This window comes from Streptomyces sp. ITFR-16 (genome assembly GCF_031844705.1).
In the GTDB taxonomy this organism is placed as follows: Bacteria; Actinomycetota; Actinomycetes; order Streptomycetales; family Streptomycetaceae; genus Streptomyces.
In genome coordinates this window covers 6,283,854-6,340,558 of record NZ_CP134609.1, presented here as the reverse complement: position 1 = coordinate 6,340,558, position 56,705 = coordinate 6,283,854, and the positions used below count along the sequence as shown (strand labels likewise).

Below are 56,705 nucleotides of genomic sequence, written 5' to 3'. Positions count from 1 at the left end.
CAGCGCCCGGATGCTCGCACCGGAGTCGTACTTCTTCTTCAGGTCTGCCGCGAGCTTGTCGCGCGCGGCGCCGGTCACCCGGCTGCCCTTCTTCAGAGTCTCGGCCACCCGTGCCTCCTCGTGGGAAGTGCGCTCTGGACTCTCATGATCACCCCTCCCGCGCTTCCTGGCCACCCATTCGGCAAGGTCTGTGCAACCGGATTCACGCCCCGGGAGTGCGCCGGCACGACCGGAATCCCGCATTCCGTGGAGGCTGCGGGGGCGGCTGAAGGGTGGTCCGGAAAGAACGGCCAGGTCAGGGACCGCAAGGGAAAAGGCGTCCATATGAGTGCGCCCGGCAGCTATCTGCCGGGCGCCGCGCCGAGGTACGAGACGTACTCACACAGATGATGGATCACGCATAGGCCGAATGATCCAGTGCGAGTGGATCAGGCCAGCGCGACCAGGTCCCGGTAGTCGGCACCCCACAGGTCCTCGACACCGTCCGGGAGCAGGATGATCCGCTCGGGCTGGAGCGCCTCGACGGCTCCCTCGTCGTGCGTGACGAGGACGACCGCGCCCTTGTACGTGCGCAGCGCGCCGAGGATCTCCTCGCGGCTGGCCGGGTCGAGGTTGTTGGTGGGCTCGTCGAGCAGCAGCACGTTGGCGGAGGAGACCACCAGCGTCGCCAGGGCGAGCCGGGTCTTCTCGCCGCCGGAGAGCACCCCGGCGGGCTTGTCCACGTCGTCGCCGGAGAAGAGGAACGAGCCGAGCGTCTTGCGGACCGCGACCAGGTCGAGGTCGGGCGCGGCGGAGCGCATGTTCTCCAGGACGGTGCGGTCCGGGTCCAGGGTCTCGTGCTCCTGGGCGTAGTAGCCGAGCTTGAGGCCGTGCCCCTCGATGATCTGGCCGGTGTCGGGCTTCTCGGCGCCGCCGAGCAGCCGGAGCAGGGTCGTCTTGCCGGCGCCGTTGAGGCCGAGGATGACGACGCGGGAGCCCTTGTCGATCGCGAGGTCGACGTCGGTGAAGATCTCCAGCGACCCGTAGGACTTGGACAGCCCCTCCGCCATCAGCGGGGTCTTGCCGCACGGCGAGGGGTCGGGGAAACGCAGCTTGGCGACCTTGTCGGAGACCCGGACGGCCTCCAGGCCGGAGAGCAGCCGGTCAGCGCGCTTGGCCATGTTCTGCGCTGCCACGGTCTTGGTGGCCTTGGCGCGCATCTTGTCGGCCTGCGCGTTGAGCGTGGCCGCCTTCTTCTCGGCGTTCTGCCGCTCGCGCTTGCGGCGCTTCTCGTCGGCCTCGCGCTGCTGCTGGTAGAGCCGCCAGCCCATGTTGTAGATGTCGATCTGCGAGCGGTTGGCGTCGAGGTAGAAGACCTTGTTGACGACCGTCTCGACCAGCTCGACGTCGTGGGAGATCACGATGAAGCCGCCGCGGTAGGTCTTCAGGTAGTCGCGCAGCCAGACGATGGAGTCCGCGTCGAGGTGGTTGGTCGGCTCGTCGAGCAGGAGCGTGTCGGCGTCCGAGAAGAGGATCCGGGCCAGCTCGACGCGGCGGCGCTGACCGCCGGAGAGGGTGTGCAGCGGCTGGGCGAGCACCCGGTCGGGCAGGCTCAGCGCGGCGGCGATGGTGGCGGCCTCGGCCTCGGCGGCGTATCCGCCCTTGGTGAGGAACTCCGTCTCCAGGCGCTCGTACTTCTTCATCGCCTTCTCGCGGGTGGCGCCCTTGCCGTTGGCCATCCGCTCCTCGTTCTCCCGCATCTTGCGCAGGATCTCGTCGAGGCCGCGGGCGGAGAGGATGCGGTCGCGGGCCAGCACGTCGAGGTCGCCGGTGCGGGGGTCCTGCGGGAGGTAGCCCACCTCGCCGGAGCGGGTGATGGTGCCGGCGGCGGGGGTGCCCTCGCCCGCGAGGCACTTGGTGAGGGTGGTCTTGCCCGCTCCGTTGCGGCCGACGAGGCCGATGCGGTCGCCCTTGGCGATGCGGAAGGAGGCGGATTCGATGAGCATGCGGGCGCCGGCGCGCAGCTCGATGCCGGAAGCGGTGATCAAGGGAAAAACTCCAGGGCGGAATGGACGGCGGAGGAACGGCTAGCGATTCACGACTCGACGCCGCTACTCACGCACACGCACAAGGAGGATTGCCATGAGGACCAGTCTACTGGCGGTGTCCAACCGGATTTCCGCGCGCTCCCCCGCCGGGCGACGGACGCTCGCCCGCTGCCGTCGGCCGACTCCACCGCGTGAACGTAACGGGGCATAGAGGTGTGAATTACCCGATACTCGGCGAAGGGCTGTGCGGCAGCCACGACCGGAGCAGAGGGTGGTGCCATGCAGTTCGACGACGACGCCGATCTGGACACGTCCGAGGTCAAGGATGTGCGCGGCAGCCGTGTCCCGGGTGGCAGGGCCACCGTGGGCGGCGGCATCGCGGGGGTCATCGCGCTGATCCTGGGACTGCTCTTCGGCGTCGGCCCGGACCAGCTGGGCCTGTCCTCGGGCGACTCGGACCCGGGCGCGACCGCGTCGTCGGCGGCGCAGGTCGAGCAGAGCTGCCGGACCGGCCAGGACGCCAACACCAAGGACGACTGCCGGATCGTCGCGGTGGTCAACAGCGTGCAGGACTACTGGAAGCAGGAGTTCGCCCGGCGCGGCGGGACCTACGGCAACGCCCGCACCGTCCTGTTCACCGACCGGATCAGCACCGCCTGCGGCACCGCGACCTCGGCCGTGGGGCCCTTCTACTGCCCCGGTGACCGGCAGGTCTACCTCGACCTCGGGTTCTTCGACGAGCTGCGGACGAAGTTCGGTTCGAGCGGCGGGCCGTTCGCCCAGGCGTACGTCGTGGCGCACGAGTACGGACACCATGTGCAGAACCAGCTGGGGACCCTGGGCAGGGCGCAGGACGGGCGGACCGGCGAGAACAGCAACGCGGTGAAGGTCGAGCTCCAGGCGGACTGCTACGCCGGGGTCTGGGCCCATCACGCGACGACCACGCCCGACGAGTCGACCGGCCGGCCACTGATCACCCGGCTCGACCGGGCCGACATCCGCGACGGCCTGGACGCCGCCGCCTCGGTCGGCGACGACCGGATCCAGGAGAAGTTCCAGGGCCGGGTCACCCCGGAGTCCTGGACGCACGGCTCGGCCGCCCAGCGCCAGCAGTGGTTCACCACCGGCTTCAGCAGCGGCGACATGGCCGACTGCGACACCTTCCGCTGAGCGTTGTCGGTGGGCGGTGGAAGACTGGACGGGAAGTGAGACACAGATCACAGGAGAGGTGAGCGCGATGACTGGCGCGGGTGCGGGCGTTCCGACCATTTATCCGACGATTCTGTACGACGACGCGAAGGCCGCGATCAGGACGCTGACCGAGGGCCTCGGCTTCACCGAGGAAGCGGTGTACGAGGGCGAGAACGGCGCGGTGATGCACGCGGAGCTGTCCTGCGGGAACGGCAGGGTGATGCTCGGCTCCAAGGGCCGCGAGGGCGCCTTCGCCAAGGCGATGGCCGGGGCGGGCCCGTCCGGCGTCTATGTGGTCGTCGACGAGGTGGACGCGCACTACGCGCGGGCCCTGGCCTACGGGGTGGAGATCCTGATGGAGCCCACCGACCAGGACTACGGCTCGCGGGACTACATGGCGCGGGACGCCGAGGGCAACGTCTGGAGCTTCGGGACGTACGCCCCCGGTTCGGGCTGAGGACGGCCCGGCCCGCCGCGGGTCTCCCCCGGACGGCCGGACCGCGCGGCTCAGGCGCCGCCGGTGTGCACCTGGAACGCCGCCTTGCGGACGGCCTTGGCGAGAGCGGGGTCGGGGTGCGCGGCGGCGAGCGCCACCAGGACCTGGACGGTGCGCGGATGACCGACGGCCCGTACCTCGTCGAGCAGGGCGGGGACGGTGCCCTGCACGGCCGAGTCGAGATGGCGGACCAGCAGCCCGGTCTCGCCGTGGTCGGCCACGGCGGCCGCCGTGTCGACCCAGAGCCAGGTGGCCTCCTCGCGGCTGAGGACCTCCTGCGCGTCCTCGGGGTCGGCGCCGTCGTACTCGGCGAGCCAGAGCAGCGCGTAGGGGCGCAGTGACGGGTCGGTGAGGACCGCGCGCACCTCGGGCTCGGCGGGCGCGCCGACGACCCGGAGCGCCTCGAAGGCGAGCCCCCGCAGCAGGGCGTCCTCACCCCGGGCGACGCCGAGGAGTTCGGCGACGGCGCTGCCGACGGGGCGGGCGGCCAGCCAGGCGCGGTATTCGGCGCGGGCCGGACCGGGGGTGAGGCGGGCGCAGCCCAGCAGCATGTCGGCGGCGGACTGCTCGATGTTGCCGGCCGGGCTCTGGGCGGCGACGCAGATCTGTTCCAGCTTGACCCAGACCGCCCAGTTGCCAAGCGGGGTGAGGGTGGCCTGTCCGGCTCCCAGGGTGAGCGCCCCGACGGCGGCCAGCCCTTCCAGGGCCCAGTCCAGCAGGAGGGCGACCAGCTCCTGCGGGTGGGCGGTGGGGGCCGGTTCGGCGGGGGCGGGCACCGGCTGCGGGCCGTAGGGCACCTCGCAGCGCTCCTCGTGGAGTTCGGCGACGCGCTGGCCGAGGAGGTCGAGGAGGGCGGGCACGGTGACGGGGCCCGCCGAGAGCTGGAGCAGGGAGAGCACCTGGGGCACGGCCTCGACGGCCTCGGCGACGGCGGTGGACTCGATGCCCCGGGGCGCGGGGTGGACGAGCGACCAGGCGTCGAAGAGCGCCACCCAGCCGCGCAGGACGGCGGAGTCGTCGCGGTCCCAGGCGCGCAGCCGCCAGCCGGGCCGCGCGGTGTCGCCGTGGAGTTCCACGAGTCCGGCGAGGCGGGCCCGGTCCCAGCCGGAGCTGACCTGGGCCGGGGACAACTCCAGCGCCGCGGCGGCCCTCTCCAGGGCCTGGGCGGCCAGCGGCGGGGTGCCGGGGCTCGCGCCGTCGGCCGCCCAGCGGGCGATCCGGACGGCGTCGGCGAGTACGGTCCTGGCCTGACGGGCCAGTTCCGCGCGGGGCGGGGTGCCCTCGGGCGGGCGGGGCGCGGGCCTCGTGCGCCGGGTGGTCACCGCCTTGCGAGCGGTGGCGAGGGGTCGCGGGCGGACAAGTCGCAGCCTGGAGTCGCGCGGGGTACGGGACGTCACGGGAGCAGTCTTGCCTCTGACGGCCCGAAAGCCCAAACGGAACGCGGATCACCGGGGCCCGGGGCTGACCGCACCGGCCGGGACCAATCGGCCGAAGCGGCGCATCGGCTCACATCAGGGGCGTCAGGAAGCGGCGCAGTGTCTCTTCGTAGTGGACCGGGTCGGCATTCCACATCGCCGCATGCGGAGCGTGGGGTACGGCGTGCAGGGAGACCAGGTCGGGTCGGCGGGCTGCCAGCCGGCGGGAGGCGAGCCAGGGGGCCAGGGTGTCGTCGGGGCCGTGGAAGATCAGGGTCGGCACATGGAGGGTCGCGGGCAGCGAGGTGTCCAGGAGCCGGGCGCCGCGCAGCCCGGTCTGCCCCTGGACGGCGCGCACGGCGAGCGGCAGCAGGGCCGAGGGAACGCCCCGGGCGGCGGCCAGGGCCCGCAGGGTGGTGGCCCAGTCCAGGACCGGGGAGTCGAGGACGAGGCCGGAGATCCGGTCCCGCAGCGCGGAGTTGGCGCAGGCGTGCAGGGCCATGGAGGCGCCGGTGGACCAGCCGTGCAGGACGACCTTCTCGGCGCCGTAGCGCACGGCGAAGCGGATGGCGGCGTCCAGGTCGCGCCATTCGGACTCGCCGAGGTGGCTGAGCCCGTCCGGATTGCGCGGGGCCCCGGCGTCGCCCCGGTAGGCGAGGTCGAGCACGGGCAGCTGCTGTCCGTGCAGGAAGCCCGTCACGTTGAGGGGGTGCTCGCGGGTGGTGCCGAGGCCGTGCACCGTGATCACCCAGGTGTCGCGGGGGCCGGGCACGAACCAGGCGGGCAGTCCGCCGAGTTCGCCGGGGATCTCCACCTCGCGGAAGTCGAGGCCGAGGGCTGTGCCGGGGTCGCCGCTGTACAGGGCGGGGGTGAGCCGGACCTTGGCGCCGGGCACCAGGGTGCCCCGGCCGACGCGTTCCAGCCGGCGCACGACGGTGTCGGGGGCCTGGTGGGCCTGGTCGATCACGGGGCCGGCGACGGCGTGGACGCCCTCGCCGGTCAGCCCGTAGGTGCCGGGGCGCAGGGACGTGAAGGACCGGGTCAGGGTGACCTGTCCGGCCGCCGTCGCGTGCACGGTGAGTTCGCGGTCTGCGGGCAGCGGTCGGCCGGACGGCGTCTTGAGGGCGACGTCGCCGGCGTACCGGCCGGCCGCGACCGCTGCCGCACCGGCGCCGAGGAGGGAGGTGACGGCCGCTGCCGTCGCTGTTGCCGGGCGCACCGCTTCAGTCTCCTGGGCCGGACCGCACCCTGCCAGTGGGCGGGGGCCGTCCGGTGGCCGGGGGCCTCAGCCCGGCTGTCCGTACCCCTTCAGTGCCTCCTGGACCTCGGCCAGCTGGTCCGGTGTCAGCAGGGCGGGAGTGCGGCCGGGCACGGAGCCGGCGGCGAGCCAGACGCGGCAGAGCCATTCGAGCTGGGCGGTGCGGTCGTAGGCCTCGTCGGGGGTGGCGCCGAAGGTGACCGTGCCGTGGTTGGCGAGCAGGCAGCCGGTGCGGTCGCGCAGGGCGGTGAGCATGTTCGCGGCCAGTTCACCGGTGCCGTAGCGGGCGTAGGCGGCGACGCGGACGGGGCCGCCGAGCAGCGCGGCGGCGTAGTGCACCGAGGGGACCTCGGTGACCAGGGTGGAGACGGCCGTGGCGTGCACCGCGTGGGTGTGCACGACGGCGGCGGCGCCGGTGTTCCGGTAGACCGCGAGATGGAGCGGGAGTTCGCTGGTGGGGGCCAGCTCGCCGATGACCCGGTTGCCGTCCAGGTCGACGCCGACGGCGTCCTCGGGGCGGAGCCGGTCGTAGGGCACTCCGCTCGGGGTGACCAGCACCGTTTCGCCGACCCGGACCGAGACGTTGCCCGAGGTCCCGACGACGAGCCCCTCGGACGCCGTCCTGCGGGCCGTGGTGACGACCGCGTCCCAGGCCAGTTCGATCGAATCCCGCCATCCGTCGCTCATACGAAGATCCTTTCACCGGATGAGCGGCCCGTCACCGCCCCTCCCCCACGGGCCGCGCCGGCCCCGGATTCGGGGCCCACACTGCCCTGTGCCCTCCACCCGTGATCACACGGTGACGGAACAGGGCGGCGGCACTCCGGTTGGGGTCACCACAACGCCCTGCTCAGTTCATCTTCCGTTCACTCAGGTTGCCTACGGTCCACGTGCCACTGACGTCGAACGATTGCCTGGGTAAATGGAACACATCACGCTGCTGCTCGCGATTGTGATCGTGACAGCTCTAGTGTTCGATTTCACGAACGGTTTCCACGACACCGCCAACGCGATGGCCACCACCATCTCGACCGGCGCACTCAAACCCAAGACAGCGGTCGCCATGTCCGCCGTTCTCAACCTCGTCGGCGCGTTCCTGTCGGTGGAGGTCGCCAAGACGATCTCCGGCGGGATCATCAACGAGGACGGCCTCAGAACCGAGGTCATCTTCGCCGCGCTCGTCGGCGCGATCCTGTGGAACCTCCTGACCTGGCTGGTCGGCCTCCCGTCCAGTTCCTCCCACGCACTGTTCGGCGGCCTGATCGGCGCCGCGGTGATGTCCGCCGGCTGGTCGTCGGTCGACGGCGGCACCGTCGTCACCAAGGTGCTGCTCCCCGCCGTCGCCGCCCCGGTCGTCGCCGGTCTCGCCGCGCTGCTGGCCACCCGGCTCACGTACCGGATCGGCGGGAAAGTCACGGGCGGCGCCCAGGAGAAGGCGACCGCCAAGGGCTACCGTGCCGGGCAGATCGCCTCGGCCGGCCTGGTCTCCCTCGCCCACGGCACCAACGACGCGCAGAAGACCATGGGCATCATCACGCTCGCCCTGGTCACCGGCGGTGTCCTCGCCCCCGGCTCCAACCCGCCGGTCTGGGTCATCGTCTGCGCCGGCCTCGCCATCGCACTCGGCACCTACCTCGGCGGCTGGCGCATCATCCGCACCATGGGCAGCGGCCTGACCGAGCTGAAGCCGCCGCAGGGCTTCGCCGCCCAGACCAGCGCGGCGACCGTCATCCTGGCCTCCTCGCACCTCGGCTTCTCCCTCTCCACCACCCAGTCCTGCTCCGGCGCCGTGATGGGCGCGGGCCTCGGACGCAAGGGGGGCGTGGTCCGCTGGTCCACCGCCACCCGGATGTTCGTCGCCTGGGGCCTGACCCTGCCGGCCGCCGGACTGGTCGGCGCGGGAGCCGAGTTCCTCACCAAGCAGGGCACCTGGGGCGTCGTGGTCGTCGCGGCGCTGCTGATCGCGGGCTCCGGCGCGATCTGGGTGCTCTCCCGCCGCAAGCCGGTCGGCCACGGGGACGTCGCACCGGACGCGGAACCCGCGGGCGTCGTCACCACCGCCATCGCGGCCGTCAGCCCGCCGCCCACCGCGGCGGCCCAGGCGCAGGCCCACGACCTCACGGCCACCATCCCGGCCCCCGCCGCCCCTGTGACCGACCCGGCCCGACCGGCCACGGTGTAAGGACGAAGGACACATGCACATCGACTGGGCAGCCCTCGGCACCGTCTTCGGCGTCTCTCTCGTCGCCACCGTCGGCCTGGTGGGCCTCTTCACCCTCGGCATCGTCGGACTCTCCAAGCAGCCCGGACCCGCCACGGAGGGCGGACAGCCGGGCGGGTCGCTCCTGATGGCCCGCGCGGGCGCGTACGTCTGCTTCGGGCTGTGCGCCGCGGCGGTCGCGTACGGCATCTATCTGATCGTCGCCTGAGGCCCGCCGGCCTCTCCCCGCTCCTCCCCGTCGGGCCGGACACACCGCGTGTGTGTCCGGCCCGATGTGTGTCTACGCACACTGCGCCGTCGCAGGTCAACGGCAGGTTGACGGGTGTTCGCGGAGCGTGGTGGACTGCCGGAGCCATTACGGCGACAGCAGAGGAAGCCGGTGCGAATCCGGCGCGGTCCCGCCACTGTCACCGGGGAGCAGTCCCCCACCACCGGAAGTCACGGTTCGCGCGAGCGGACTGGAAGACCGGGGGAACTGCGGATCCGGAAGCCAGGAGACTCTCGTCGCCGGTCACGTCGAACCAGGGCGCGGACCCTGAGTGAGGACATATCGCCATGCCCGGCCGCCGTGCGTCCGTCCCTGTGCCCTTCCCGCCAGCAGTTGCCCGTACGAAGGTCCTCCGAGGCGCGACGGCCGGCTGAACCGTGCGTGCCGATCGCATTTTCGCGTACGGCGCCACGGCCGGTCTGATCGGCGATCTGCTGCTCGGTGACCCCCGCAGGGGGCACCCGGTCGCCGCCTTCGGGCGGGCCGCGGCGGGCGTCGAACGCCGGCTGTGGCGCGACCACCGCGGGTGGGGCGCGCTGCACACCCTGCTCTGCGCCGGAGGCGCCGCCGGGGGCGCCGCGCTGGCCGCCCGCGCCCTGCGGCGCCACCCCGCCGCCTCCGTCGCGCTGACCGCCGCCGCCACCTGGTCCGTCGTCGGCGGTACGTCCCTGGGGCGCGAGGCCCGCGCCATCGGCGGCGCGCTCGCCGCCGGGGACGTCGAACTCGCCCGGGAGCGGCTGCCGCACCTGTGCGGCCGCGACCCGCAGTCCCTGGACGGGCCACAGATCGCCCGCGCCGTCGTGGAGTCCGTCGCCGAGAACACCTCGGACGCCGTGGTCGGCGCCCTGGTCTGGGGCGCGCTCGGCGGCGTCCCCGGGCTCGTCGGCTTCCGCGCCGTCAACACGCTCGACGCGATGGTCGGCCACCGGTCGCCCCGCCATCTGCGCTACGGCTGGGCCTCGGCCCGCCTCGACGACCTCGCGGGCTGGCCGGGCGCCCGGCTGACGGCCCTGCTCGCCGTGGCCGCCGGGGGACGGCCACGGGAGGCGGTCCGGGCCTGGCGGGCCGACGCGGCCAAGCACCCCAGCCCCAACGCGGGCCCGGTGGAAGCCTCGTTCGCCGGCGCGCTCGGCGTACGCCTGGGCGGGACTCTCGCCTACGGCGGCCGGGTCGAGCACCGCCCCGTCCTCAACGGCGGGACGGGCCGGGCGGTGGAGACCGCCGACATCGAACGGGCCGTACGCCTCTCGCGCCGGGTCGGCGCGCTCGCCCTCGGCGTCAGCGTGGCGGCCCGCCTCGGTGCGGGACTCGCCGCCCGCCGCCTCACCCGTACCCCAGATGCACAGGTCCCAGGACGGAGAGCGGTATGAGCGGTGGGCTGCTGGTGGCCGGCACCACATCGGACGCGGGCAAGAGCGTCGTCACGGCGGGCATCTGCCGCTGGCTGGTGCGCCGGGGCGTGAAGGTCGCGCCCTTCAAGGCGCAGAACATGTCGCTGAACTCCTTCGTCACCCGCGAGGGCGCCGAGATCGGCCGCGCCCAGGCCATGCAGGCCCAGGCCGCCCGGGTGGAGCCGACCGCCCTGATGAACCCGGTGCTCCTCAAGCCCGGCGGCGACCGCTCCAGCCAGGTCGTCCTGATGGGGCGCGCGGTCGGCGAGATGAGCGCCCGCGGCTACCACGGCGGGCGGCAGGAACAGCTTCTTTCCACCGTCGTGGACTGCCTGGAGCAGCTTCGGGGCACGTATGACGCGGTGATCTGCGAGGGGGCGGGCAGTCCGGCCGAGATCAATCTCCGGCGCACGGACATCGTGAACATGGGCATCGCACGGGCGGCACGCTTCCCGGTGGTGGTCGTCGGCGACATCGACCGGGGCGGGGTCTTCGCCTCGTTCTTCGGCACGACGGCGCTGCTGTCGGCCGAGGACCAGTCGCTGGTGGCCGGCTATCTGGTCAACAAGTTCCGGGGCGACGTCTCGCTGCTGGAGCCCGGCCTCGACATGCTGCTCGGCCTCACCGGACGGCCGACGTACGGCGTACTGCCGTTCGCCCACGGCCTCGGGATCGACGAGGAGGACGGGCTGCGGGTCTCGCTGCGCGGCGCCGTACGGGAGTCGGTCGTCGCCCCGCCGCACGGCGAGGACGTCCTGCGCGTCGCCGTGTGCGCCGTGCCGCTGATGTCCAACTTCACCGACGTGGACGCGCTCGCCGCCGAACCCGGCGTCGTCGTGCGGTTCGTGGACCGCGCCGAGGAGCTGACCGACGCCGACCTCGTCGTCGTGCCCGGCACCCGGGGCACCGTGAAGGCGCTGGCCTGGCTGCGCGAGCGCGGACTCGCCGACGCCCTGCTGCGGCGCGCCGCCGAGGGCCGCCCGGTCCTCGGGATCTGCGGCGGCTACCAGATCCTCGGCGAACACATCGAGGACGAGGTGGAGTCGCGCGCCGGGCGGGTCGACGGGCTCGGACTGCTGCCCGTGCGCGTCCGGTTCGACCGCGAGAAGACCCTCGCCCGGCCGGTCGGCGAGGCGCTCGGCGCCCCGGTCGAGGGGTACGAGATCCACCACGGCGTCGCCGACGTGCGCGGCGGCGAACCCTTCCTCACCGACGGACAGGGCGGCCGCCTCGACGGCTGCCGGTCCGGTTCCGTGTGGGGCACCCACTGGCACGGCTCGCTGGAGAGCGACGCGTTCCGCCGCCGCTTCCTGGCCGAGATCGCGCGGGCCGCCGGCCGGCGCTTCGTCCCCGCCCCCGACACCTGCTTCGCCCAGCTGCGCGAGGAACAGCTCGACCGGCTCGGCGACCTCATCGAAGAACACGCGGACACCGATGCGCTGTGGCGACTCATCGAGTCGGGCGCACCGGCAGGACTTCCCTTCATCGCCCCCGGAGCACCTGGAGCACCCGCATGAACGCCCCGTCGAACGCCCCGCTGAGCACCGTGCTGCTGTTGTCGACGGCCGACACGGACCTGCTGGCCGCCCGCGCCTCGGGCGCGCCCTTCCGGATCGGCAACCCGACCCGTATCGACGTGACCGGGGAACTGCCCGAGCTGATCGAGGGCTCCTCCGTCGCCGTCGTCCGTCTGCTGGGCGGCAAGCGCGCCTGGGAGGACGGGCTGGCCGCGCTCAAGGCGGCCGGCATCCCGACCGTGCTGCTCGGCGGCGAGGCCGTGCCGGACGCGGAGCTGATGGCCGAGTCGTCCGTACCCGCCGGTGTCGTCGCCGAGGCCCTGCGCTATCTGGTGGAGGGCGGCCCCGGCAACCTGGTCGAGCTGTCCCGCTTCCTGTCCGACACCGTCCTGCTGACCGGGCACGGCTTCGCCGAGCCGCAGAAGATGCCCGAGTGGGGCCCGCACGGCGACCGGCCGTTCGTCGAGGGCCGCCCCACCGTGGGCGTGCTCTTCTACCGGGCGCACCACCTCTCGGGCAACACCTCGTTCGTCGACGTGCTGTGCGACGCCGTCGAGGCGCGCGGCGCCAACGCCCTGCCCGTGTACTGCGGTTCGCTGCGCGGGGCGGACGCCGGTCTGTACGAGCTCATCGGCCGGGCCGACGCCCTGGTCGCCACGGTGCTCGCGGCCGGCGGCACCCGGGCGTCGGACGCCTCCGCCGGGGGCGACGACGAGGCCTGGGACATCGGCGCGCTCGCCGATCTGAACGTGCCGGTGCTCCAGGGGCTCTGCCTCACCTCCTCGCGCGCCGCCTGGGAGGCGTCGGACGCCGCGCTGACCCCGATGGACGCGGCGATGCAGGTGGCCATCCCGGAGTTCGACGGCCGGCTCGTCACCGTCCCGTTCTCCTTCAAGGAGCAGGGCCCCGACGAGGTGCCGGTGTACCGCGCCGACCCCGAGCGGGCCGCCCGCGTCGCCGGGATCGCCGTGCGCCACGCCGTCCTGAAGCACAAGACCAACGCCGAGAAGAAGCTCGCCCTGGTCTTCACCGCCTATCCCACCAAGCACTCCCGCGTCGGCAACGCGGTCGGCCTGGACACGCCCGCATCCGCCGTCCGCGTCCTGGACGCCCTGCGCGACGCCGGTTACGGGGTCGAGGGGCACCCGGACAACGGTGACGAGCTCATCCACCGCCTCATCAACGCCGGTGGCCACGACGTGGAGTGGCTGACCGAGGAGCAGCTCGCGGCGGCTCCGGCGCGGGTGCCGCTGGCGGACTACCGGGAGTGGTTCGCGCAGCTGGAACCCTCGCTGCGCGACTCGATGCTGGAGCACTGGGGCGAGCCGCCGGGCTCGCTGTACGTGGACGGCGACGACATCGTCCTGGCCTCCCTGCAGTTCGGGAACGTCGTCGTGCTGATCCAGCCGCCGCGCGGCTTCGGCGAGAACCCGATCGCGATCTACCACGACCCGGACATGCCGCCCTCCCACCACTATCTGGCCACCTACCGCTGGCTGGAGAACACGTTCGGCGCGGACGCCGTCGTCCACATGGGCAAGCACGGCACGATGGAGTGGCTGCCCGGCAAGGGCCTCGGCCTGTCCGCCGGCTGCGGCCCGGACGCGGTGCTCGGCGAACTCCCGCTGATCTACCCGTTCATCGTCAACGACCCGGGCGAGGGCACCCAGGCCAAGCGCCGGGGCCACGCCACGGTGGTGGACCACCTGGTGCCGCCGATGGCACGCGCCGACACCTACGGCGACCTGGCCAAGCTGGAGCAGCTGCTCGACGAGTACGCGCTCGTCAGCGACCTGGACCCGACGAAGGCGCCCTCGGTGCGGGCGCAGATCTGGACCCTGGTCAAGGCCGCCGAGCTGCACCACGACCTCCATGTGGACGAGCAGCCGGGCGACGACGACTTCGACTCGTTCGTGATGCACATCGACGGCTACCTCTGCGAGATCAAGGACGTCCAGATCCGCGACGGGCTGCACATCCTGGGCGGCGGCCCGGTCGACGAGGCCCGGGTCAACCTGGTCCTCGCGGTGCTGCGCGCCTCGCAGGTGTGGGGCGGCACGGCCAACGCGCTGCCCGGTCTGCGGGCGGCGATCGCCGAGCACTTCGGGCTCAGCGAGAAGGAGCTGCTGGGCGAGCCGGGTGCGGCCGTGAAGGTGCCGGACGGGCTGACCGCGCTGGTGGACGGGCCGGCACGGACGGGCGCGGACGCGATCGACCTGCTGGAGCAGCTGTGCCGCCGGCTCGCGGAGGGCATGGAGGCGCGCGGCTGGGACGTGACCGCCGCGGCGGGCCTGGTCCGGGAGGTGCTGGGGGCCGAACTCCCGGACGCCGTCGCCGTCCTGGGCTTCGCCTGCGAGGAGGTCGTGCCCCGGCTGGCCCGCACGACGGACGAGATCGACCACATCCTCAAGGCGCTGGACGGCGGCTTCGTCCCGGCGGGTCCCTCGGGTTCGCCGACGCGCGGACTGGTCAACGTGCTGCCGACGGGCCGCAACTTCTACTCCGTCGACCCGAAGGCGATTCCGTCCCGGCTGTCGTGGGAGGTCGGCCAGTCGCTCGCGGACTCGCTGATCGCCCGGTATCTCGCGGACACCGGCGCCTATCCGAAGTCGGTCGGCCTGACCGTGTGGGGCACCTCCGCCATGCGCACCCAGGGCGACGACATCGCGGAGATCCTGGCGCTGCTGGGCTGCCGCCCGGTGTGGGACGACGCCTCGCGCCGGGTGACGGGCTTCGAGGTGGTGCCGGTGAGCGAGCTGGGCCGGCCGCGCATCGATGTGACGGTCCGCATCTCCGGCTTCTTCCGGGACGCGTTCCCCCACGTGGTGGGGCTGATCGACGACGCGGTGCGGGCGGTGGCGGAGCTGGACGAGCCGGCCGACGCCAACTACGTACGGGCGCACGCCGACGAGGACACCGCCGAGCACGGCGACCGCCGCCGCGCCACGGCCCGTATCTTCGGCTCGAAGCCGGGGGCGTACGGGGCGGGGCTGCTGCCCCTGATCGACGCGCGCAACTGGCGCTCGGACGCGGATCTGGCCGAGGTGTACGCGGTCTGGGGCGGTTACGCGTACGGGCGCGGGCTCGAGGGGCGGGCGGCGCGCGGGGACATGGAGACGGCGTTCCGGCGGATCGCGGTGGCGGCGAAGAACGTCGATACGCGGGAGCACGACTTGGTCGATGCCGACGACTACTTCCAGTACCACGGTGGCATGGTGGCCATGGTGCGCCATCTGACGGGCGAGTCGCCCGAGGCGTACGTGGGGGATTCGGCGACGCCGGACCAGGTGAAGACGCGGACGCTGGGCGAGGAGACGCACCGGGTGTTCCGGGCGCGGGTCGTCAATCCCCGGTGGATGGCGGCCATGCGGCGGCACGGGTACAAGGGCGCCTTCGAGATGGCGGCGACCGTGGACTACCTGTTCGGGTACGACGCGACGGCGGGGGTGGTCGATGACTGGATGTACGAGAAGTTGTCGGCGGAGTACGTGTTCGACGAGACCAACCGGGACTTCATGAAGAAGTCCAATCCCTGGGCGCTGCGCGGGATTTCGGAACGGTTGCTGGAGGCGGCCGAACGGGGGCTCTGGGCGGAGCCGGATGCGGAGACGCTGGAGCGGCTGCGGGCCACGTATCTGGAGCTCGAAGGGGAATTGGAGGGGGAGGAGTGAGGCCGGTGCGCGCGGTGTGCGGGGCGCCTGCTGCGGGCCTGTCCCCTGGCCGCCCCTTCCCGAACCGGGGCTCCGCCCCGGACCCCGCTCCTCAATCGCCGGAGGGGCTGGAATGTGCCCTCGTCAAGGAGGTCTTGTGAGTACGCCTTATCCCTTCACCGCCATCGTCGGTCAGGACGACCTCCGGCTCGGGCTGCTGCTCAACGCGGTGAGTCCCGCCGTCGGCGGCGTCCTCGTGCGCGGCGAGAAGGGGACCGCCAAGTCCACCGCCGTGCGCGCGCTCGCCGCGCTGATGCCGGAGGTGTCCGTCGTCCCGGGGTGCCGGTTCTCCTGCGCCCCGGACACGCCCGATCCGGCGTGTCCCGATGGGCCCCACGAGGCCGGATCCGGCGTGTCGCGGGCCGCGCGGACCGTGGAGCTTCCCGTCGGGGCGTCCGAGGACCGGCTCGTCGGGGCACTCGACATCGAGCGGGCGCTCGCCGAGGGCGTGAAGGCCTTCGAGCCGGGGCTGCTCGCTGACGCGCATCGCGGGATCCTGTACGTGGACGAGGTCAACCTTCTCCACGACCATCTGGTCGACCTGCTGCTGGATGCCGCCGCCATGGGTGCCTCGTACGTGGAGCGCGAGGGCGTCTCCGTACGGCATGCCGCCCGCTTCCTGCTCGTCGGGACCATGAATCCCGAGGAGGGCGAGCTGCGGCCTCAGCTGCTCGACCGGTTCGGGCTGACCGTCGAGGTCGCCGCCTCGCGGGAGACCGATCTGCGGGTCGAGGTGGTGCGGCGGCGGCTCGCGTACGACGACGATCCGGCCGGGTTCGCCGCGCAGTGGGCCGACGAGGAGAACGCGTTGCGGGCGCGGATCGTGGCCGCGCGGGCGCTGCTGCCTCACGTACGGCTCGGCGATGGTGCGTTGCGGCAGATCGCGGCCACCTGTGCGGCCTTCGAGGTCGACGGGATGCGGGCCGACATCGTGATGGCCCGGACCGCCACCGCGCTGGCCGCCTGGGCGGGGCGTACCGATGTCCTGGCGGAGGATGTCCGGCAGGCGGCCCTGCTCGCGCTCCCCCATCGGCGCCGGCGCAATCCCTTCGACGCGCCGGGGCTCGACGAGGACAAGCTCGACGACACGCTGGAGCAGAACAGCGGCGAGGACGACGATCCGGACCCGGACGGGCCCGGTGGCGGTGGCCGGCCGCCGGAGGGCGACGGGCCCGACACGCCGCCGCAGGGCGAGGGCGGGGACGACGACACGCCCGCGCAGTCCGTCCCCGAGCAGGGCACGGAGAAGGAGCAGGAGCCCGTGCAGGGGCAGTCCTCGCGCGGTGGCGAGCAGCAGCCCGTACGGGCCGGTGAGCCGTTCCGTACGAAGATGCTCAGCGTGCCGGGTCTGGGCGAGGGCGCGGCGGGGCGGCGCTCCCGGGCGCGTACCGAGCACGGGCGGACGACCGGGGCCCGGCGGCCGCAGGGCGCGCTGACCAAGCTGCATCTGGCCGCGACCGTGCAGGCCGCCGCCCCGCATCAGCGGGCGCGGGGGCGGTCCGGGCGGGGCCTGGTGGTGCGGCGGGACGATCTGCGGCAAGCGGTACGAGAAGGTCACGAATCCAATCTCGTGCTGTTCGTCGTGGACGCGTCCGGTTCGATGGCCGCCCGGCAGCGGATGACCGCCGTGAAGGGTGCGGTGCTGTCCCTGCTGCTGGACGCCTATCAGCGGCGGGACAAGGTCGGGCTGATCACCTTCCGGGGCAAGGACGCCGAGGTGGTGCTGCCGCCGACGTCGTCCGTGGACGCGGCGGCCGGGCGGCTGGAGATGCTGCCGACCGGGGGGCGTACCCCGGTGGCCGCCGGACTGCTGAAGGCGCATGACGTGCTGCGGGTGGAGCGGATGCGTGACCCCTCGCGGCGGCCGTTGCTGGTCGTGGTGACGGACGGGCGGGCGACCGGTGGGCCCGAGCCCGTGGCGCTGGCCGCGCGGGCGGCCCGGCTGCACGAGGCCGAGGGCACCGCGTCCGTGGTCGTGGACTGCGAGTCGGGGCCGGTGCGGCTCGGGCTCGCGGCGAGTCTCGCGGGCGAGCTGGGCGGCACCGCCGTCACGCTCGACGAGCTGCGGGCCGACTCGATCGCCGGGCTGGTCAAGGACGTTCAGGGCAGCAGGAGGGCCGCGTAATGCCGCAGGGACAGCCGGTCAGTGTGCCGGACGACGGGCTCACCACCCGGCAGCGGCGCAACCGGCCGCTGCTGGTGGTGCACACCGGCATCGGCAAGGGGAAGTCGACGGCCGCCTTCGGGCTCGCGCTGCGCGCCTGGAATCAGGGCTGGCCGATCGGGGTCTTCCAGTTCGTGAAGTCCGCGAAGTGGAAGGTCGGCGAGGAGAACGCGCTCAAGGTGCTCGGCGCCAGCGGCGAGGGCGGGTCCGTCGCCTGGCACAAGATGGGCGAGGGCTGGTCCTGGGTCCAGCGCGATCAGCAGCTGGACAACGAGGCGGCGGCCCGCGAGGGCTGGGAGCAGGTCAAGCGCGATCTGGCGGCGCAGACGTACCGGCTGTACGTGCTGGACGAGTTCGCCTACCCGATGCACTGGGGGTGGGTCGACACCGATGAGGTCGTCGAGGTGCTGCGCGGGCGGCCCGGCAGCCAGCATGTGGTGATCACCGGGCGCAACGCTCCCGCCGCGCTGGTGGAGGCGGCGGACCTGGTGACGGACATGTCGAAGGTCAAGCACCCGATGGACGCCGGGCAGAAGGGGCAGAGGGGCATCGAGTGGTGAACGTTCCCCGCCTGGTCGTCGCCGCGCCGTCCTCCGGCAGCGGCAAGACCACCGTCGCGACGGGCCTGATGGCCGCCTTCGCCGGGCGGGGGCTCGCCGTGTCCGGGCACAAGGTCGGGCCCGACTACATCGATCCGGGCTACCACGCCCTGGCCACGGGCCGTCCGGGGCGCAATCTCGACGCGTACATGTGCGGGCCGGAGCTGATGGCCCCGCTGTTCGCGCACGGCGCGCGGGGATGCGACCTGGCGGTCGTCGAGGGTGTGATGGGGCTGTACGACGGGGCGGCGGGGCAGGGGGAGCTGGCCTCCACTGCGCAGGTCGCGAAGTTGCTGCGGGCGCCGGTGGTGCTGGTGGTCGACGCGTCCTCGCAGTCGCGGTCGGTGGCGGCGCTGGTGCACGGTTTCGCGTCGTGGGACACGCAGGTGCGGATCGGCGGGGTGATCCTGAACAAGGTCGGCTCCGACCGGCACGAGGCGCTGCTGCGGGAGGCCCTGGAGGAGTCCGGGGTGCCGGTGCTGGGGGTGTTGCGGCGGGCCGAGCAGGTGGCGGTGCCGTCGCGGCATCTGGGGCTGGTACCGGTGGCCGAGCGGCGGGAGGACGCGGTGGCCGCTGTCGCGGCGATGGGGGCGCGGGTGCGGGCGGGGTGCGATCTGGAGGCGCTGACGGCGCTGGCTCGGTCGGCGCCGCCGGTGCCGGGTGAGGTGTGGGATCCGGCGGAGGCGGTGGGGGACGTGGTTCCTCGGACGCCGCAGGGGCCGGAGCGCGGGGGGCCGGTCGTTGCCGTTGCCGCCGGGGCCGCGTTCACCTTCTCCTACGCCGAGCACAGTGAGCTGCTCGCCGCCGCCGGGGCCACCGTCGTGCCGTTCGATCCGTTGCGGGACGAGGATCTGCCCGAGGGGACGCTGGGGCTGGTCGTCGGGGGTGGGTTTCCCGAGGTGTACGCGCCCGAGCTGTCGGCCAACGAGCCGTTGCGCAAGGCCGTCGCGGAGCTGGTCGCGGCGGGGGCGCCGGTGGCCGCCGAGTGTGCGGGGCTGCTGTATCTGGCGCGGTCGCTGGACGGGCTGCCGATGTGCGGGGTGCTGGACGCCGAGGCGCGGATGTCGCAGCGGCTGACGCTCGGTTACCGGGACGCCGTCGCGGTGTCCGACAGCGTGCTGGCGGTGGCCGGGACGCGGATGCGGGGGCACGAATTCCACCGCACCGTGCTGGAGCCGGGGGCGGGCGAGGCGCCGGCCTGGGGCCTGCACCAGCCCGAGCGGCGGCTCGAGGGGTTCGTGCAGCGGGGTGTGCACGCGAGTTATCTGCATACGCAGTGGGCTTCGGCGCCCGGTACGGCCCGCCGATTCGTGGAGAGGTGCGAGGGATGAACACGCTGGTCGGAGTAGGGGTCGGGCCCGGTGACCCGGAGCTGGTGACGGTCAAGGGCGTCAACGCGCTGCGCGAGGCCGCCGTCGTCGTGGTGCCCGTGATGGACACCGGTGAGCGGGGACGCGCCGAGGCGACCGTGCTGCACTACGTGGGGGCCGAGAAGGTGGTCCGGGTGGTGTTCGCGCTCAACGAGCGGACGGACCGGGCGCGTCGGGAGGCGGCGTGGGACGCGGCGGGGGCGCGGGTCGCCGAGTTGCTGCGTACGCATGGTTCGGTGGCGTTCGCGACGATCGGCGACCCCAATGTGTACTCGACGTTCACCTATCTCGCGCACACCATCGGGGAACTGCTGCCCGGCACCGGGGTGGCGACCGTGCCGGGGATCACGGCCATGCAGGATCTCGCCGCGCGCAGCGGTGCGGTGCTGACCGAGGGAACCGAGCCGCTGACGCTGGTGCCGGTGACCGCCGGGGCGGCCGTGCTGAAGGAGGCGCTGGAGGGTCCCGGGACGGTCGTCGCGTACAAGTTCGGGCGGCTGGCCGAGGAGGTCGCCGTGGCGTTGCGCGAGACGGGGCGGACCGAGGACGCGGTGTGGGGTTCGGCACTCGGGCTGCCCGAGGAGTCGATCCGGCCGGCGGCGGAGCTGGCGGATGGCCCGTTGCCGTATCTCTCCACGCTCATCGCACCCGCGCCGCGCGACGGCGGGCGGGGCGGCAAGCTGTGAGGCGGTCACTGCGCGAGGCCCACCACCAGCCAGATGAAGCCCACTCCGGCGACCGTGCACAGCAGGGTGGAGCGGGCCGGGTGGTCGTGGTGTGCCTCGGGCAGGATCTCGGCAGCGGCGAGGTAGAGCAGCGCGCCGCCGAAGAAGCCGAGATAGCAGCCGAGAAGTTCCTCCGGAAGGGTGAACAGCAGCGTCGTCGCCGCGCCGACGACGGGCGCCGCCGCGTCCGCGTACAGCATCGTCAGGGCCTTGCGGCGGGCGTTCCCGTACAGGCTGGTGATCGTGTACGTGTTGAAGCCGTCGGCGAAGTCGTGGGTGATGACGGCGAGGGCGACGGCCGCTCCCATGCCGCCGCCGACCTGGAAGGCGGCACCGAGCGCCACGCCGTCCATCAGGCTGTGGCCGACCATCGCGGCGGCCGCCGTCAGTCCGACCTGGGGGACGCGTTCCTCACCCGCGCCGTGTGCCGCCTGGCGTACCGCGAGCATCCGCTCGACGAGGTGGGCGACGAGGAAGCCGCCCACGAAGAGCAGCAGGGCCGCCGGTACGCCGAAGACGAGGCCGCCCGCGGCTTCGACCGCCTCCGGCAACAGGTCCAGGCCGACCACGCCGAGCATCAGTCCGCCGGCGAACCCCAGCACCAGGTGGCGGCGGTCGCTGACGCGCTGGGCGACCCAGCCGCCGGCCAGGGTCATCAGGAACGCGCCGAGCGCGACGAACACCGCCATGGGCTCTTGCTAGCCGATTGACCCCGGGGTGCGCATCCCCGTATGTCACGTTTCACCTCTCATGTTGTCGAAAGGACCCGTCCCATGTCCGAAGCAGTCGCCGAGCCCACCCGTGGCGCCGTGACGTTCGTCGGTGCCGGCCCCGGTGCCGCCGATCTGCTGACCTTCCGGGCGGCGCGGGCCATCGCGGACGCCGATGTCGTCATCTGGGCGGCCAGCCTGGTGCAGGCGGAGGTCCTCGACCACGCCCGGGAGGGTGCCGAGATCCTCGACTCGGCGCAGATGTCCCTCGAAGAGGTGGTCGCGGTCTACCGGCGCGCGGCGGACGAGGGGCTGCGGGTGGCCCGTATCCACTCCGGCGATCCGGCCCTGTGGGGCGGCACGCAGGAGCAGGTGGACCGGTGTGCCGAGCTGGGGGTCGCCGTCGAGATCGTGCCGGGGGTGTCGTCGTTCTCGGCGGTCGCGGCCATCGCGCAGCGGGAGCTGACGATCCCGGAGGTGGCGCAGTCGGTGATCCTGACCCGGCTCGGCGGCGGCAAGACGCCGATGCCGCCGGGCGAGGAGGTGCGGGAGTTCGCCCGGCACGGCACGACGATGGCGCTGTTCCTGTCGGCGGCCCGGTCGGGTCAGCTGACGCAGGAGCTGCTGGAGGGCGGCTACCCGACCTCGACGCCGGTGGTGATCGCCTATCAGGCGACCTGGCCGGAGGAGCTGATCCTGCACTGCACGATCGGGACGCTGGAGGAGACGGTCAAGGAGCACAGGCTCTGGAAGCACACGCTCTTCCTGGTCGGCCCGGCCCTGTCGGCGTCGGGGACGCGTTCGCACCTGTACCACCCGGGGCACTTCCACGGGTACCGCAAGGCCGACAAGGCGGCCCGGGCCGCGTTGCGCGCCCAGCGGTCCGGCTCGTGATCCGGGTCTTCGGTACGGGGACGGGGGCGCCGCTCTCCCCCGAGGCCGTCCACTCTCTGGCCGGGGCCACGCTGGTGGTCGGTGCGCGGCGCCATCTGGACGGTGCCGCGCCGCCCCCGGGCGCCGCGCGGATCGTGCTGGGTCCGCTGGCCCCGGCGCTGGACCGGATCGCGAAGCACCGGGCCGAGGCCGGGGACGGGGCGCGGGTGGTGGTGCTGGCGTCGGGCGATCCGGGGTTCTTCGGGATCGTACGGGCGCTGGCCGAGCGGTTCGGTCCCGCGGCGCTCGATGTGCGGCCGGGGGCGCCGTCGGTGGCGGTGGCGTTCGCCCGGCTGGGACTGCCGTGGGACGACGCGGTCGTCGTCAGCGCGCACGGGCGTGACCCGAGGACCGCGGTGAACGTGTGCTTCGCGCACCCCAAGGTCGCGGTGCTGACGGGGCCGGGCGCGGGGCCCGCCGAGCTGGCGGCCGGGCTGCTCTACCGGAGCGGGGAGCGGACCCTGGTCGTCGCGACGGCGCTCGGGGATCCGGAGCACGAGCGCGTCGAGCGGCTGACGCTGCGGGAGGCGGCGGACCGGGAGTGGCCGGATCCGGTGAGCGTGGTGCTGTGCCTGGACGAGTCGCGGGCGCTCTCGCCGGTGCGGACGGTGGCGGGTCCGGCCGCCGGTCCGGCCGGCTGGGCGCTGGACGAGGCGGAGTTCGCGCACCGCGACTCGATGATCACCAAGTTCGAGGTGCGGGCGCTGGCGCTGGCCAGGCTGGGCCCGCGCACGGGCGACCTGGTGTGGGACATCGGTGCCGGTTCGGGGTCGGTGGCGGTGGAGTGCGCGCGGCTCGGCGCGGCTGCCGTCGCCGTCGAGAAGACGGCGGACGGCGTCGAGCGGATCCGGGCGAACGCCGCGGCCCACGGGGTGCATGTGCGGGCGGTGCACGGCGCCGCGCCGACGGTGCTCTCCGATCTGGCCGACCCCGACGCGGTGTTCATCGGGGGCGGCGGGCGTGAGCTGCCCGCCATAGTGACCGCGTGCGCCCGGCGGGCGCGGCGTGCCGTGGTGGTCGCGGTGGCCGCCCTGGACCGGGTGCCGCAGGTGCGTGCGGCGCTGGCGGCGGCCGGGTTCGCGCCCGAGGGTGTGCTGCTGCAGTCCTCGCGGCTGGCGCCGCTGCCCGGTGAGGTGACCCGGCTCGCCGCGGCCAATCCGGTCTTTCTGCTGTGGGGCGTCCGCTCCCCGGCTGGTGCAAGTGAAGGAGCAGTCCAGTGATCGGCCTCATCTCCGCCACGGCGGCGGGCGCCGCCGCCCGCGACCGGCTGGCCGCGGCCTGGCCCGGCCGTGCCGCGGTCTACGAAGGACCGGTGGGCGAGGCGGTGCGGCGGGCGTTCGCCGAGTGCGAGCAGCTGGTGTGCTTCCTGGCGACGGGGGCCGTGGTGCGGCTGGTCGCCCCGCTGCTGGCGGACAAGGCGACGGACCCGGGTGTGGTCTGTGTCGACGAGGCGGGCCGCCACGCGGTCGCGCTGCTCGGCGGCCACGCGGGCGGGGCCAACGCCCTCGCGGTGGAGGTCGGTGAGGTGCTGGGCGCCTCGCCTGTCGTGACGACGGCGACGGACGCGGTGGGCGCCGCGGGGCTCGACATGCTGGGGCTGCCCGTGGAGGGCGATGTCGCCGGGGTGTCGCGGGCGATGCTCGACGGGGCGCCGGTGGCGCTGCGGGCGGACGCGGTGTGGCCGCTGCCGGCGCTGCCGGCGAACGTGGCCGCCGGGACCGCCGGGACCGCCGTCCTGCATCTCACCGACCGGCTGGTGGAGACCGGGGCGCGGGAAGCCGTACTGCGGCCCGCCTCGCTGGCCGTCGGGGTCGGCGCGTCGAAGGGCGCGCCCGAGGACGAGGTGCTGGGGCTGGTCCGGGAGACGCTGGCGGAGGCGGGGCTCTCGCCGTCGAGCGTCGCGGAGCTGGTGACCGTCGACGCGAAGGCCGGGGAGCCCGGGATCGTGGCGGCGGCCGCCCGGCTGGGGGTGCCGCTGCGGACGTATCCGGCCGATGAGCTGGCCCGGATCGAGGTGCCGCACCCCTCCGACGCGCCGCTCGCCGCTGTCGGCACGCCCTCGGTGGCGGAGGCCGCCGCGCTCGCCGGCGGCGGTGAACTCCTCGTGCCGAAGCGGAAGTCGCGGCCCGAGGGGCGGGCGGCGATGGCCACCTGCGCGGTGGTGCGCCGGGCCCCGCGCGGGCGGCTCGCCGTCGTCGGGCTCGGGCCGGGCGCCCGGGACCTGCTGACGCCGCGCGCCCGCGAGGAGCTGCGCCGGGCGTCGGTGCTGGTCGGGCTCGATCAGTACGTGGACCAGATCAGGGACCTGCTGCGGCCCGGCACCACGGTGCTGGAGTCCGGGCTCGGCGCCGAGGAGGAGCGGGCCCGTACCGCGGTCGCCGAGGCGCGCAAGGGGCACGCGGTGGCGCTGATCGGCAGCGGGGACGCGGGGGTGTACGCGATGGCGTCGCCCGCGCTGGCCGAGGCGGGCGCCGACATCGACGTGGTGGGTGTGCCGGGGGTGACGGCCGCGCTGGCGGCGGCCGCGATCCTGGGCGCGCCGCTGGGCCACGACCATGTGTCGATCAGCCTCTCGGACCTGCACACGCCGTGGGAGGTCATCGAGCGCCGGGTGCGGGCGGCGGCCGAGGCGGACATCATCGTGACCTTCTACAACCCGCGCAGCCGGGGCCGTGACTGGCAGCTCCCGAAGGCGCTGTCGATCCTGGCCGCGCACCGTGACCCGGCGACCCCGGTCGGGGTCGTCCGCAATGCCTCGCGGCCTGACGAGTCCAGCCGGCTGACCTCGCTGGCCGCGCTGGACCCCGCGACCGTCGACATGATGACCGTCGTCACCGTCGGCAACACCGCAACCCGTGAGATCGCCGGCCGCATGGTCACCCCGCGCGGCTACCGCTGGCAGTCGGCCACGGCCGCGCCCGCCCGGGGGACGGCCCCGTGACCCGGCCCGTCGCCCCCTCCCCCACCCCCCGTGAACACCGAGGAGAACCCGTGAACACCCCGTCCGCCCAGCCCGCACTGCTCATCGCCGGCCACGGCACCCGGGACGAGGGCGGGGCCGCCGCCTTCCGGGAGTTCGTCGCCGAACTGGGCGCCCGCAACCCTCAGCTGCCGGTCGCTGGCGGCTTCATCGAGCTGTCGCCGCCGCCGCTCGGCGACGCAGTGACCGAGCTGGTCGAGCAGGGCGTCAGCCACTTCGCCGCCGTCCCGCTGATGCTGGTGTCGGCCGGGCACGCCAAGGGCGACATCCCGGCGGCGCTGACCCGGGAGAAGGAGCGCCACCCCGGGATCTCGTACACCTACGGGCGTCCGCTCGGTCCGCACCCGGCGCTGCTGCGGGTGCTGGAGCGCCGGGTCGACGAGGTGCTGGACGGCGCCGAGCGCTCCGAGGTGACGATCCTGCTGGTGGGGCGCGGTTCCACCGACCCGGACGCCAACGCCGAGGTGTACAAGGCGGCGCGGCTGTTCTGGGAGGGCCGGGGCTACGCGGGGGTGGAGACGGCGTTCGTCTCGCTGGCCGCCCCCGATGTGCCGTCCGGTCTGGACCGTTGCGTGAAACTGGGTGCGAGGCGCATAGTCGTCCTGCCGTACTTCCTCTTCACCGGCATCCTCCCGGACCGGGTGCGTCACCAGACCGACGAGTGGGCCGCCGCCCACCCGGAGCTGGACGTCCGGTCGGCCGAGGTGATCGGTGCCGCGGAGGAACTGCTCGATCTGGTCATGGAGCGCTACCGGGAGGCCGTCAAGGGCGATCTGCGGATGAACTGTGACTCCTGCGTGTACCGGATCGCGCTGCCGGGCTTCGAGGACAAGGTGGGACTGCCGCAGCAGCCGCACTTCCACCCTGACGACGACGGCCATCACCCCCACACACACCCCCACCATGGCGGTCATGCACACTCCCACTGAGAGCCCCGACGCCACCGGCGCGGGCGCGTTCGACCTGCGTCATCACGGTGACGCGGAGGTACGGGGACGGGACCGGGATCTGACCGATCTCGCCGTCAACGTACGGGCCGGGACCCCACCGGCCTGGCTGAAGGAGCGGATAGCCGCGTCCCTGGGCGCGCTCGCCGCGTATCCGGACGGCCGGCGGGCGCGTGCGGTCGTCGCCGCACGGCACGGACTGCCGCCGGAGCGGGTCCTGTTGACCGCGGGAGCGGCGGAGGCGTTCGTGCTGATCGCACGCGCGCTGCCGGCCCGGCGGCCGGTCGTGGTCCACCCCCAGTTCACCGAGCCGGAGGCGGCGCTGCGCGCGGCCGGGCACGAGGTCGGGCGGGTGCTGCTGCGGGCCGAGGAGGGCTTCCGGCTGGACCCGGCGGCCGTGCCGGAGGACGCGGATCTGGTGGTGGTCGGCAATCCGACCAACCCGACGTCCGTGCTGCATCCGGCGGCCGTCCTGGAGCAACTGGCGCGCCCGGGACGGACGCTGGTCGTCGACGAGGCGTTCATGGACGCGGTGCCCGGCGAGTGCCAGGCGCTGTGCGGGCGTACGGATGTGCCGGGGCTCGTCGTCCTGCGCAGCCTCACCAAGACCTGGGGGCTCGCCGGGCTGCGGATCGGTTACCTGGCGGCAGCCCCGGAGACCGTCCGCACGCTGGAGGAGGCGCAGCCGCTGTGGCCTGTGTCGTCCCCGGCGCTGGCGGCGGCCGAGGCGTGCATGGAGCCGAAGGCGCTGGCCGAGGCGTCGGCGGCGGCGGACCGGATCGCGGTGGACCGGGCCCATCTGGTCGCGGGGCTGCGGGAGTTCACCGAGATACGGGTGGTGGAGCCGGCCGAGGGACCGTTTGTGCTGGTCCGGCTCGACGGGGCTGCGGAGGTCCGGGAGCGGCTGCGGCGGCTGGGCTTCGCGGTCCGGCGCGGCGACACGTTTCCGGGGCTCGGTCCCGGGTGGCTGCGGCTGGCCGTGCGCGACCGTCCGACGACCAACCGCTTTCTGCAGGCGCTCGATCTGGCGCTCCAGGCGCTGAGCGTGGTCGGGCGGTAGCCGACTGCACGGAGGGAGCGGTGCTCCGCGTACGGAACACCGCTCCCCCGCCCCTCCTTGTCCCCCGCTCTCCCCTGTTCCCCCGTTCCCCCCTGCGGCCCCCCGGCCGCCCCCTCGGGCTTTCCCGCTCCCCCCGGCCCCCCTCGGGCCCGGTCCCGCTTCCCCCGCTTCAGCCCCCCGGCTCTTGTTCCCCCGGCGTCAGTTCTGTCCGCGCCGCCGGGCCACGACCATCGCGCCGGCGCCGACGGCGAGCAGGAGGGCCGCACCGCCCGCGATGTACGGGGTCGTGGAGCTGCTGCCGGTCTCGGCGAGGTCGGCGTCGACGGCCGCAGGTGCGTGGCCCGTGCCGGTCTGGGTCTTCACGTCGCCGCCCTTGTCGCTGGACGTGTCGCCCGATGCGCCGTTGGACGAGCCGTTGGACGTGTCGCCGCTCGTGGAACCGCCGTCGCCGGAGCCGCCGTCGGTCGAGCCGCCGCTGTCCGAACCGCCGTCGCCGGAGCCGCCGTCGGTCGAGCCCCCGTTGTCCGAACCGCCGTTGTGGCCGCCGCCCGTGCCGGATCCCTTCGGGGTCTCACAGGTGGCCTCGGCGAGCGTGACCTCACCCTGTACGTCCGCGACGTTCAGGTTGAGCGGGTTGACGGAGACCTTCAGCCGGAGCGCGACCGCGGCCGCCGTGCGTGAGGTGGTCTCGGTCTTCGACAGGTCGAGCGTCACCTTGCCCACCCCCGTCACGGCGACCTGGGTGGTGCCGCCCGCGGTGAGGGTGACGCGCTTGCCGAGCACCGACACATGGCCCAGCACATTGGACTCGGCGACCGGCTTGCGGCCCACCTCGCAGACCGCCTTGGAGGTGACCTTCTCGACCTCGACCAGGGAGAGCGCCGGCAGTCCGGGCACATGCACCCGCGCCTTCGCCACGTTGCTGTAGCCCTCGGCGCGGTGCTTGTCGACGGTCGCCTTCGCCGTGGCGACATCGGCCCGCAGGACGTCGACCGGCTTTCCGCCCTCCACCCCGTCGAGCTTCACGGTGAGCGCGGTCTGCTCGGCGCTCCTCGGCGCCTGCACCTCGTTGAGCGTGGTCTTCAGCGGCACATCGATCGTCTTGTTCAGGAGCGAGACGTCGAGTGCGGTACGGAGCACGACCGCGCTCGCCTTCCCGTCGCCGGCGGTCGTGGTGGTGGTCGCGGTGGTGGCCTGCGCGGGGACGGCGACCAGCAGGGCGACGGGTGCGGCGGCGACCGCCAGGGCGGCGAGGCGGAAGGTGTTGCTGTTCAAGATGGTGGAACCCCCACAAGAGACATGGAGCCGCCGGCGCCGTCCAATGGGGGACATCGCGGGCACCGGTGGCCTCGACTCCGTGAATCTTTACGCACAGAGGGTGAACTGGCGGACACCTGAGGTCAGTTCACTCCAAAGGGGAGTTTCCGTGCCTGTATTCGAATATCCCGGCACGTGCGTTCCTTGAGTTCACCCGTTCAACTGAGCGCATGGGGCTCACCGGGCCACTGCGCCGGAGTGTGCGGAAGAGGTTCAACGAGCGGACCGGGCCCCGGTAACTGCCGGTCAACACGGTGCCTCCAGGGCCGACGGCCGGCCCGGGGCACCTCCCGGGACACCCGGATCAGCCGATCACGCGCCCGTTCAGGACGACCCTGCGGGGGCCCGCGAGCACCCGGACGTCCGCCCGCGGGTCCTCGTCGTACACCACCAGGTCGGCCGGGGCGCCCTCCTGAAGACCCGGCCTGCCGAGCCACTCCCGGGCGCCCCAGGTCGTCGCGGACAGCGCCCGGAGCGGCGGGATGCCCGCCTTGACGAGCTCCGCCACCTCGTCGGCCACCAGCCCGTGTGCCAGCACCCCGCCCGCGTCGGTGCCGACGAAGACCGGCACCCCGGCGTCGTACGCGGCGCGCACGGTGTCGTAACGGCGCTCGTGCAGCCGGCGCATATGGGCCGACCAGCGCGGGTACTTGGCCTCGCCGCCCAGTGCCAGGGAGGGGAAGGTGGCGATGTTGACCAGGGTGGGGACGATCGCGACGCCGCGCTCGGCGAAGAGCGGGATCGTCTCCTGCGTCAGCCCGGTCGCGTGCTCGACGCAGTCGATGCCGGCCTCGACGAGGTCGCGCAGCGAGTCCTCCGCGAAGCAGTGCGCGGTGACCCGGGCGCCCAGGCGGTGCGCCTCGGCGATGGCCGCCGCAGCCGCCTCGCGCGGCCAGCAGGCCGTCAGATCGCCCGCCTCGCGGTCGATCCAGTCGCCGACCAGCTTCACCCAGCCGTCCCCGCGCCGCGCCTCCTGGGCGACGTACGCCACGAGTTCGTCCGGCTCGATCTCGTAGGCGTAGTTACGGGTGTAGCGCCGGGGCCTGGCGATGTGACGGCCGGCCCTGATGATCTTCGGCAGGTCCTCGCGGTCGTCGATCCACCGCGTGTCGGCGGGCGAGCCCGCGTCCCGCAGGAGCAGCGCCCCGGCCTCCCTGTCGTCGAGCGCCTGCTTCTCGGTGGTCGCCGTGTCGACGGCGCCGTGGCGGTCGAGCCCGACGTGGCAGTGGGCGTCGACCAGGCCCGGCAGGGCCCAGCCGGTGACGGTGACGGCCTCGTCGGCGCCGGGCGGCCGTTCGTACGTGATGCGACCGCCGACCGCCCAGAGCTCGTCCCTGACCTCCTCGGGACCGACGAGCACCCGCCCCTTCACCCGCAGCACCCGAGGCGCCTCGTGATCGCTCATGGACAGCACTGTACGAGGCACCGGGCCGGGTGCCACGCCGGGTCCCGGCCGGTGTGCCGGACGGGTCCGGGCCGCCCGGCGGGCGCTCGGTACCCTCGGAGCACGCCCGGTCCGCAGGCCGGGCCGCACACCGATCCGATCCCGAAGAGAGCACCACCGTGACGCACCCCTTCCTCGACCTGACCCCGCTCACCGCCGCGCACTTCGCGGCGATCGAGCGGCGGGTGGCCGCGCTGCTGGCCACCGAGCAGGACGTCGTCATCATGCAGGGCGAGGCGCTGCTCCCCCTCGAAGGCTGCATCAGGGGCGGCGCCCGGCCCGGCTCGACGGCGCTCAACGTCGTCACCGGGCCGTACGGGCAGACCTTCGGCAACTGGCTGCGCGACTGCGGCGCCGAGGTCGTCGACCTCGCGGTGCCCTTCCACACGGCGGTCACCGCGGAGCAGGTCGCCGAGGCGCTGGCCGCGCACCCGGAGATCGACTTCGTGTCGCTGGTCCACGCCGAGGCCGCGACCGGCAACACCAACCCGGTCGCGGAGATCGGTGAGGTGGTCCGGGCGCACGGCGCGCTGTTCATGCTGGACGCCGTCGCCTCGGTGGGCGCCGAGCCGCTGCTGCCGGACGCCTGGGGCGTCGACCTGTGCGTGATCGGCGCGCAGAAGGCGATGGGCGGTCCGGCCGGGGTCTCCGCGGTGTCGGTGAGCGCCCGCGCCTGGGAGCGCATCGCCGCCAACCCGCAGGCCCCGCGCCGCTCCTACCTGTCCCTGCTGGACTGGAAGGAGCGCTGGATCGACGGCGGCCGCAAGGCCCTGCTGCACGCCCCGGCCCAGCTGGAGATGCTGGCGCTCGAGGCCTGCGTGGAGCGGATCGAGGCGGAGGGCCCGGACGCGGTGATGGCGCGTCACGCGGCGGCGGCCGCAGCCACCCGGGCCGGTGCGGTGGCGCTGGGCGGCGGCCTGAGCCCGTATGTGCACGAGGCGCGGGACGCGGCGCCGGTGGCGACGACGCTGCGGACGCCCGAGGGGGTGGACGCCTCGGAGCTGGTCGCGCGGGCGCTCGCGGACGAGCCGTCGCTGCCGCTGATCGCGGGTGGCGGGGCGCTGTCCAAGGAGATGATCCGGGTCAATCACTACGGGGTGGATGCGACGCGGGGCGCGGTGCTCTCCTCGCTCGCGGCTCTGGGGGCGGCGCTGGCCGCTGCGGGCCGGCAGGTCGATCTGGAAGCTGCCCGCAGGGCCGTATCGGAAACCTGGCCGAGCGAATAAATTCCGGCACCATCCGCATATACGGGGAGCTGCTTTATTCCGAGCAGCTCCCCGTATTCTTCTGCCCGGTTTCCCCAGGGCTAAACACCCCGATTCCCGGAGGGTCGGACGCGGGTAATTCGATTGCGTCTCACGAGAGTTACGACCTTGTGACCGACTCCACACGGACGGCGTTATGCCGGAAAAATGTGGGTCAAATCGGAAGAAAGCGCAACGGTTTCGCGCCGGGGCGCGCACCCGCCTGATAACACAACGAGCCTCTCCACCCAACCCCTTGCCTCGATGCAATTTCAGAATTTGCTGGGTAAATTCAATTCGCATGACCGCCGCACCAGCAGATTTTGCACGTGCCCGAAGCGAATTCATCACGATCGACACCCCGCGAGTGGAGGACGGAGCCGCGATCTGGCGCATTGCCCGCGACTCCGAGGTCCTGGACCTCAACTCCTCGTACAGCTACCTGCTGTGGTGTCGTGACTTCGCGGCGACCTCCGTGGTCGCCCGCGACGAGACCGGTGTCCCGGTCGCCTTCGTGACGGGATACATCCGGCCCGACCGCCCGGAGACGCTCGTCGTCTGGCAGGTGGCCGTCGACCACGGCCACCGCGGTACGGGCCTGGCGGCGAAGCTGCTGGACGCGCTGACCGCACGCGTCGCCGCCGAGCAGGGGCTCGCCTCGGTCGAGACGACCATCACGCCGGACAACGCCGCGTCGGACCGCCTGTTCACCTCCTACGCGCGTCGCCACGACGTGGCGCTGGAACACGAGGTGCTCTTCGACGGCGGACTGTTCCCCGAAGGCACCCATCTGCCGGAAGTGCTCTACCGCATCGGCCCGTTCCACGCCTGAGCAGGCACTTCTCCGGCGGGCCCGAGCCCGTCGCAGTCACCCTTCACCGCCGCCCGTCACGCCCCCTCACGCAGGAGACCCGCTGTGACCATCACCCCGCCCGCCCTCAGTGTCTTCGAGACCCTGGAGTCCGAGGTACGGAGCTACTGCCGCGGCTGGCCCGCCGTGTTCGACCGCGCGCAGGGCGCCCGGCTGACCGACGAGGACGGCCACTCGTACCTCGACTTCTTCGCCGGCGCAGGCTCCCTCAACTACGGCCACAACAACCCGGTGCTCAAGCGCGCGCTGATCGACTACATCGAGCGCGACGGCATCACCCACGGCCTCGACATGGCGACCACGGCCAAACGCGCCTTCCTGGAGACCTTCCAGAATGTCATCCTTCGGCCGCGCGACCTGCCGTACAAGGTCATGTTCCCCGGCCCGACGGGCACCAACGCCGTCGAGTCGGCGCTGAAGCTCGCCCGCAAGGTCAAGGGCCGCGAGTCCGTCGTCTCGTTCACCAACGCCTTCCACGGCATGTCGCTCGGCTCGCTGGCCGTGACCGGCAACGCCTTCAAGCGCGCCGGCGCCGGCATCCCGCTGGTCCACGGCACGCCGATGCCCTTCGACAACTACTTCGACGGCCAGGTCCCCGACTTCCTCTGGTTCGAACGGCTCCTGGAGGACCAGGGCTCCGGGCTCAACAAGCCCGCCGCCGTGATCGTGGAGACCGTCCAGGGCGAGGGCGGCATCAACGTGGCCCGCGCCGAGTGGCTGCGCGCGCTCCAGGACCTGTGCCACCGCCAGGACATGCTGCTGATCGTCGACGACATCCAGATGGGCTGCGGCCGGACCGGCGGCTTCTTCTCCTTCGAGGAGGCCGGCATCGTCCCCGACATCGTGACGCTGTCGAAGTCCATCAGCGGCTACGGACTGCCGATGTCGCTCTGCCTGTTCAAGGGCGAGCTGGACATCTGGGAGCCCGGCGAGCACAACGGCACCTTCCGGGGCAACAACCCCGCCTTCGTCACCGCCGCCGCCGCGCTCGACGCCTACTGGGCCGACGGCCAGATGGAGAAGCAGACCCTGGCCCGCGGCGAGCAGATCGCGCAGACGCTGCTGGCGATCTGCGGCGAGGAGCCGGCCGCGCAGTTCCGCGGCCGGGGACTGGTCTGGGGCCTGGAGTTCACCGACCCGGCCCGCGCGTCGGCCGTGTGCGCCCGCGCCTTCGAGCTGGGGCTGCTCCTGGAGACCTCCGGCCCGCAGAGCGAGGTCGTCAAGCTGCTGCCGCCGCTGACCATCACCCCGGAGGAACTGGACGAGGGCCTGCGCACGCTGGCCCGCTGCGTCCACGAGACCGCCTGACCCGGGGCCGCCCCGGCGGCCCCGACGTACCACCGCCGCACAGAGAAAGGCACCGACCCACCGTGATCGTCCGATCGTTCAGTGACATCGAGAACACCGACCGGCATGTGAAGGCCGCCTCCGGAACCTGGGAGAGCAAGCGCATCGTGCTCGCCAAGGAGAAGGTGGGCTTCTCGCTCCACGAGACCGTTCTCTACGCGGGCACCGAGACCTCCATGTGGTACGCCAACCACATCGAGGCCGTGCTGTGCACCGAGGGCGAGGCCGAACTCACCAACGACGAGACCGGCGAGAAGCACTGGATCTCCCCCGGCACGATGTACCTGCTGAACGGGCACGAGCACCACACGCTGCGGCCCAAGACCGACTTCCGCTGCGTCTGCGTGTTCAACCCTCCCGTCACCGGACGGGAGGACCACGACGAGAACGGTGTCTACCCACTGCTGACCGAGGAGGGCTGAACCATGACCACCGAAGTACGAGCCGACCTGTACCCCTCGCGCGGCGCCGCCGAGATGACCACTCCCCGCCAGGACCCGGTCATCTGGTCCGCGCCGGGCGCACCGGGTCCGGTCTCCGCCAAGGACCTCCAGGGCTTCGAACGCGACGGGTTCCTCACCGTCGACCAGCTGATCACCCCGGACGAGGTGGCCGGCTACCACGCCGAGCTGGAGCGGCTGATCGCCGATCCGGCGGTGCGGGCCGACCCGCGCTCGATCATCGAGCCGAAGTCGGACTCCGTACGGTCGGTCTTCGAGGTCCACCGGCTCAGCGAGGTCTTCGCCCGGCTCGTCAGCGACGAGCGCGTGGTGGGACGGGCCCGTCAGATCCTCGGCTCGGACGTCTACGTCCACCAGTCCCGGATCAACGTCAAGCCCGGTTTCGGTGCCTCGGGGTTCTACTGGCACTCGGACTTCGAGACCTGGCACGCGGAGGACGGGCTGCCGAACATGCGGACCGTGTCCGTGTCGATCGCGCTGACCGAGAACTACGACACCAACGGCGGGCTGATGATCATGCCCGGCTCGCACAAGTCGTTCCTCGGGTGCGCGGGCGAGACGCCGAAGGACAACTACAAGAAGTCGCTCCAGATGCAGGACGCGGGCACTCCGTCGGACGAGGCGCTGACGAAGATGGCCGACCGGCACGGCATCAGGCTCTTCACGGGCGCGGCCGGTTCGGCGACCTGGTTCGACTGCAACTGCATGCACGGCTCGGGGGACAACATCACCCCGTACCCGCGCAGCAACGTCTTCATCGTGTTCAACAGCGTGGAGAACAAGGCCGAGGAGCCGTTCGCGGCGCCGGTCCGCCGCCCGGAGTTCATCGGGGCGCGGGACTTCACGCCGGTGCGGTAGGACGCGGCGCGTACGAGGGTTTCGGCGGGGGCGGCACGGGGACACCGTGCCGCCCCCCGCCGCCGTCATAACCTGCTGGACCCGGCTCCCGGCCCCGGGTGAGAGTGGGGCCATGACCTCACACGTGCACCACGTCACCGTCGACTGCGCCGACGCCTACGCACTCGGCTCGTTCTGGGCCTCGGTGCTGGACTCCTCCCTGGCCGACGACGACTTCCCCGGCGACCCCGAGGCGCTGGTGAACACCCCCGGCGCCGCCCTGCTGTTCGTCACCGTGCCCGAGCCGAAGAGCGGCAAGAACCGGGTGCACCTCGACATCCAGCCGGACGACCGCACCCGGGACGAGGAGGTCGAACGGCTCCTCGCGCTCGGCGCCACCCTGGTCGGCGACCACCGCAGGCCGAACGGGCGGGGCTGGGTGACGCTGGCCGATCCCGAGGGCAACGAGTTCTGTGTGGAGTGCGGTGCGCGCGAGCGGGCGGCGCTGACCGGGACCCGGCTGCCGGTCACCGCGGACGATGTGACGGAGGCCGTACGGCTGGCGGTCGAGGCGCTCGGGGCGTCGCCGGTGAAGGACTGGCACATCCCGGCGGGGACGCTCACCTGGGACTGCTGGGAGACCGTGGAGCATCTGAGCGACGATCTCTTCGCGTACGCGGTCCAGTTGGGCGCACCGCCGGCGGCGGACAGCGAGGTGCCGTTCCACTGGGCGGCCCGGCGCGAGGGCGGCCCCGCCAACTCCGTCTTCGCGGACCCGGCGTCCGGGACGGAGGGGCTGCTGCACACCCTTCGGGCCACGGGGGCACTGCTCGCGGCGATGGTGCGGACGACCGCTCCGGACCTCCGCTCCCACCATGTGTTCGGCGCGTCGGACGCGGAGGGCTTCGCGGCCATGGGGGTCGTGGAGACCCTGGTGCACGCCCATGACGTCGCCGAGGGCCTGGGCGTGGCCTGGACCCCGCCCCAGGACCTGTGCGACCGGGTGCTGGCCCGGCTCTTCCCCGGCGCCCCGGACGCGGAGGACCGGTGGACCGTGCTGCTCTGGTCCACCGGCCGCGCGGATCTGCCGGGCCGCGAGCGCGTCACCTCGTGGAGGTGGCACGGGGCCCCGCTGGAGGAGACCCCGCTGCCGTAGCCCGGGGCCTGCGCCGGATCAGACCTCCAGCGCCGGGTAGTCCGTGTAGCCGCGGTGGTCGCCACCGTAGAAGGTCGCGCGGTCCGGGGTGTTGTAGGGGCCGCCCGCGCGCAGCCGGGCCGGCAGGTCCGGGTTGGCCAGGAACAGCGCCCCGTAGGAGACGAGGTCCGTCACACCTTCCTCGACCAGGGCGAGGGCTTCGGGTCCGGTCGGGCCGTCGGTCGCCGGGTTGAGGACGAGCGGGCCGTTGAACAGCTTGCGCAGCCGTTCGGTCAGGGTGCGGTCGTCGGCCGTGCCCTCGACGAGGTGCAGATAGGCGAGCCCGAGCGGTTCGATCGCCTGCACCAGGGCGCTGTACGCGGCCTCCGGGGCGGGCTCGTGGATGTCGTTGTACGGGTTGCCGGGCGAGAGGCGGATGGCGGTGCGCGCGGCGCCGATCTCGGCCACGACGGCGCGCACGGTCTCCAGCGCGAACCGGTTGCGGCCCTCGGCCGAGCCGCCCCACGCGTCGGTGCGCACATTGGAGTTGGGCGCCAGGAACTGGTGGATGAGATAGCCGTTGGCGCCGTGCAGCTCCACTCCGTCGAAGCCGGCGTCGACGGCACGGCGGGCGGCGGCGGCGAAGTCGAGGACGGTCTCGCGGATCTCGGTGTCGGTCAGCTCGTGCGGGGTGACGAACTCCTTGGCGCCCTCATCGGTGAAGACCTGTCCGGTGGCGGCGACGGCGGAGGGGCCGACCGGGACGAGCCCGTCGGGCAGCAGGCTGGGGTGGCCGATGCGGCCGGTGTGCAGGAGCTGGACGAAGATCCGGCCGCCCGCGGCGTGCACGGCGTCGGTGACCTTGCGCCAGCCGGCGGCCTGCTCGTCGCTGTGCAGTCCCGGGGTACGGGGGTAGCCCTGGCCGACGGACGAGGGCTGGACGCCCTCGGTGATCAGGAGGCCGGCCGAGGCGCGCTGGGCGTAGTACTCGGCGGTCAGGTCCGTGGGTATGCCGCTCTCGCCCGCCCGGTTGCGGGTCATGGGCGCCAGGGCGATGCGGTTGGCGAGCGGGGTGCCGGCCAGGTCGAACGGATCGAACGCTGTGGTCATGGAGAGCCCCCAGGAGAGAGAGGTGGCCGGCCCGCCATAATTATGTGGTCGGCCAACCATCTGCGACGTCCGTCACTGTAGCGCATTTAATTGGCCGGCCAAGGTAAAGTCGGCACCCGGCCCGCCTCCCTGCCGCAGCCGGCCGCACCACCTCCGAGGAGTCCCGATGACGCCCGACCCCGCCGATCCCGCCTGTACCGAGCTGCCCAGCGCCGCCCGGGGCGGCCCGGTCAGCCATGCCGTCTCGCGGGTCGCCCGGCTCCACCGGATCGCGGCGGGCAAGCTGCTCAAGGGCGTGGGGCTCTACCCCGGCCAGGAGTTCCTGATGATGTGCCTCTGGGACGCGGGCGCGGTGCGGCAGTCGGAGGTCATCAAGGCGGTGGACCTCGACCCCTCCACGGTGACCAAGATGCTCCAGCGCCTGGAGCAGGCCGGGCATGTGCGGCGCAGCCCCGACCCGGCCGACCGGCGGGCCGTCCTGGTCGAGGCCACCGACGACAGCTGTGCGCTGCACTCCGACGTGGAGCGGGCCTGGACGGATCTGGAGGAGCACACCCTCGCCGGGCTGGACTCCGGCGAGCGCAGGGAGCTGGCCCGGCTGCTGGCCAAGGTCGAGGAGAACCTCTGCCGCGAGACGGCGGACTGCCCCGAGAACAGCTGACCCGCCGTCACCGGGCGCCGGTTCAGCGGGAGATCACGTCCAGCGCGCGGTCCACGTCCGCCTCGGTGTTGTACAGGTGGAAGGAGGCCCGCAGGTTGCCGGCGCGGTCGGAGACCATCACCCCGGCGCGCTCCAGGGCCGTCGCCCGGTCACCGAGACCGGGCACCCCGACGACGGCCGTCTCCCCCGGCACCGGCTTGTGCCCCAGCCCGGCCAGCCCTGCCCGGAACCGGGCCGCGAGGCCGGTGGCGTGGTCGTGCAGGACGTCGACGCCGATCTCGTTCAGCAGCGCGAGGGAGTGCTCGGCACCGTGGTACGAGAGGAACGCGGGCGGCTCGTCGTAGCGCCGGGCGTCGGGGGCGAGCGTCCGGACCGGCTCGTACAGGGCGTTCCACGACTCCTTCGCGGCGACCCAGCCCGCGAAGACCGGCGGCAGCGACGCCTGCGCCTCCTCGGTGACGGTGAGGAAGGACGTACCGCGCGGGGAGAGCAGGAACTTGAAGCCGCCGGTGACCGTGTAGTCGTACGCCCCCGCGTCCAGGGGCAGCCAGCCGGCGGACTGGGTGGCGTCCAGCAGCGTACGGGCGCCGTGGGCGGCCGCCGAGGCGCGCACGGCCGCCAGGTCGGCGAGCCGGCCGTCGGAGGACTGCACGGAGGAGAAGGCGACGAGCGCGGTGTCCGGGCGCACCGCGCCGGCCAGCTCCGCGAGCGGGACGTACCGCATCCGCAGGTCGCCCCGGACCGCGAACGGGCTGGTGACCGAGCTGAACTCCCCTTCGGGCGCGAGCACTTCGGCGCCGGCGGGCAGCGAGCAGGCGATCAGGCCGACATGGACGGCGACCGAGCTGCCGACGGCGACCCGGCCCGCGTCGACGCCGACGAGCCGCGCGAATCCGGCCCTGGCCCGGTCCACCGCGTCGAAGTCGCCCGCACCGGCCCGGCGGCCCGTGGCGTTCGCCTCGGCGAGGGCCCGCACGGCGTCGACGGTACGGCGGGGCAGCAGCCCGCAGCTGGAGGTGTTGAGGTAGGCGGTCTCCGGAGCGAACTCGGCGGCCACCGCACGGCTGAGCGAATCGATCGTCATGCGCCCAGCCTGAATGCCCCTTAACTCATAGTCAATTACCAAAAGTCAAGGGGCATACCCAAGCGACGCTTATGGGTGCGGACCGGCGGGATCAGGCCTGGGCGCCGGGCTGCGGCACCTCGCACGCCCCGTCGGCGTCGCACGCCGCCGCGTCCCCGCCGACCACCGTCAGGGGGCGGTCCTTCCACGCCTGCTCCAGCGCCTGCGCGAAGACCTCGGAGGGCTGGCCGCCGGAGATCCCGTAACGCCGGTCGAGCACGAAGAACGGCACCGCGTTGGCGCCCAGCTCGGACGCCTCGCGCTCATCGGCCCGGACCTCGTCCGCGTACGCCTGCGGGTCGGCGAGCACCGCCCGCGCCTCGTCCGCGTCGAGCCCCGCCTCGACGGCCAGGTCCAGCAGCACGGCGTCGTCGTAGACGGAACGGTCCTCGGCGAAGTTCGCCCGGTAGGCGAGGGTCAGCAGCTCGTCCTGGCGACCGCGCGCCTTGGCCAGGTGCAGCAGCCGGTGGATGTCGAACGTGCTGCCGTGGTCGCGGCCCTCGGTGCGGTAGCCCAGCCCCTCGGCCTGTGCGTTGGCCGCGACGTTCGCCTCCATCGACCGCGCCTCCTCGCGGGTGCGGCCGTACTTCTGCGCCAGCATGTCGATGACCTGGGCCGTGTCGCCCTTGGCCCGGCCGGGGTCGAGCTCGAAGGACCGGTGGACCACCTCGACCTCGTCGCGGTGGGCGAACCCCGCCAGGCCCTTCTCGAAGCGGGCCTTGCCGATGTAGCACCACGGGCAGGCGATGTCGCTCCAGATCTCGACGCGCATGACTCTTCTTCTCTCCGGACTCTCGGCGGCTGCTCACGCAGGGCGGAGGAACCCTCCGCTCCGTTGGGAACGCGATCCGGGGCCGGGTCATTCCCCCGGCCGGGCGCGGCACGCCTCAGAAGAGGGCGCGGTCCATCGGGCGCGGCAGGGGCTCCAGCGCACCGGCCTCGCGCAGCTTCAGATAGGCGTCGACGGCCGCCCCGGTGTCCCCGGGCGGGGCGAGGTCGAGGAGCACGCCGGGGCCGGTCAGCTCCTTGCGGACGGCGCCGACCCCGTCGGGGGCCTGCGCCGCGCGGCCCGGGGAGAGATAGCCGAGCCGGCCGACGCAGGGGTCGCCCACGCCGTAGCCCGCGTCGTCCTCCAGCGCGTCGAGGAGGTCGTCGTCGGTGACGTCGCCGATGTCCGGCTGCCAGACGTCGGCTACCAGGGCGAGCAGCGCGGCCTCGGGGACCTCGGCACCGTCCGGGGAGACGACCGCGAGCACGAGCGCCTGGATCAGGTACTCCGACTCGGCGCCCCCGCGCCCGGTGAGGTCGACCTCCCAGCCCGGTGCGGGTGTCGCGGCCAAGTGCAGTCCCGCCCCGTCCGAGGTCTGCGGGGAGTCGTGGTCGGCCTGGAGCTCGGCGCGCAGCTCCTCCGTCCCGGGGACCAGGGGTGCGGGACGGCCCGACGCCCGGTGGCGGATCCAGGCCCAGTCCTGGCCGGGGCCGGCCACCGGGAGCAGTCCGGGCAGGGCGTCCAGCATCGCCTTCCAGCGCCCCGCGAGCTGCGCGGGCGACTCCCGCCTCGGCCCCCAGAAGCCCCGCACCACACGTCGCATGTCCTGCCTCCACCGTCGAGAGCCGTCATCCGCCGGACAGACCCTAGTCGAACGCCCCCGGCTTCCTCGTGCTCTTGGCCGGGTTCTGCTTGCTGTGGACGACCTTGATCGGCAGGCCCTCCTCACGGAAGGCCTTGCGGGCCGCCTTGGCCACGTCCGGGTCGGAGAAGTGCCATTCGACCGGACGGCCGCCGGAGGCACTGACCTGCTCGGTCGCCTCCTTGACGAACTTGTCGCGGCCCGACTTGGTGAGCGTGCCCGCGTCCCCCTTCGACAGATAGCTCCGGTAGCCGTTCTTGGCCTCCAGGAAGGTCTGGCGGCCGGAGTCCCAGCCGTCGTACTCCACCGGGGGCTTGCCCTCCTTGGGGTTGGCGACGATGTACTCCTTGCCGCGCTTGGTGCCCGTGATCTGCTCCTGGTAGCGGAGCCAGGACTCGTTCTTCCAGTTGGGCTTGGGGTTGCGGTCGCGGCTCCCCCAGAAGCCGTCGCCCGCGTCGGCGGAGCCGAGTTCGGGGTCCTTCAGGTCCTTGGCCCAGTCCGGCGAGTTGTAGTTGCGGGGGTCGGAGGTGTCGTTGCGCTTGGGGTCCGGCCACGGCTTCTTCTTCTCCAGCGCCTTGGCCGCGCGGTCCTTCTCCTCGGCGCGCTTCTTCTCCGTCCAGGCGGCGCGTTCCTCGTCGCGGGCCCGCTTGGCCTCGGCCTCGGCCTTCTTGTCGCACCCGCCGTCGGCGAGGACGACCCGGCCGGGCGGACCGGCGGCCAGCACCCCGGTCCCGGAACCGGCGACACCGACGCCTCCGTAGCGCGTGCGGGGCCCGAAGGCGATCGTGCAGCCGGTCTTGCGGGCCGCGTCCTCCGCCTCGTCCGCCGCCTCGTCGGCCTCCTTGGCGGCCTTGCGGGCGCCGTTGACGTCCCCGGCCTCGGCCGCCTTGCGGGCCTTGCGCGAGGCGCGCCCGGCGTCGTCGGCGGCCTCCGCCACGTCGGAGGCGATCTTCCCGATCTTGCCGAGCCTGCTGGTCTTGCCGATCACCTTCGCGACGTCGTACCCGGGGATGAAGAGGGAGCCGACGTTCCACGCGACGTCGGTCACGGCCCGGGTCTTCTGCCCGTTGTTCCACCGCTCGCGGACGTCGTCGCCGACGAACATGTCGTCGCCGACCTTCACCACGGTGTTGAGCGACGCCTTGCCCCAGTCGCCGAACGCGCCGAGGTAGTCGCCCTTGCTCCACTTGTCCCCGGCGTTCTTGGAGTCGTCCATCCACTGGCCGCCGAGCTGCTTGCCGTAGTCGGCGATCCCGGACCAGGTGGAGGGCTTGAACAGGTCGACGAAGCCGGTCACATCGCCCCAGACCCCGTCCACTGCGAGCCCCTTGGCCACCTGGGTGGTGCGGTCCCAGGCACAGCCGAAGAAGCCCCAGCCGCCGCAGTCCTCCTTCTTCTCCCCGCCGTCCCCGCCGTCCTCCGAGTCGTCCTCGCCGGAGGCCGGGATGTCGTCGTACTCGGCCTCGGGCTCGGCGGCGGTCTCGGGATAGGTGTCGGTACCGGGCCCGTCGGGACCCGCCGTGCCACCGGTGGCCCCGCCGGCGGAGTCGGAACCGCCGGTGGTGTCCGAACCGCCGGTGGTGTCCGAACCGCCGGTGGTGTCCGAGCCGCCGGAGTCCGAGCCGCCGGCGGTGTCGGAGCCGCCCGCGCCGCCGGTGGAGCCGGTGCCTCCGGTGGCGGAGCCGGTGGACCCGGCCGCGCCGTCCGCGCCCCCGCTGGCCCCGTCGGTCCCGTCGGTCCCGCCTGTGCCGCCTGTGCCGGTGGTCTCTCCGCTCCCGGCGGACCCACCGCTCCCCTCCGTACCGCCGCCCGTGTCCGCGCCGCCGGCGACCGTGGCGCCGCCGTCGGCGCCCCCGCTGTCCGCGCCGCCCGCGTCCGTACCGCCCGCGCTGTCACCGGCGTTGACCGTGCCGCTGCCCGGCGCCGGGCAGGAGGTGCCGGTGACCGAGCAGACGGCCGCCTGGAAGCGGTCCGCGATCCGGGGGCCCATCCCGCTCAGGAGCAGGGACACCACGATGGCCGCGACGACCATGACCAGACCCACGTACTCCAGGGCAGACTGCCCCCGGTCGCGGCGCCAGGTGATCATGTGGGGTAACGAGAACTCCGGCTTCTCCTCGCGCTCCCCCTCCGGCAGCCGGAACCACGCACGGCTCCGGGACCGGCACAGGAACACCAGGATCAGGACCGGCAGGAACACCTGCGTGAACCCGTGCAGCGAGCCGTCGGAGGCGTTGGAGGCGCCGCCGACGATCAGCCAGATCTGTACGGCGACCAGTCCGGCCCACACACCCCGGCCGCCGCTCCAGACCCGCCGCGAGAGCAGCCAGGCGGCAACCCCGGGCAGCGCGCCGTAGAGCAGGATTCCGAGCAGGGTGGCGTCCAGCGCGTCGGCGGCGAGCGCGGAGCCCAGGAGCCCGGCGCCGCCCAGCAGCGTCGCGCCGAACAGGACATGCACCAGCATCCGGACCGCGCCCATGGCGCGCGGGAGTTCGCGCCGCCCCGCCCCGGACGCCGGTCCGACGCCTCCGTACGCGGGTATGCCACCAGTCGCAGACATGCTTCGCTCCCCCAACCGCACTGCCCGGCACCGGAATGACGGCCTCTCAGGCTACGGAGAACGGGCGCCGGCGTCATGGGCCCCAGGACCCAACTCCGGGCCCCATGACGCTGAGTCAGCCCGCCTGGCGGCGGTACTGCCCGGGGGCCACCCCGTACTCCCGCTTGAACGCCTTGGCGAAGGCGAACTCCGAGGCGTAGCCGATCCGCTGCGCGACCGAGCGCAGCGGCGCGTCGTCGGCCCGCAGCAGGCGGCCGGCCGCGGTCATCCGCCACCAGGTCAGATAGGTCAGTGGCGGTTCGCCGACCAGCGCGGTGAACCGGCGGGCGAAGGCGGCGCGGGAGAGGCCACCGAGGGCGCCCAGCTCCTCGACGGTCCAGGCGCGGGCCGGGTCGTCGTGGACGGCGGTCAGGGCCGCCGAGACCGCCGGGTCGGCCAGCGCCGCCGCCCAGCCCGCCGGGTGCCCGTCCGGCCCGCCGGACGGCTGCTCCAGCCACCAGGTGCGCAGGATGTAGAGCAACAGGGTGTCGAGCAGCGCGGGCACGACCGCGTCGGATCCGGGCAGCGGGTCGCGCAGTTCGGTGCCGAGCAGGTCGATGGCGGCGCGCAGCGCGGGGTGGGCTCCGACCCGGGCGGGGAGGTGGACCGCGTCGGGCAGGTGGGAGAGCAGGGGGTGGGCGCGGGCCCGGTTCAGCTTGTAGGCGCCGCACAGGAGTTGGGTGACCGGGGCCTCCGGGTCGGGGGGCGGCTCGTCGGCGGGGGCCGGCCAGCTGCCGTCCGGGCCGGGGAGAACATCGGCGAGCGGCGTGCCGGGGTCGTCGGCGAGCGCGTGTCCGCGTCCGTGGGCCAGGAACACCACGTCGCCGACGCCGAGCCGCTGCGGCGCCGCGCCCCCGGGCGGGATCAGCCAGGCCGAGCCCTGGAGCACCACATGGAATCCGGCGCCCTCGGAGGCGGGGAAGCGCATGCCCCAGGGGGCGTACTCGCGGCGGCGTGAGGAGTGCGGACGGCCCGCCCGCATGGAGGTGATCACGTCGCTCAGGACATCCATGGCGGCAGCGTATCCGCCCTTCCGGGGAGGCGAGACGATCGGACATGGAGAGGCGCTCCTGGGACATGGAGCGTCTCGCCGCGGGTTCCTACGGTGGTGCCCATGACCGATACACACACGTCGGCACCCGCCACCACACGTGCCGTTCTCTTCCACACCGTCGGGGACCCCGATGTCCTCACCGTCGAGGAGGTGCCGCTTCCCGCGCCCGGCCCCGGCGAGGTCCTCGTCCGGGTGGAGGCCCTCGGCCTGAACCGGGCCGAGGCTCTCTTCCGCGCCGGCACCTACTTCTACCAGCCGACGCTGCCCGCCTCCCGCAACGGCTACGAGGCGGCCGGCACCGTCGAGGCCGTCGGTCCCGGAGTGGAGGAATTCGCCCCCGGCGACCCCGTGACGGCCACTCACGCGCAGGAGCTGAGCGGGCACGGCCTCTACGCCGAGCGCGTGGTGGCGCCGGCCGGGTACGTGTTCCACCGGCCCGAGGGCGTGGACGCGGCGCACGGGGCGGCCGTCTGGCTGACGTACTCCACCGCCTACGGCGCGCTGATCGAGAAGGGCGGGCTGCGCCCGGGAGACCACGTACTGATCACCGGGGCGTCGAGTGGGGTCGGCACGGCGGCCCTCCAGGTGGCCAACCGGATCGGCGCCGTCCCCGTCGCCACCACCCGTACCCGGGCCAAGAAGCGGGCGCTGCTCGACGCGGGGGCCGCCCATGTCGTCACGACGGACGACGAGGACCTGGTGAAGGAGGTCGGGCGGATCACGGGCGGCGCGGGCGTCCGGCTGATCCTCGACGCGATCGGCGGCCCCGGCTTCGCCACGCTGGGCGAGGCGGCCGCACCGGACGGGACGCTGGTCCAGTACGGCTGGCTGGACGGCCGACCGACGGTCATGCCGCTGAACTGGCCGCTGACCGTGATCGGTTACAACAACCTCGCCCTGTCGGCCGACCCGGCCGGCCGCCGCCGCGCCGCCCACTTCATCGCCTCCGGCCTGCGCAGCGGCGCGCTGGCCCCCGTGGTCGGGGCCACGTTCGACGGACTGGAGCGGATGGCGGACGCGCACCGCCTCATGGAGTCCAACACGCACACCGGCAAGATCGTGGTGACGGTCCGGCACTGAGCCCGGGCACGCCCCCGGGCCGGAGCCCAGGCCGGGGAGCGTCTCCCACTGAACGGCATGCGCCTCGACGGTGTACGGAACGGACCCGAGACCGCGGCTGCGTCCTGCGTCAGCTGCCGTCCCGGAGGTCCGCGAGACCCGTCGGCCGGAACGTGATCCGGTCGAAGGCGACCTCGCAGCCGTCGCCCGTCGGGGACTGGGCCAGGAAGCCGATGGACGCGGCGGCGGTGTCCTCCGGGGTGCCGAGGGCGAAGACGCGGACGAAGGTCCACTTCTCGCCGTCGGCGGAGGCGTGGCAGGCGAAGGCCCTGCCGGTGCGGCTCAGGCGGAGCCAGTAGCTGTCGCCGTCCACGACGAAGGAGTTGACGTCGTCGGAGTGGCCCCGGGTGACGACCGTGCAGATGGTGGGGCGGTCCGGGGAGAGCTCCAGGCAGATCTTGGCCCACGCGCGCTCGCCGACGTGGAGGTAGAGGACGCCCGCGTCGAAGGCGGCGGCGAAGCCGACCCGCACCCGGGCGATCAGCTGGAAGTCGCCCGCCGGGGCGGGGCCCAGCAGGCGGGGCGCGTCGCTCGCGGGGTCCAGGGACTCGCCGCCCGGCGGGACGAAGCGGTCCTGGCGGGCGCCCGCGCGGCCGGTGAGCACGCCGTCCTCGTAGCTCCAGCCGGTGGCGGGGCCGAACGGCTCCAGGCCGAAGGGGAGTTCGGGAAGTCGCAGGGTCATGCGCGCTGTCCGTCCACGCGGCGGGGCAGGCCCAGCGGGTTGTCCTCGCGCAGCTCCGGCGGGAGCAGGGCCTCGGGGGTGGTCTGGTAGCTGACCGGGCGCAGCCAGCGCTCGACGGCGGTGGCGCCGACCGAGGTGGAGGTGGAGGTGGTGGCCGGGTAGGGGCCGCCGTGGTGCTGGGCGGGGGCGACGGCGACGCCGGTCGGCCAGCCGTTGACCAGGACGCGCCCGGCCAGCGGGGTGAGCGCGGCGAGGAGCCCGGCCGCGCTGCCCTCGGCCTCCTCGGCGGCGATCTGGAGGGTGGCGGTGAGGTTGCCCGGGAGCCGGGACAGGACGGCGGTGATCTCGTCCTCGGAGGTGTAGCGGGCGACGACGGTGACGGGGCCGAAGCACTCCTCCAGGAGCGCGTCGTGCGGGCCCTCCTCGGTGAGCAGCCGCGCCGGCACGGTCAGGAAGCCGGCCGCGACGGTGTGCTCGCCGCCCGCGCCGGGGGTGACCGGGGCCGCCACGCCGGGGAGTGCCGCCCGCTCGCGCACTCCGGCGAGGAAGGCGTCGCGCATCCGGTGGTCGAGCAGGACGCCCGCCTCGGTGTCGCTGACCGCTTCGGTGAGGGACTTCAGGAGCCGGTCGCCGGTCTCGCCGGCCGGGGCGAGGACGAAGCCGGGCTTGGTGCAGAACTGGCCCGCGCCCATGGTCATCGAGCCGGCCAGGCCGGTGCCGATCTGCTCGCCCCGCTCGGCGGCGGCCGCCTCGGTGACGACGACGGGGTTGAGGGAGCCGAGTTCGCCGTGGAAGGGGATCGGCGCGGGACGGGCCGCGGCCGCGTCGAACAGGGCGCGGCCGCCGCGTACGGAGCCGGTGAAGCCGGCGGCGGCGACGAGCGGGTGCCTGATCAGCTCGATGCCGGCGTCGAAGCCGTGCACCACGGTGACGACGTCCTCGGGAAGCCCGTGCTGTGCGGCGGCGCGGCGCAGCACGGAGGCGCACAGCTCGGAGGTGGCCGGGTGGTCGGGGTGGGCCTTGACGACGACGGGGCAGCCGGCCGCGAGGGCGCTGGCGGTGTCGCCGCCGGGGACGGAGAAGGCGAGCGGGAAGTTGCTGGCCGCGTAGACGGCGACGACGCCGAGCGGGATCTTGTAGCGGCGCAGGTCGGGCCAGGGCGGGGTGCGGGTGGCGTCCGCGTGGTCGATGTGGATATCGAGGTAGGCGCCCTCGTCGACGACCTCCGCGAAGGCGCGCAACTGGGCTGCGGTGCGGGCGAGTTCGCCGGTGAGCCGGGCCGGGCCGAGGGCCGTCTCGGCGTCGGCGGCCTCGATGACGTATTCGCCGGTCTCGGTGAGCAGATCGGCCGCGCCGCGCAGGAAAGCGGCGCGCACGGTGCGGTCGGCGAGCGCGTCGCGCACGGCGTGGGCGGCCCGGACCGCCCGGTCGACCTCCTCCGCTGTAGCCTCCACCGCAACCTGCTCGCGCGGGTTCCCGGTGCGGGGGTCGACGCTCCAGACTGGTGCTGCTGCCACCGTGTTCCCTTCCGCTCCACTGCCACACATCAGAAGTTGTTCGGTATTCTGAACAGAGTTCCTGATCGTGAATATGAAGCGACTCTATTTCCGGGCGTTCGGTGTTGGCAAGAAGTCGCAGGGTTTCGTAAGTGGGCTGGAAAGGGGCGTGGGGCGATGTCGGGTGCCGAGTCTGGTGGGGCACAGGTCAAGTCCGCGGTACGGACGGTGGAGCTGCTGGAGTACTTCGCCGGACGGCCCGGTATGCACTCGCTCGCCGCCGTCCAGGAAGCCGTCGGATACCCCAAGTCCAGCCTCTACATGCTGCTGCGCACCCTGGTCGAGCTGGGCTGGGTGGAGACGGACGCGACGGGGACGCGGTACGGGATCGGCGTACGGGCGCTGCTGGTCGGCACCTCGTACATCGACGGCGACGAGGTCGTCGCGGCGGCCCGCCCCACCCTCGACCGGCTCTCCGACGACACCACGGAGACCATCCACCTCGCCCGTCTCGACGGGACGAACGTGGTCTACCTCGCCACCCGCCAGTCCCAGCACTATCTGCGCCCCTTCACCCGCGTCGGCCGCCGGCTGCCCGCCCACTCCACCTCGCTCGGCAAGGCGCTGCTGGCCACCCACAGCGACGAGCAGGTCCGCAAGATGCTGCCCGAGACGCTGCCCGCGCTGACCGAGCACACCCTGACCGACCGGGAGAAGCTCATCGAGGAGCTGCACCTGATCCGCGAGCAGGGATACGCGGTGGACCGTGAGGAGAACACCCTGGGGCTGCGCTGCTTCGGTGTCGCGATCCCCTACCGCACCCCGGCCCGGGACGCGATCAGCTGCTCGGTGCCGGTCGCCCGGCTCACGCCCGCTCACGAGCAGACGGTCAAGGACGCACTGTTCGACGCGCGCGACCGGCTGACCCTCGCCACCCGGAGGCTCTGACCATGGATGTGTCCCTCCGCCCGGTCCGGGACGGCGACCTGCCGCTGTTCTTCACCTGGATGTGCGACCCCGAGTCGGTCCGCGTCGCCGCCTTCACCAGTGAGGACCCCACCGACCGGCACGCGTTCGACGCCCACTGGGCGCGCATCCTGGCGGACCCGTCCGTCGTGATGCGCACGGTGCTCGCCGACGGCGTGGTGGCCGGCAACGCCGGGGTGTACGGGCCGCCCGGCGACCGCGACGTCACGTACTGGATCGACCGGTCCCTCTGGGGGCGCGGGGTGGCCACCGCCGCCCTGGCCGCGCTGCTCGACGCCGTACCGGAGCGGCCGCTGTTCGCGCGCGCCGCGGCCGACAACACGGGCTCGCGACGGGTGCTGGAGAAGTGCGGGTTCACCGTGACGGGCAAGGACCACGGCTACGCCCACGCGCGCGGCGAGGAGACGGACGAGCTGGTGTTCACCCTCTCCGGATGACGCCGGTGACGATCCGTCTCCGCCACGCGGCGGAGACGGATCGTCACCGGGCAGGAGGTGCCCGGACGGGCCGCGCGCAAGCGTGGATCCCATGACACAGACCTCTCCCGCTGCGGCCGCACGGGGCACCACCCCGGCGCGGACCGTGCTCCGTATCGTCGCGATCGTCTCCTGTGCGCCGTACGTCGGTCTCAAGGCCGCATGGCTCTCGGGCAGCCGCCTCGGCATCCCCGAGGGCAGCGAACTGCTCGACCACAGCACCGCGCTCGCCGTCGGCAACGGCGCTTCGGTGCTGTTGGACAGCCTGGTCGTGGTCATCGCACTGCTCCTCACCCAGCCGTGGGGCCTGCGGGTTCCCGCCTGGCTGCTCGCCCTGCCGATGTGGGTGGCGACCGGCCTGCTGCTGCCGGTCATGACCGGCTATCCGCTGCAACTGCTCGTCGGCGCCCTGGGCGGGCAGGTCGTCCAGGACGAGTCGGGCCGGCCCTTCCTCCGGGAGTGGGTCTTCTCAGTCGTCTACGGCGGCTTCATCCTCCAGGGCCTGGCCCTGGGCGCCCTGTTCGTGCTGTACGCCCGCGACCGCTGGGGCCACCTCTGGCGGGGCGCACTGCGTGAACTGCCCGGCAGTCCCACCGCACCCGCGCTGCGGGCCGCCGCCGTCGCCGCCTCCCTGGTCGCGCTCGCGCCCGGCACCGTGCACCTGCTCTGGGCCACCGGCTCGGCAGCCGGGCTCAGCGACGCCCGCGCGGCACAGCGCGACAGCGGTTACTACGCCCTCGAAGCGGTCTACGTCCTGTTCGTCGCCGCGGCCGTCGCCGGTGTCCTGCTGCTCGCCTTCCGCCGGTCCGCGCTGCCGCTGCGGGTACCGCTCGCCCTGGCCTGGGGCGGCTCCGGGGCCACGGCCTGCTGGGGCGGCTGGATGAGCCTCGCCTCGCTGCTGCCCGCCAGGGACGCCGCCGAACAGCCCACCCCCGCCATGGTGCTGACCTACGCTGTGCAGATGCTCGTCGGAACGCTCGTGGTGACGCTCGGCGCGTACTTCCTCGCGGAGCGCTCGGCCGGGACCCGGCCGCCGGGCCGCCCGGCGTGAGGCCGCTGCTCGGCCGGCGGGCCCGGCTGCGCTGGCTGCATCTGATCATCGGCGGCGCCCTGCTGATGCCGTACTTCCTGGTCGGTACCGTGATCGTCGGTCTGTACAGCCCGGGTGCCGATGTCTTCTCCTCGCCGGCGCACCAGCTGTCCGCGTTCGCCTACGCGCTGCCGATGGCCGCGGTCACCGCGCTCCTCCCCCTCGCCCGCCCGCTCTCGGCGGCCGCCGCCCGCGCCCTGTGCGGGCTGCCTGCGGACCGGCCGCTCGCGGACGGGCCCGCCAGGACCCGGCAGGCGCGGATCCGCTCGGCCGCCTGGTTCACCCTGCATGTGGGGCTCGGCGGGATCATCAGCGGGATGACACTGGCGCTGGTCCCCTTCGCCGTCGGAGTCGTCGCCCTGCCGTTCCTCACGGCCGTACGCGACTCTGCGGTGACGGGCCTGCCCGAGGCGCTGGACCGGCCGTGGGCACTGGCCCTGGCGCCGGTGGCCGGGGTCGCCATGCTCGCCGCGCTGGCCGGCTGCGCGGCGGCGGCCGGGGCGCTGCTGGCGGACCGGGCGCCGGTGCTGCTGGGCCCGACCCCGGACGACCGGCTGGCCGCCGCCGAGCGCCGGGCGGCCGAACTGGCCGTCCGCAACCGGCTGGCCCGCGAACTGCACGACTCCGTCGGCCACGCGCTCAGCGCCGTCACCCTCCAGGCGGGCGCCGCCCGCAGGGTCCTGGACACCGACCCGGAGTTCGTCCGCGACGCCCTGACCGCGATCGAGGAGACGACGCGGCGCACGGTCGACGAACTCGACGCCGTGCTGGGGCTGTTGCGCAAGGACGACGACGGCGGGCAGGACGAGGTGCCCGGGCCCGGGCTCGACGCGGTGGACGAGTTGCTGGCGCACTGCGGGCTGAGCGTCGCGTACACCGCCGAGGGCGATCCGGGCGCCGTCCCGGCTGCGGTCTCTCGGCAGGCGTACCGGATCGTGCAGGAAGGGCTGAGCAACGCCCTGCGGCACGGCGGGCGGGACGAGCCGGTCCGGCTGCGGATCGCGGTGGGCGCGCGGCTGGAGATCGTGCTGGACAGCCCGCTGCCCGACCGGCCGCCGGTGGTGCGCCCCGGCGGCGGGCGGGGGCTGCGCGGCATCGCGGAGCGGGCCGTGCTGCTCGGCGGCCGTACCGAGGCGGGCGCACACGACGGAAGGTGGCGGCTGACCGCCGCCCTTCCCCTGCACACCCCCGAACAGGAGCGGCGATGAGCGCACCCACGGTCCGGATCGTCCTCGCCGACGACGAACGCATGGTCCGCACCGCGCTGCGGGTGATCCTGGACGCGGAGGAGGGACTGGAGGTCGTCGGTGAGGCGGCGACCGGTGCCGAGGCCGTCTCCGTGGTGCGGGCGCTGCGGCCCGATGTGGTGCTGATGGACGTGCGGATGCCGGAGACCGACGGAATCCGGGCCACCGGACAGATCCTGGCCACGCTCGACCCGGCGCCGCGCATCGTCGTCGTCACCACCTTCGAGAACGACGCCTATGTGTACGAGGCGCTGCGCGCCGGGGCGGCGGCCTTCCTGCTCAAGCGGGCCGCCGCCGAGGACCTGGTGCGGGCGGTGCGGCTGGTCGCCCGCAGCGACTCGCTGCTCTTCCCCGCGTCGGTCCGGGGGCTGGCCGCCGCGTACGGACCGCCCCGGCCGTCCGCCGCACCGCCGTGGGTGGCACGGCTCACCGACCGGGAGGCGGATGTGCTGCGGCTGATGGCGAGCGGGCTGACCAACGCGGAGATCGCGGCCCGGCTGCGGGTGGGGCCCGCGACGGCGAAGAGCCATGTGGCGGGCGTCCTGGCGAAGACCGGTGCCCGGGACCGCACCCAGGCGGTGATCGCCGCGTACGAGTCGGGGTTCATCACCCCGGGCTGAGCCACAGCCCCCGGGAGCTTTCATGAGGAACCGGGGCTCTTCATGAGGAAGGCGTGAGAAGTGGCACAGCCGGGAACGCGGTGCCGCCTCCCGCTCGTCCCTCCAGCGGGATGAACAAGACGATCAGGCGCGCCTCGGTCTTCTCCCTGCTGCTGGTCCTCGCCCTGCTGGGGCGGGCGACCTGGGTGCAGGCGTACCAGGCCCGGGCGCTCGCAGACGACGACCACAACCGGCGGAAGATCATCGCGCAGTACGCGCAGCCGCTCGGCGACATCATCGTGGCCGGCTCCCCGGTCACCGGATCGAAGAGGACGGAGGGCAGCGATCTCGCGTACAAGCGGACCTATGGGCAGGGCGACCTCTACGCGGCCGTGACCGGCTACAGCTCGCAGGCGTACGGCTCCACCCAGCTCGAAGGGATCTACAGCCATGTGCTGGACGGCACGGACGACCGGCTGAAGAACCCGCTGGACGCGCTGACCGGCAAGCAGACCGCGCCCGGCAATGTGCTGACGACGATCGATCCGGACGTCCAGAAGGCGGCGAAGAACGCGCTCGGCGACGACAAGGGCGCGGCCGTGGCGATCGACCCGAAGAGCGGGCAGATCCTGGGCATGGTGTCCTCGCCGTCCTACGACCCGTCCGGCATCAGCGGAACGACCGACGGCGACACCTGGAAGAAGCTGCTGGCCGACCCGGACAAGCCCCTGGTCAACCGCGCGATGCGGCAGCCGCTCGCGCCGGGTTCGACGTTCAAGCTGGTGGTGGCGGCCGCCGCGCTGGAGGACGGCCTCTACGGCTCGGTCGACGAACCCACCAGGAGCCCCAGCCCGTACACACTGCCCGGCACCACCACCCCGCTGAGGAACGAGAACCCCGCCGCGCCCTGTGAGAACGCGACGCTGCGGGTGGCACTGAAGTACTCGTGCAACAACGTCTTCGGCAAGCTCGCCGCCGACCTCGGCCAGGACAAGGTGCGGGCGACGGCGGAGAAGTTCGGCTTCAACACGGAGAAGCTGGATGTGCCGGTCCGGGCCTCGAAGAGCCTGTACCCGACGGGGATGGACGACGCGCAGACGGCGCTGTCGGGCATCGGCCAGTTCGAGGTCACCGCGACCCCGCTCCAGATGGCGATGGTCTCCGCGGCCCTCGCCAACGGCGGTGAGCTGGCCGCGCCGCACATGGTGTCCGAGGTGACCGACGCGGACGGCGGCACGCTGGAGGACTTCGCGGACGGCGACATGAAGCGCGTCGTCTCGAAGAGGACGGCCGAGCAGCTGCGCAGCGCGATGGTGACCGTCGTGGAGCAGGGCACCGGCACCAACGCCCGGATCGGCGGGGCCGAGGTCGGCGGCAAGACGGGTACCGCCGAGAACGGCGTGGGCAACAGCAACACCCCGTACGCCTGGTTCACCTCGTACGCGAAGGACAGGTCCAGCGGCCGGGAGGTCGCGGTCGCCGTGATCGTGGAGGACTCGGGCTCGGCCGCCTCGGAGGTCAGCGGCAACGGCCTCGCGGCCCCGATCGCGCAGAAGATGATGAAGGCCGCGCTCCAGCGGTAGCGGGAAGACGGGACGCCCCGGTACCCCTTGCCGGGGGCGCCGGGGCGTTCGTCGCGTCCGGGGACGGGGACGCACCCGTGTCGAAGCGCTTGCGGGGTGCGCTGGTACGCTCGCGCCCCGCCCGCCGGCCGGGACCGTACACAGCCGGACCGCCGCACGTGCACCAGGGATCCCGAGCACAGAGACGAGGCAGCTGTGGGCACATCCGTCGACGATGCCGGTGCCGCCGCCGAGTTCCACACCTTCTTCGAGGCCCATTACGCCGAACTCGCCCGGCTCGCCCATCTGCTGACCGGCGAGGCCGACGCCGCCGACGATCTGGCGGCCGACGCCCTGCTGGCACTCTGGCACCGCTGGGACCGGGTCCGCGCCGCCGACCATCCGGTGGCGTACGCGCGCGGGGTGGTCGCCAACCTGGCCAGGACCCGGATCCGCAGCGCGGTGCGCGAGCGCCGCCGGATCGCCCTGTTCTGGGGGCCGCGCGGTGCCGGGGAAGGTCACGGCGCGGACGGTCCCGACGTGCCGGCGGTGGTCGACGTCCAGGGGGCGCTGCGGCGGCTGCCGTTTCGCAGGCGGGCGTGCGTGGTGCTGCGGCACGCCTTCGACCTCTCGGAGCGGGACACGTCGCTGGTGCTCGGGATCTCGGTGGGTACGGTGAAGAGCCAGACCTCGCGGGCCGTCGCGGAGCTCCAGCGGCTGCTGGGTCCGGACACGCCCGCCGCGCAGGTCCGGGTGGCCGTCGCGGCGCAGCGCAGCGGAGGAATCCGGTGAAGGACGAGGAGCTGGCCCGGCGGTTGCGGGACGCCGCCGGGGCGCACCGCCCCGACCGGGAGCGGATGCTGGGCCGGGTCGGGCGCGGGATGGCCGAGGGGCGGCCGGCGGCGCGTGCCGTGCGCCCGCCGCGCACCGCGATGCCGTGGCTGCGCGTCGCGGGGGCGACGGCGGCGGTCTGCGGGGTGCTGGCGGCCGGGGCGTTCGCCGTCGCCTCGGCGGGCGACGGTTCGCCGCGCGGGACGCGGGTGGCGGCGCCACCGCACTCCCCGGCCCCGCCGTCCTCGCCCGCCGCGACCGTGACGCCGCCCCCGGCACTGGGGGCGCTGCGGCCCGAGGACGGGCCGCTGTGGACGGACGGCGCGGTCGACCCGCACAGCAACGCCTACTGGGCGCAGAGCGATGTGACGCTGCGGACGGCCGCGCCGCTGTCCTCGCTCACCGTGGAGCTGCGGATCGCGCTCACGGGCGGGGTGAACAGCACCGGTTCCTGGCGGTCGTTGCCGGAGAAGGACTTCACGGTGTCGGCGAGCGAGGACGGCGGCTACCTCGTCTACCGGTGGTCGCTGCGGGCGGGGCGTACGGTCCCGGCCGGCACCCACACATTCGCCGGGCAGTACAACCACGCCGAGGGCGCACGGGACGCCGCCGGTGACTACGTGACGGCGCACGCGGTCCGCGTCTCGGGCCAACGGGCCTCGGTGGGCGACTGGTTCGGCCCGGACCACTGAGCGGCGTCTGCGCGTCCGGACGAACAAGCCGGCGGGTGCGGGGACGGTGCAGGGAGGGCGCAAGCGCTTGCCGCATGGCGTTCGTTGTCCCGAACGAGGCGGGGAGCCGGAATTGCGGCGGGGCCCGCTCAGCCCGCGTACGGGTCGGGGACCGCTCCCGGCCGGGCCAGGAAGGCGAAGTCGCAGCCGGTGTCGGCCTGGGTGATCTGGTCGTGGTAGAGCGCGCCGTAGCCGCGCTCGTACCGGGTGGGCGGCGGTGCCCACCCGGCCCTGCGCCGCTCCAACTCCTCTTCGCTCACGCCCAGATGGAGCAGGCGCGCCTCGACGTCCAGGGTGATCGGGTCGCCGGTCCGGACGAGGGCGAGGGGCCCGCCGACATAGGATTCGGGCGCGATGTGCAGCACGCACGCCCCGTAGCTGGTGCCGCTCATCCGGGCGTCGGAGAGCCGCACCATGTCCCGTACACCCTGCTTCAGCAGATAGTCGGGGATCGGCAGCATCCCGTACTCGGGCATCCCCGGGCCGCCCTTGGGGCCCGCGTTGCGCAGGACGAGGACGTGGTCCGGGGTGAGGGCGAGCGCCGGGTCGTTGATGGTGCGCTGCATCTCCCTGTAGTCGTCGAAGACGACCGCGGGGCCGGTGTGGCGCAGCAGATGGGGCTCGGCGGCGATGTGCTTGATGACCGCGCCGTCCGGGCAGAGGTTGCCGCGCAGCACCGCCACCCCGCCCTCATCGGCCAGGGCGTGGTCGCGCTCCCGTATGACGTCGTCGTTGTGCACGAGCGCCCCGTCGAGCTGTTCGCGCAGGGTGTCGTGGGCGACGGTGGGCCGGTCCAGGTGCAGGACGTCGGTGAGCCGGGACAGGAAGCCGGGCAGCCCGCCGGCGAAGTGGAAGTCCTCCATGAGGTACTTGCCGCCGGGCCGCAGATCGGCCAGCACGGGCACGGTACGGGCGATGCGGTCGAAGGCGTCGAGGGTGAGCGTGACGCCGGAGCGGCCCGCCATGGCGATCAGATGGATGACGGCGTTGGTGGAGCCGCCGAGCGCGAGGACGGTGACGACGGCGTCCTCGTACGCCTCCGCCGTCAGCAGCTGCGACAACGTCCGCTGCTGCCATACCAGTTCGACGATCCGCAGCCCGGACTGCGCGGCCATCCGGTCGTGGCCGGAGTCGACGGCCGGGATGGAGGAGGCGCCCGGGACGGTGACACCCAGCGCCTCGGCGGCGGCGGTGAGGGTGGAGGCGGTGCCCATGGTCATGCAGTGGCCGGGCGAGCGGGCGAGGCCGTTCTCCAGCTCGCCCATCTCGCAGTCGCCGATGAGTCCGGCCCGCTTGTCGTCCCAGTACCTCCACATGTCGGTGCCGGAGCCCAGGACCTCGCCCCGCCAGTGCCCCGGCAGCATCGGCCCGGCCGGCACGAAGACGGCCGGCAGGTCCACGGAGGCCGCGCCCATCAGCAGCGCGGGCGTCGACTTGTCGCAGCCGCCCAGCAGCACCGCGCCGTCCACGGGGTAGGAGCGCAGCAGCTCCTCCGTCTCCATCGCCAGCAGGTTGCGGTAGAGCATCGGGGTGGGCTTCTGGAACGTCTCCGAGAGGGTGGAGACCGGGAATTCGAGCGGGAAGCCGCCGGCCTGCCAGACCCCGCGTTTGACCGCCTGCGCACGGTCCCGCAGATGGGCGTGGCACGGATTGATGTCGGACCAGGTGTTGAGGATCGCGACGACCGGCTTGCCCAGGTGCTCCTCGGGCAGATAGCCGAGCTGCCGGGTGCGGGCGCGGTGGCTGAAGGAGCGCAGCCCGTCGGTGCCGTACCACTGATGGCTGCGCAGCTCCTCGGGGGCGATGCGGCCGGTCATACGGACCACCCCGCGATCCGGTCGGCGACCTCGGCACGCCGGTCCTCGGGCAGCACCCGGCTGGGCGGGCGCACGTCACGGCCGCACAGCCCGAGCGAGGCCAGCGCCTCCTTGACGACGGTCACGTTGTCGGCGGACTGCCCGTCGGCGCGCAGTTCCTCGAAGCGGCGGATCCGCTCCCAGACCTTCATGGCGGCCGGGTGGTCCCCGGCCCGCAGTGCCTCCAGCATGGCCAGCGAGACGCCGGGCGCG

General features: G+C 73.4%; 49 protein-coding genes, 1 pseudogene and 1 riboswitch (2 of these 51 cut by a window edge). Of the genes and pseudogenes, 32 read left to right on the top strand and 18 right to left on the bottom strand.

Annotation, left to right across the window (positions count from 1 at the left end):
- Together RLT58_RS28085 and RLT58_RS28080 are read right to left on the bottom strand one after the other, a co-directional pair.
- Window positions 1-108, bottom strand: the beginning of a protein-coding gene (locus RLT58_RS28085; protein WP_018518904.1) for a helix-turn-helix domain-containing protein. Its footprint begins 114 nt before the window's first position; only the first 108 of its 222 coding nucleotides appear in the window; the start codon lies at window positions 106-108; the stop codon falls past the left edge of the window.
- 320 nt (window positions 109-428) lie between these two features.
- Complete coding sequence (locus tag RLT58_RS28080) at window positions 429-2,027, bottom strand: ABC-F family ATP-binding cassette domain-containing protein (RefSeq protein WP_311313153.1); 1,599 nt, start codon at window positions 2,025-2,027, stop codon at window positions 429-431.
- 279 nt (window positions 2,028-2,306) lie between these two features.
- Here RLT58_RS28080 and RLT58_RS28075 point away from each other — a divergent pair, with 279 nt between their 5' ends.
- Entirely contained in the window at window positions 2,307-3,197 is an 891-nt protein-coding gene (locus RLT58_RS28075; RefSeq protein ID WP_311313152.1) for a KPN_02809 family neutral zinc metallopeptidase, read from the top strand.
- A gap of 67 nt (window positions 3,198-3,264) precedes the next feature.
- Window positions 3,265-3,675, top strand: coding sequence for a VOC family protein (locus tag RLT58_RS28070; protein ID WP_311314677.1), 411 nt, complete (start codon window positions 3,265-3,267; stop codon window positions 3,673-3,675).
- 50 nt (window positions 3,676-3,725) lie between these two features.
- Here RLT58_RS28070 and RLT58_RS28065 read toward each other — a convergent pair whose 3' ends face one another.
- From RLT58_RS28065 to RLT58_RS28055, 3 genes are all read right to left on the bottom strand, one after another.
- Window positions 3,726-5,036 carry a hypothetical protein gene (locus RLT58_RS28065; protein WP_311314676.1) on the bottom strand — a complete coding sequence of 437 codons (1,311 nt, stop codon included), beginning with the start codon at window positions 5,034-5,036 and terminating at the stop codon, window positions 3,726-3,728.
- Between the two features lie 184 nt (window positions 5,037-5,220).
- Window positions 5,221-6,348, bottom strand: coding sequence for an alpha/beta hydrolase (locus RLT58_RS28060; RefSeq protein ID WP_311313151.1), 1,128 nt, complete (start codon window positions 6,346-6,348; stop codon window positions 5,221-5,223).
- Window positions 6,349-6,414: 66 nt separating this feature from the next.
- Window positions 6,415-7,074: a class II aldolase/adducin family protein gene (locus RLT58_RS28055; protein ID WP_311313150.1), complete on the bottom strand. Its 660-nt coding sequence runs from the start codon at window positions 7,072-7,074 to the stop codon at window positions 6,415-6,417.
- Between the two features lie 235 nt (window positions 7,075-7,309).
- Between RLT58_RS28055 and RLT58_RS28050 the strand changes: the two genes are divergently transcribed.
- From RLT58_RS28050 to cobI, 9 genes are all read left to right on the top strand, one after another.
- Window positions 7,310-8,569: an inorganic phosphate transporter gene (locus RLT58_RS28050; RefSeq protein ID WP_311313149.1), complete on the top strand. Its 1,260-nt coding sequence runs from the start codon at window positions 7,310-7,312 to the stop codon at window positions 8,567-8,569.
- A 13-nt stretch (window positions 8,570-8,582) separates the two neighbouring features.
- Window positions 8,583-8,816 carry a hypothetical protein gene (locus RLT58_RS28045; protein ID WP_311313148.1) on the top strand — a complete coding sequence of 78 codons (234 nt, stop codon included), beginning with the start codon at window positions 8,583-8,585 and terminating at the stop codon, window positions 8,814-8,816.
- 160 nt (window positions 8,817-8,976) lie between these two features.
- Window positions 8,977-9,109, top strand: a riboswitch (cobalamin riboswitch).
- A gap of 144 nt (window positions 9,110-9,253) precedes the next feature.
- Window positions 9,254-10,246, top strand: coding sequence for a cobalamin biosynthesis protein (locus RLT58_RS28040; RefSeq protein ID WP_311313147.1), 993 nt, complete (start codon window positions 9,254-9,256; stop codon window positions 10,244-10,246).
- Complete coding sequence (locus tag RLT58_RS28035; protein WP_311313146.1) at window positions 10,243-11,784, top strand: cobyric acid synthase; 1,542 nt, start codon at window positions 10,243-10,245, stop codon at window positions 11,782-11,784. The genes RLT58_RS28040 and RLT58_RS28035 overlap by 4 nt, the downstream gene beginning before the upstream one ends.
- Before the next feature lie 20 nt (window positions 11,785-11,804).
- Window positions 11,805-15,455: a cobaltochelatase subunit CobN gene (gene cobN / locus RLT58_RS28030; protein WP_311314675.1), complete on the top strand. Its 3,651-nt coding sequence runs from the start codon at window positions 11,805-11,807 to the stop codon at window positions 15,453-15,455.
- A 136-nt stretch (window positions 15,456-15,591) separates the two neighbouring features.
- The gene (locus tag RLT58_RS28025; protein WP_311313145.1) at window positions 15,592-17,619 is read left to right on the top strand and encodes a putative cobaltochelatase; all 2,028 of its coding nucleotides are present in this window, start codon (window positions 15,592-15,594) and stop codon (window positions 17,617-17,619) included.
- The gene (gene cobO, locus RLT58_RS28020; RefSeq protein WP_311313144.1) at window positions 17,619-18,218 is read left to right on the top strand and encodes a cob(I)yrinic acid a,c-diamide adenosyltransferase; all 600 of its coding nucleotides are present in this window, start codon (window positions 17,619-17,621) and stop codon (window positions 18,216-18,218) included. The genes RLT58_RS28025 and cobO overlap by 1 nt, the downstream gene beginning before the upstream one ends.
- On the top strand, window positions 18,212-19,588 hold the full coding sequence (locus RLT58_RS28015; RefSeq protein WP_311313143.1) for a cobyrinic acid a,c-diamide synthase CobB: 1,377 nt from the start codon (window positions 18,212-18,214) through the stop codon (window positions 19,586-19,588). Before cobO ends, RLT58_RS28015 begins: the two co-directional genes overlap by 7 nt.
- On the top strand, window positions 19,585-20,313 hold the full coding sequence (gene cobI, locus RLT58_RS28010; RefSeq protein ID WP_311313142.1) for a precorrin-2 C(20)-methyltransferase: 729 nt from the start codon (window positions 19,585-19,587) through the stop codon (window positions 20,311-20,313). The genes RLT58_RS28015 and cobI overlap by 4 nt, the downstream gene beginning before the upstream one ends.
- A gap of 5 nt (window positions 20,314-20,318) precedes the next feature.
- Here the strand turns inward: cobI and RLT58_RS28005 are convergent, their stop codons facing one another.
- Window positions 20,319-21,041, bottom strand: a complete 723-nt coding sequence (locus RLT58_RS28005) for a ZIP family metal transporter (protein WP_311313141.1) — start codon at window positions 21,039-21,041, stop codon at window positions 20,319-20,321.
- A gap of 84 nt (window positions 21,042-21,125) precedes the next feature.
- Here RLT58_RS28005 and cobM point away from each other — a divergent pair, with 84 nt between their 5' ends.
- The 5 genes and pseudogenes from cobM to cobC all read left to right on the top strand — a co-directional run.
- Complete coding sequence (cobM, locus tag RLT58_RS28000; protein WP_311313140.1) at window positions 21,126-21,956, top strand: precorrin-4 C(11)-methyltransferase; 831 nt, start codon at window positions 21,126-21,128, stop codon at window positions 21,954-21,956.
- Window positions 21,953-23,215 carry a precorrin-6y C5,15-methyltransferase (decarboxylating) subunit CbiE gene (gene cbiE, locus RLT58_RS27995; RefSeq protein WP_311313139.1) on the top strand — a complete coding sequence of 421 codons (1,263 nt, stop codon included), beginning with the start codon at window positions 21,953-21,955 and terminating at the stop codon, window positions 23,213-23,215. The genes cobM and cbiE overlap by 4 nt, the downstream gene beginning before the upstream one ends.
- Window positions 23,212-24,936, top strand: coding sequence for a precorrin-3B C(17)-methyltransferase (cobJ, locus tag RLT58_RS27990; RefSeq protein WP_311313138.1), 1,725 nt, complete (start codon window positions 23,212-23,214; stop codon window positions 24,934-24,936). The genes cbiE and cobJ overlap by 4 nt, the downstream gene beginning before the upstream one ends.
- A gap of 50 nt (window positions 24,937-24,986) precedes the next feature.
- Window positions 24,987-25,904 (top strand): sirohydrochlorin chelatase, encoded by a 918-nt coding sequence (locus RLT58_RS27985; RefSeq protein ID WP_311313137.1) that lies wholly within the window; start codon window positions 24,987-24,989, stop codon window positions 25,902-25,904.
- A pseudogene (gene cobC / locus RLT58_RS27980) lies at window positions 25,873-26,982 on the top strand (Rv2231c family pyridoxal phosphate-dependent protein CobC); the annotation flags it as partial. The gene RLT58_RS27985 and the pseudogene cobC, both read left to right, overlap by 32 nt.
- 198 nt (window positions 26,983-27,180) lie before the next feature.
- On the opposite strand, the gene RLT58_RS27975 reads toward cobC, so the two are convergent.
- Entirely contained in the window at window positions 27,181-28,257 is a 1,077-nt protein-coding gene (locus RLT58_RS27975) for an SCO1860 family LAETG-anchored protein (RefSeq protein WP_311313136.1), read from the bottom strand.
- A 346-nt stretch (window positions 28,258-28,603) separates the two neighbouring features.
- Window positions 28,604-29,704 (bottom strand): amidohydrolase family protein, encoded by a 1,101-nt coding sequence (locus RLT58_RS27970; RefSeq protein ID WP_311313135.1) that lies wholly within the window; start codon window positions 29,702-29,704, stop codon window positions 28,604-28,606.
- 158 nt (window positions 29,705-29,862) lie between these two features.
- On the opposite strand from RLT58_RS27970, the gene RLT58_RS27965 reads away from it, so the two are divergent.
- The 6 genes from RLT58_RS27965 to RLT58_RS27940 all read left to right on the top strand — a co-directional run bounded on the left by RLT58_RS27965 (window position 29,863) and on the right by RLT58_RS27940 (window position 35,659).
- Complete coding sequence (locus RLT58_RS27965) at window positions 29,863-30,969, top strand: pyridoxal-phosphate-dependent aminotransferase family protein (protein ID WP_311313134.1); 1,107 nt, start codon at window positions 29,863-29,865, stop codon at window positions 30,967-30,969.
- 385 nt (window positions 30,970-31,354) lie between these two features.
- Window positions 31,355-31,819, top strand: coding sequence for a diaminobutyrate acetyltransferase (gene ectA / locus RLT58_RS27960; RefSeq protein ID WP_399131686.1), 465 nt, complete (start codon window positions 31,355-31,357; stop codon window positions 31,817-31,819).
- A gap of 84 nt (window positions 31,820-31,903) precedes the next feature.
- A complete protein-coding gene (gene ectB, locus RLT58_RS27955) occupies window positions 31,904-33,166 on the top strand; it encodes a diaminobutyrate--2-oxoglutarate transaminase (protein ID WP_311313132.1) in 1,263 nt (420 codons plus the stop codon).
- A gap of 62 nt (window positions 33,167-33,228) precedes the next feature.
- On the top strand, window positions 33,229-33,627 hold the full coding sequence (locus RLT58_RS27950; protein ID WP_037691652.1) for an ectoine synthase: 399 nt from the start codon (window positions 33,229-33,231) through the stop codon (window positions 33,625-33,627).
- Between the two features lie 3 nt (window positions 33,628-33,630).
- A complete protein-coding gene (gene thpD / locus RLT58_RS27945; RefSeq protein ID WP_311313131.1) occupies window positions 33,631-34,524 on the top strand; it encodes an ectoine hydroxylase in 894 nt (297 codons plus the stop codon).
- A 112-nt stretch (window positions 34,525-34,636) separates the two neighbouring features.
- Window positions 34,637-35,659 carry a VOC family protein gene (locus tag RLT58_RS27940; RefSeq protein ID WP_311313130.1) on the top strand — a complete coding sequence of 341 codons (1,023 nt, stop codon included), beginning with the start codon at window positions 34,637-34,639 and terminating at the stop codon, window positions 35,657-35,659.
- Between the two features lie 18 nt (window positions 35,660-35,677).
- Here RLT58_RS27940 and RLT58_RS27935 read toward each other — a convergent pair whose 3' ends face one another.
- Entirely contained in the window at window positions 35,678-36,748 is a 1,071-nt protein-coding gene (locus RLT58_RS27935) for an alkene reductase (protein ID WP_311313129.1), read from the bottom strand.
- A gap of 166 nt (window positions 36,749-36,914) precedes the next feature.
- On the opposite strand from RLT58_RS27935, the gene RLT58_RS27930 reads away from it, so the two are divergent.
- Window positions 36,915-37,409 (top strand): MarR family winged helix-turn-helix transcriptional regulator, encoded by a 495-nt coding sequence (locus tag RLT58_RS27930; protein WP_311313128.1) that lies wholly within the window; start codon window positions 36,915-36,917, stop codon window positions 37,407-37,409.
- A gap of 22 nt (window positions 37,410-37,431) precedes the next feature.
- On the opposite strand, the gene RLT58_RS27925 is transcribed toward RLT58_RS27930, so the two are convergent.
- The 5 genes from RLT58_RS27925 to RLT58_RS27905 form a co-directional block, all read right to left on the bottom strand.
- Window positions 37,432-38,493 carry an aminotransferase class V-fold PLP-dependent enzyme gene (locus RLT58_RS27925; RefSeq protein ID WP_311313127.1) on the bottom strand — a complete coding sequence of 354 codons (1,062 nt, stop codon included), beginning with the start codon at window positions 38,491-38,493 and terminating at the stop codon, window positions 37,432-37,434.
- 91 nt (window positions 38,494-38,584) lie between these two features.
- The gene (locus RLT58_RS27920; protein WP_311313126.1) at window positions 38,585-39,304 is read right to left on the bottom strand and encodes a DsbA family oxidoreductase; all 720 of its coding nucleotides are present in this window, start codon (window positions 39,302-39,304) and stop codon (window positions 38,585-38,587) included.
- A 115-nt stretch (window positions 39,305-39,419) separates the two neighbouring features.
- On the bottom strand, window positions 39,420-40,124 hold the full coding sequence (locus RLT58_RS27915; RefSeq protein WP_311313125.1) for a hypothetical protein: 705 nt from the start codon (window positions 40,122-40,124) through the stop codon (window positions 39,420-39,422).
- 43 nt (window positions 40,125-40,167) lie between these two features.
- Complete coding sequence (locus tag RLT58_RS27910; RefSeq protein WP_311313124.1) at window positions 40,168-42,723, bottom strand: Tox-REase-5 domain-containing protein; 2,556 nt, start codon at window positions 42,721-42,723, stop codon at window positions 40,168-40,170.
- Window positions 42,724-42,838: 115 nt separating this feature from the next.
- On the bottom strand, window positions 42,839-43,774 hold the full coding sequence (locus RLT58_RS27905; RefSeq protein ID WP_311313123.1) for an AraC family transcriptional regulator: 936 nt from the start codon (window positions 43,772-43,774) through the stop codon (window positions 42,839-42,841).
- Window positions 43,775-43,876: 102 nt separating this feature from the next.
- On the opposite strand from RLT58_RS27905, the gene RLT58_RS27900 reads away from it, so the two are divergent.
- Complete coding sequence (locus RLT58_RS27900) at window positions 43,877-44,896, top strand: zinc-dependent alcohol dehydrogenase family protein (protein ID WP_311313122.1); 1,020 nt, start codon at window positions 43,877-43,879, stop codon at window positions 44,894-44,896.
- Window positions 44,897-45,005: 109 nt separating this feature from the next.
- On the opposite strand, the gene RLT58_RS27895 is transcribed toward RLT58_RS27900, so the two are convergent.
- Window positions 45,006-45,617 carry a DUF1349 domain-containing protein gene (locus RLT58_RS27895; protein ID WP_311313121.1) on the bottom strand — a complete coding sequence of 204 codons (612 nt, stop codon included), beginning with the start codon at window positions 45,615-45,617 and terminating at the stop codon, window positions 45,006-45,008.
- A complete protein-coding gene (locus tag RLT58_RS27890; protein WP_311313120.1) occupies window positions 45,614-47,134 on the bottom strand; it encodes an aldehyde dehydrogenase (NADP(+)) in 1,521 nt (506 codons plus the stop codon). Before RLT58_RS27890 ends, RLT58_RS27895 begins: the two co-directional genes overlap by 4 nt.
- A 156-nt stretch (window positions 47,135-47,290) precedes the next feature.
- Between RLT58_RS27890 and RLT58_RS27885 the strand changes: the two genes are divergently transcribed.
- The 8 genes from RLT58_RS27885 to RLT58_RS27850 all read left to right on the top strand — a co-directional run bounded on the left by RLT58_RS27885 (window position 47,291) and on the right by RLT58_RS27850 (window position 54,597).
- Entirely contained in the window at window positions 47,291-48,061 is a 771-nt protein-coding gene (locus RLT58_RS27885; protein ID WP_311313119.1) for an IclR family transcriptional regulator, read from the top strand.
- 2 nt (window positions 48,062-48,063) lie between these two features.
- The gene (locus RLT58_RS27880) at window positions 48,064-48,537 is read left to right on the top strand and encodes a GNAT family N-acetyltransferase (RefSeq protein ID WP_311313118.1); all 474 of its coding nucleotides are present in this window, start codon (window positions 48,064-48,066) and stop codon (window positions 48,535-48,537) included.
- Between the two features lie 91 nt (window positions 48,538-48,628).
- Window positions 48,629-49,627, top strand: coding sequence for a hypothetical protein (locus RLT58_RS27875; RefSeq protein ID WP_311313117.1), 999 nt, complete (start codon window positions 48,629-48,631; stop codon window positions 49,625-49,627).
- A complete protein-coding gene (locus tag RLT58_RS27870) occupies window positions 49,624-50,874 on the top strand; it encodes a sensor histidine kinase (protein ID WP_311313116.1) in 1,251 nt (416 codons plus the stop codon). The genes RLT58_RS27875 and RLT58_RS27870 overlap by 4 nt, the downstream gene beginning before the upstream one ends.
- Window positions 50,871-51,533 (top strand): response regulator transcription factor, encoded by a 663-nt coding sequence (locus RLT58_RS27865; protein ID WP_311313115.1) that lies wholly within the window; start codon window positions 50,871-50,873, stop codon window positions 51,531-51,533. The genes RLT58_RS27870 and RLT58_RS27865 overlap by 4 nt, the downstream gene beginning before the upstream one ends.
- 110 nt (window positions 51,534-51,643) lie before the next feature.
- Window positions 51,644-53,095, top strand: a complete 1,452-nt coding sequence (locus tag RLT58_RS27860) for a peptidoglycan D,D-transpeptidase FtsI family protein (RefSeq protein WP_311313114.1) — start codon at window positions 51,644-51,646, stop codon at window positions 53,093-53,095.
- Window positions 53,096-53,290: 195 nt separating this feature from the next.
- Window positions 53,291-53,866 carry a SigE family RNA polymerase sigma factor gene (locus RLT58_RS27855; RefSeq protein WP_311313113.1) on the top strand — a complete coding sequence of 192 codons (576 nt, stop codon included), beginning with the start codon at window positions 53,291-53,293 and terminating at the stop codon, window positions 53,864-53,866.
- Entirely contained in the window at window positions 53,863-54,597 is a 735-nt protein-coding gene (locus RLT58_RS27850; protein WP_311313112.1) for a hypothetical protein, read from the top strand. Before RLT58_RS27855 ends, RLT58_RS27850 begins: the two co-directional genes overlap by 4 nt.
- Window positions 54,598-54,725: 128 nt before the next feature.
- Here the strand turns inward: RLT58_RS27850 and araD are convergent, their stop codons facing one another.
- Together araD and RLT58_RS27840 are read right to left on the bottom strand one after the other, a co-directional pair.
- Entirely contained in the window at window positions 54,726-56,453 is a 1,728-nt protein-coding gene (araD, locus tag RLT58_RS27845) for an L-arabinonate dehydratase (RefSeq protein WP_311313111.1), read from the bottom strand.
- Window positions 56,450-56,705: the 3' portion of a dihydrodipicolinate synthase family protein gene (locus RLT58_RS27840; protein ID WP_311313110.1), read on the bottom strand. The gene runs 647 nt beyond the window's last position; only the last 256 of its 903 coding nucleotides appear in the window; its start codon lies beyond the right edge, outside the window; the stop codon is at window positions 56,450-56,452. The genes araD and RLT58_RS27840 overlap by 4 nt, the downstream gene beginning before the upstream one ends.

What these genes read in the sequence shown, in the direction of transcription:
- RLT58_RS27925 (WP_311313127.1), bottom strand. Translation starts at nt 38,493, where the DNA reads ATGACGATCGATTCGCTCAGCCGTGCGGTGGCCGCCGAGTTCGCTCCG.
- cobO (WP_311313144.1), top strand. Translation starts at nt 17,619, where the DNA reads ATGCCGCAGGGACAGCCGGTCAGTGTGCCGGACGACGGGCTCACCACC.
- RLT58_RS27970 (WP_311313135.1), bottom strand. Translation starts at nt 29,704, where the DNA reads ATGAGCGATCACGAGGCGCCTCGGGTGCTGCGGGTGAAGGGGCGGGTG.
- RLT58_RS27885 (WP_311313119.1), top strand. Translation starts at nt 47,291, where the DNA reads ATGTCGGGTGCCGAGTCTGGTGGGGCACAGGTCAAGTCCGCGGTACGG.
- RLT58_RS27875 (WP_311313117.1), top strand. Translation starts at nt 48,629, where the DNA reads ATGACACAGACCTCTCCCGCTGCGGCCGCACGGGGCACCACCCCGGCG.
- RLT58_RS28045 (WP_311313148.1), top strand. Translation starts at nt 8,583, where the DNA reads ATGCACATCGACTGGGCAGCCCTCGGCACCGTCTTCGGCGTCTCTCTC.
- RLT58_RS28035 (WP_311313146.1), top strand. Translation starts at nt 10,243, where the DNA reads ATGAGCGGTGGGCTGCTGGTGGCCGGCACCACATCGGACGCGGGCAAG.
- RLT58_RS28075 (WP_311313152.1), top strand. Translation starts at nt 2,307, where the DNA reads ATGCAGTTCGACGACGACGCCGATCTGGACACGTCCGAGGTCAAGGAT.
- cobI (WP_311313142.1), top strand. Translation starts at nt 19,585, where the DNA reads ATGAACACGCTGGTCGGAGTAGGGGTCGGGCCCGGTGACCCGGAGCTG.
- RLT58_RS28070 (WP_311314677.1), top strand. Translation starts at nt 3,265, where the DNA reads ATGACTGGCGCGGGTGCGGGCGTTCCGACCATTTATCCGACGATTCTG.
- cobM (WP_311313140.1), top strand. Translation starts at nt 21,126, where the DNA reads ATGTCCGAAGCAGTCGCCGAGCCCACCCGTGGCGCCGTGACGTTCGTC.
- RLT58_RS27930 (WP_311313128.1), top strand. Translation starts at nt 36,915, where the DNA reads ATGACGCCCGACCCCGCCGATCCCGCCTGTACCGAGCTGCCCAGCGCC.
- RLT58_RS28050 (WP_311313149.1), top strand. Translation starts at nt 7,310, where the DNA reads ATGGAACACATCACGCTGCTGCTCGCGATTGTGATCGTGACAGCTCTA.
- RLT58_RS28055 (WP_311313150.1), bottom strand. Translation starts at nt 7,074, where the DNA reads ATGAGCGACGGATGGCGGGATTCGATCGAACTGGCCTGGGACGCGGTC.
- RLT58_RS27940 (WP_311313130.1), top strand. Translation starts at nt 34,637, where the DNA reads ATGACCTCACACGTGCACCACGTCACCGTCGACTGCGCCGACGCCTAC.
- RLT58_RS27880 (WP_311313118.1), top strand. Translation starts at nt 48,064, where the DNA reads ATGGATGTGTCCCTCCGCCCGGTCCGGGACGGCGACCTGCCGCTGTTC.
- RLT58_RS27905 (WP_311313123.1), bottom strand. Translation starts at nt 43,774, where the DNA reads ATGGATGTCCTGAGCGACGTGATCACCTCCATGCGGGCGGGCCGTCCG.
- RLT58_RS27920 (WP_311313126.1), bottom strand. Translation starts at nt 39,304, where the DNA reads ATGCGCGTCGAGATCTGGAGCGACATCGCCTGCCCGTGGTGCTACATC.
- RLT58_RS27910 (WP_311313124.1), bottom strand. Translation starts at nt 42,723, where the DNA reads ATGTCTGCGACTGGTGGCATACCCGCGTACGGAGGCGTCGGACCGGCG.
- RLT58_RS27895 (WP_311313121.1), bottom strand. Translation starts at nt 45,617, where the DNA reads ATGACCCTGCGACTTCCCGAACTCCCCTTCGGCCTGGAGCCGTTCGGC.
- RLT58_RS28005 (WP_311313141.1), bottom strand. Translation starts at nt 21,041, where the DNA reads ATGGCGGTGTTCGTCGCGCTCGGCGCGTTCCTGATGACCCTGGCCGGC.
- RLT58_RS27865 (WP_311313115.1), top strand. Translation starts at nt 50,871, where the DNA reads ATGAGCGCACCCACGGTCCGGATCGTCCTCGCCGACGACGAACGCATG.
- RLT58_RS27935 (WP_311313129.1), bottom strand. Translation starts at nt 36,748, where the DNA reads ATGACCACAGCGTTCGATCCGTTCGACCTGGCCGGCACCCCGCTCGCC.
- RLT58_RS27860 (WP_311313114.1), top strand. Translation starts at nt 51,644, where the DNA reads ATGAACAAGACGATCAGGCGCGCCTCGGTCTTCTCCCTGCTGCTGGTC.
- thpD (WP_311313131.1), top strand. Translation starts at nt 33,631, where the DNA reads ATGACCACCGAAGTACGAGCCGACCTGTACCCCTCGCGCGGCGCCGCC.
- araD (WP_311313111.1), bottom strand. Translation starts at nt 56,453, where the DNA reads ATGACCGGCCGCATCGCCCCCGAGGAGCTGCGCAGCCATCAGTGGTAC.
- RLT58_RS27900 (WP_311313122.1), top strand. Translation starts at nt 43,877, where the DNA reads ATGACCGATACACACACGTCGGCACCCGCCACCACACGTGCCGTTCTC.
- RLT58_RS27915 (WP_311313125.1), bottom strand. Translation starts at nt 40,124, where the DNA reads ATGCGACGTGTGGTGCGGGGCTTCTGGGGGCCGAGGCGGGAGTCGCCC.